Below are 57026 nucleotides of genomic sequence, written 5' to 3'. Positions count from 1 at the left end.
ACTTCTCACTTGTGGCAAGTCCGGTATGTCCTTGCCGATAGTATGCGATGACTTGCATCTTAAAGTCTAGATCGTAACGCATAAAAATACCCCCATAAGTTGTGTCCAACTTATGGGGGTCGGTTCACAATTAGCGAGGTTTTTCTTTGTCATACAATAATGAATAAAAACTACTTATTTATCTAAGTTCATTTCCATCTCTTCAAATTTTGCCGATACTGAAGGTCTTGGACCACCAGTCATGATACTCACGGCAAAAATAGCGATGGTACTTAAGATAAAGCCTGGTACGATAGCGTATAACCAGCTATTTAATGGCACACCATTCATCTGGAAAGGACCGTAAACCCATAAGATAACAGTCAATGCACCGACCACCATACCAGCAACGGCACCGTTACGGTTCATACGACGCCATGTGAGGCTGAAAATAACCAGTGGTCCAAATGCTGCACCAAATCCTGCCCAAGCGTTAGATACTAAGCTGAGTACAGAACTTTCTGGGTTCGAAGCAAGTAGAATTGCGACTACAGCAACCACGACAACTGAGAGTCGACCAACCAATACTTGACGCGCTTCTGGCGCATCTCTATCAAAGAATAGCTTATAAACATCCTTAGTCAATGAGCTTGATACCACGAGTAGTTGAGAGGAAATCGTACTCATAATAGCGGCTAGAATGGCGGCTAATAAGAAACCCGATACCAGTGGATGGAACAAGAACTGGGTAAAGACCAAAAAGATGGTTTCAGGGTCGTCTAATGTCATTGCCGTTTTTTGTACATAGGCGCGACCAGCGATACCTGTCACACAAGCACCGATAAGGCTGATAATCATCCAGCTCATACCGATATTACGGGCAGTGGGGATATCTTTTACTGAGCGAATGGCCATAAAACGGACGATAATATGCGGCTGACCAAAATAACCAAGCCCCCAAGCGAGTAGCGATACAATTCCCAGTACCGTCATCCCGCTAGTGATATCTAGCATACTAGGGTCAATGGCTCTAATAGCATTGGTCGTTGCCGACACACCACCAAGGTCGGTCAAGGCGACAATAGGCACAATCACCATGGCAAACAGCATGATGATACCCTGTACAAAGTCAGTCATCGATACCGCTAAGAAACCACCAAATAGCGTATAAGCAACGACGACACCTGCGGTTACCCATAGACCTGTACTATAAGAAAGATTTAACGAGCTTTCGAAAAGTTTACCACCACCGACTAAACTGGCAGCGGTATAAACGGTAAAGAATAAGATAATAACCACGGCAGAGATGACACGTAGCAAATGCGACTTGTCTTCAAAGCGGTTGGCAAAATAATCCGGTAAAGTGATGGCGTTATCAGCGACTTCGGTATAAACACGAAGGCGCGGCGCCACGATAAGATAGTTTAGAAAAGCACCCAAGGTTAAACCAATGGCAATCCATGCACTGACGACACCGTCAGCGTACATAGCACCTGGCAAACCAAGTAGTAACCAGCCCGACATGTCCGATGCGCCTGCTGATAAGGCAGTGACTGCAGGGCCTAAACTACGACCACCAAGCATATAGCCTTCAGTATCATTGGCTTGCTTAAAATAAGCATAAATGCCAATCCCAATCATCACTAAGAAATAGGCGCCAAGTGATATCATCACGCCACTAGAAACTCCGTTCATATAAACTGTCCTTAACCAACATAATTGGCTGTCATTATTTTGAATGATAAAAATTAGGTCTTACAAGACGCTGCTCGAAAACAATGTCTTAAGATGAAAGAATCTAAAGACGAAAAAAGCCATTAAGTAGGACATAATGGCTTTTATTCAAAATCTTCTGTTAGTTTTATATGATTGATGCTGTTCTAGGACTGCTATCTATAAAGTCATGATTCAACGCAAACGGCAAATTCATCTGTTAATTTTATAATTTCATCGCTCGCATCTGCTTATCATGTATAAATCTCAGTCGTTTATATAACCAATCATTTAAAACCACTAAACCTACTGCTTACTATCATATATTACTAGAAGTGTTCAATATATGACTATCAGTGTGCTTAAGGTAAATTTATGTTATCTAAACAACGTCAAATGTATTATAACGTATGAGTGGCACAAATGCGAATGCGCTATTTTGCTAAATAACGCAGTTCTTTTAGCCAATATTCATAAAGAGTCTACCTAATCTCTATTCAATGGGCGCTAGCAATTCTAATAATGCCGTCACGCTGCTTGATTGTGTTAGTTTTGGATTGATGACCACGCCCAAATAACGTTGCAATTCGATATTATCTGCCATATCAATACGTTCTAAATCCTGACTGACCATCGTTTGTGGTAATACCGACCAGCCAAGCCCAACAGAAACCAACATCCGAATAGACTCAAGCGGGTTGGTGCTCATAGTGGCGTAAGGTTTTAGATTGTGCTTAGCAAATTCCGCCAAGGTAATCTGACTGGTAAAGGTATTGGCAGATGGCAAGATTGCAGGATAGCGCGCCAATTGCTCGAGCGTTACATTGGATTTGGTCGCTAAAGGCGATAAAGTGCCGGTCATAAAGTAGAGCGGATCTGACCATAAGGTATGATAGGTCAAACGCTTATCATAGACGGGCGGCAGCGTTAAAAATGCCAATGATAAATCGCCATCGAGCACCGCTTTATGAGCAGTTTCTGAATCGACAAAATGCACTTCTAGTTGTACGGCAGGATAAGCTTGGATAAAATGCTTAAGCACAGGGGCTAGGTGATGCAAGCCGATATGATGGCTGGTACCGATAACGAGCTTACCGGACACAATATGCTGCGAATGCTGTAGATTAATTTTAAAGTTTTCATAATCTTCAAGCCAGCGTTTGGCATGAGGCAGCATTTCACTGGCGGCTTGCGTCGGTACAATGCCGCGACCAACCGTGTCAAATAGGGTGATATTAAACTCATCTTCTAAATTTTTGATGCGCTTACTGACCGCAGGCTGAGTAATAAATAGCTTTTCTGCTGCACCTGAGATGCTGCCTGTCTTCATAACAGTGACAAATGTCGTCAAATTTGTGGTATTCACACCGATGTCCTTAGCTACATAACGAGCTATAAATAAAAGTTGGCTAGCCTAATCATAATGAATTAGAAATAAAAGTTTGTGACTATGCAAAAATCATCAATTATTATTATAGGATTAGCCTGCTATAATCACAAGACATCTAGACGTATTGTCACATATTTATTCTGTCAACGTCATGATTGGCAGTATATGGCGTATTTTGAGTAGCCATTACTGCAATAAATGATAAATATTATAAAATACCTGTGTTTATTCTTTGTGCCTATAACGTCTTAATCAGGCTATATAAAACATAAATGAATAAACAGGTAGTAACAATAAACAGGTAGTAACCAAGTATTAAATTAAAATGCGTCAGTAGACAAAAAGATTTTGGCACTCACTCATTATTAAAGCAGTCATTCAGAAATTAGCAACTAAAAAAGGATAGCAACATGGCCGGTCAAACGTTATATGACAAACTTTGGAATGCTCACGAAGTCACCAAGCGCGATGATGGTTCGAGCCTGATTTATATCGACCGCCATTTGCTACACGAAGTGACAAGCCCGCAAGCATTTGAAGGCTTAGAGCTTGCCAATCGTGCGCCGTGGCGTCTGTCGGCTAATATCGCAAGCCCTGACCATAATGTACCGACAGTGACTAAAGAGCGCTCAGAAGGCGTGGCTGGTATCAAAGACAAAGTATCGCGCTTACAAGTACTAACCTTGGATGAAAACTGTGCCAAGTTTGATATCGCTGAATTTACCATTAATGATGCGCGTCAAGGTATCTTGCACGTGGTCGGTCCTGAGCAAGGCTTAGTCTTGCCTGGTATGACGGTTGTTTGTGGTGATTCACATACCGCCACCCATGGTGCACTTGGCTGTTTGGCACACGGTATCGGCACCTCAGAAGTTGAGCATGTGTTGGCGACTCAGTGTTTGATTCAAAAGAAATCAAAAAATATGCAAATCCGGGTCACCGGTAAGCTTGGCGCTGGCGTGACGTCAAAAGACGTGGTGCTTGCTATCATTGCTAAAATCGGTACCGCTGGCGGGACGGGGCATGCGATTGAGTTTGCCGGCCAAGTATTTGAAGACATGAGCATGGAAGGTCGTATGACCGTCTGTAATATGGCAATTGAAGCGGGTGCACGCGTCGGCATGGTTGCTGTCGATGATACGACCATTGAATATGTGAAAGGCCGTCCTTATGCACCGACTGAGGAGCAGTGGGAGCAAGCGGAAGCTTATTGGCGCACCTTGTACTCAGATGATGATGCCGTATTTGATACCGTGGTTGAGATTGATGGTAGCGAGATAGCACCGCAAGTTTCTTGGGGCACCTCACCTGAAATGGTCGTTGATATCACTCAGTCGGTACCAACCCCTGACCAAGCGGCTGATGAAGCGCAAGAAGAGGGCTGGTTACGCGCTTATACTTATATGGGTTTAGAAGCTGGGCAAAAAATTACCGATATCCAGCTTGACCGTATTTTTATTGGTTCGTGTACCAATTCACGTATTGAAGATTTACGTGATGCAGCAGCAGTGATTAAAGGTCGTAAAGTTGCCGATAATATTAAAGAAGCCATTGTTGTCGCAGGTTCTGGTCAAGTGAAATTGCAGGCGGAAGCAGAAGGCTTAGATGCTTTGTTTACGGAAGCGGGTTTTGAGTGGCGCGAGCCGGGCTGCTCTATGTGTTTGGCGATGAATGCCGATAAGCTTGAGCCGCAAGAGCATTGTGCCTCAACGTCTAACCGTAACTTTGAGGGTCGTCAGGGTAATGGCGGTCGCACGCATTTGGTCAGCCCAGCGATGGCAGCAGCAGCAGCTTTGGCTGGTCACTTTGTCGATGTGCGCACGTTTTAATCTTTGACCATGTGCTTTATTTATCGATAATAAATTTATTTGATAGGAAATCTTATGCAAGCTTATAACACCCAAACCGGTATCGTTTGTCCGCTCGATCGCGCAAACGTCGATACTGACCAAATTATCGCCAAACAATTTTTAAAATCCATTAAACGTACTGGCTTTGGCGTCAATTTATTTGATGATTGGCGTTACCTTGACGAAGGTTATCCGGGTCAAGATAACAGCACCCGCGTGATTAACCCAGATTTTGTCTTGAATCAGCCACGTTATCAAGGCGCCACTATATTGCTGGCACGTAGAAACTTTGGTTGTGGCTCGAGCCGTGAACATGCACCTTGGGCGCTTTCAGAATACGGCTTTCGTACTATCATTGCACCAAGCTTTGCCGATATCTTTTATAATAACTGCTTTAAAAATGGCATGCTGCCAATTGTCTTGGATGAAGCCATCGTTGATACCTTGATGAAAGCAACGCTTGCCAATGAAGGCTATGAGTTGACCGCCGACCTTGAGCGTCAAGTGGTTATTACCCCAAGCGGTGAAGAGTATGCTTTTGAGGTCGATGAGTTTCGTAAGCATTGCTTGCTCAATGGTCTTGATGATATTGGTCTGACTTTGCAGCAAAGCGATGCGATTAAAGACTATGAGCATAAAATGATGCAAAAAACGCCTTGGATATTTAACGACGTTAGAGCATAGCTATTAGAGAATAGTCCTTAGTATTCAAAGGACTGATAAAATTTTTTTAGTAGAAAATATTATTCAACATATAAAAGTGCTCAACGCTAATACAGCGTTGAGTTATGGTAATTAAGTGGCTAAAATGAATGATAATGTATTTTTACCTTATCGTAATTTCTACCTCATAAATAGTAGCCACCATTATGAATAAAACACGCTTTGTTGTATGGACAAGTACGGCTATTGCCGCAAGTTTATTATTATCTGGCTGTCAGGTATTGACGGGTTATCAACAAATAGACTCGGCAGAAAATGCCAAAGTATGGACTGGGAAAATAACCCCTGTCGCCGGTGAAGTAAATATTGCCTGTGTCGGTACTTATCATTGCGAAATTGCCCGCATTGATCAGACGCGCATTATAGGTAGTGATACTCATGAGCCTCTTAATCCTACCATGCTGGTTGCGATGCAAGCGGTGAATGCAAACGGTAAGAGCCGTACTGGTAATAAGCATGGACAAGCGCCAATGGCGATGGATATGACGCCGCTTACTCATAAAAAAGCGATAAAAATTGTACCCTTGTCAGCATCTGCTATGCCTGGCCTAACCAATTATTATGCGCGAGTACAGCCTGGCAAACGTGAGGTACAAGTCAATTTTTATCCAGAAAATAACGTGGGCTATGTCGAGCGTTTCGCGATGATTCACGATTTTTCTGAGGCAGGAACCTATCAGCTGCGCGCTTATCAAAAGAAGTCTAGCAACAACTCAGGCAGTTTGCTTGATAGCGCTTCGCCAGAGCCATTATGTGTTGAGCTATATCAAGGGAATAGTGTCCAGCGCCGCTTTTGCAAAGAGATAGGGGCTGAGCATCAAGGAGAGTTTGTAGAAACTCGTGTTGTTAAAGCTGAACCTACTCAGTCGCCATCAAAGCCACTAGCAAAAAAATAAAGTAAAAGCCAAAGTTTTATAAAAAGGCGTTTACATCGAAGCTTATTTAAAGAAGTTTATTTAAAGGAACTTATTTAAACAGATAGACCCTGACTTCTTGTGTAAGGCATTGCACAAGAAGTCATTTTTTAACAGGCTCTCATAAGCTTGTCAGCAGTACCCTAAATAGCAATACCTTAAGTATTAGTAGCATAAACATCAATTCCATAAAGAATATTTACTTAACTATTTACTCACAAGGATCAGTATGGCAACGATTTTAACATTAGCAGGCGATGGCATTGGCCCTGAAATCATGACTCAAGCCGTTGATGTGCTTAATGCTGTCAATAATAAGTTTGAATTAGGCTTAACCCTTGAATCTGGATTAATCGGTGGTGTGGCGTTTGATGCCACGGGTGAACCATTGCCCGAAGAAACGCTACAACGTGCGCGCGCAGCAGATGCGGTGTTATTGGGTGCAGTTGGCGGTCCTAAGTGGGATGGTATTGAGCGTAGCAAACGTCCTGAGCGTGGCTTACTTAAAATTCGTAGTGAGCTTGGTTTATTTGCCAATCTGCGCGTAGCCAAACTTTATCCGCAGCTTGTTAATGCTTCAAGCATCAAGCCTGAGATTATCTCGGGTCTAGACTTGCTGATTGTACGTGAATTAACCGGTGGTATTTATTTCGGTGAGCCGCGCGGTATTCGTACCTTAGCGAATGGTGAGCAGCAAGGCTATAACACCATGGTTTATAGCACCAGTGAAATTCAACGTATCGGTAAAGTCGCTTTTGAATTGGCGAAAACTCGTGCACAAGCAGCAGGTACGCCAGCTAAGGTTTGCTCAATAGATAAAGCCAATGTTTTAGAAGTCACTGAGCTGTGGAAGCAGACGATGATTGAGATGCAGCAAGCGGATTATAACGATGTGGCGTTATCGCATATGTATGCTGACAATGCTTGTATGCAGCTGATTAAAGACCCTAAGCAGTTTGATGTGATGGTCACCGGCAATATGTTTGGTGATATCTTATCTGATGAAGCGGCGATGCTGACCGGTTCTATCGGTATGCTGCCATCGGCGAGCCTCGATGAGGCGGGTAAAGGCATGTATGAGCCTTGCCATGGTTCAGCCCCTGATATCGCTGGTCAAGATAAGGCCAATCCATTGGCGACCATTTTATCTGTGGCAATGATGCTGCGTTATACCTTTAAACAAGAAGCTGCCGCGCAAGCGATTGAGCAAGCGGTCAGTGACGTACTTGACGATGGTTTACGTACCATTGATATCCTCGATCGTAGTGAGACAGGACTCAAACAAGTAGGTTGTCAAGAAATGGGGCAGGCGGTACTGGCAAAATTGGTTTAGTAATGCAGCTTTAATATAAGCGGATTTTTCAAATATTGTTAACTAGAAGCCTTAATAGCTAGGAAAATTAAAAACTAGAAAGCATGATAATTAGAAATCCTTATAGCGAGAAGCCCATAATTTGCTTAGCAAGTTATGGGTTTTTTTATGCCTATTTAAAAGATTTATTCACCGTAACACACTCAATAAGCTGGTCGCAAAAAAGGACTTTTTTTAACACAGATGCCGTAGGATAAGGCCTTTATTAACATAAAGCTGTTATATGCTGACAGGCTAATATGTCACTATAGGCGAGCTTACTAAGTTATTAAAATACTAAGTCATTAAAATAAGCGCTATTTATTAACCTTAGTTTTTCTACGAAAGAAATATTTTATTAAGACATTAAAAATCACTCAAAACAAACGTCTTAATAGTGAGTTTTTATCATTAAATTTCTAATAAAAAACAATATTAATAACAATAACTACTCTAGGAGTTTTACATGTACCAATTAACCAAAATTAGCAGCGCACTGGCAGCCCTTGGTTTATCGACATTTTTGTTGATGGGCCAAAGCTTTGCTGCTACTAATGACAATAATACTAATGCTACTAATGATAATAGTGCAAATGCGACAAGCAACGCCGCTACCAATGAAACCGTTACCAGTAATGCAGCGTCCAACACTGTCAGTAAAGAAGCTGCTGCTAACAATGCCAAAGATATCAGCCCAGTGACTAATGGTGTAAGCCAAAAAGTTGCGGGTAACAGTAGAGCTGCCGTATCGTTGAATAAGTTTTTACCGACCATTAAATATACGACAGAAAACCTGCCAGCAGTTGCGCAAAAGATAAATGCCGCTACTTGGAAGGAAGGCACTAAAATTGATCGTAATGTCGGTACCAAGCTACAAGCTTTGTTGAACTGGAACCAAAATGGCGTTGGTCCGGTAGATGGCTATTGGGGTAAAAACACCATCAAGGCCATGCAAGCTTTTCAAAAAGCCAATGGCTTGACCGTAACCAATGATTTGAATAATGAGACTTGGCAAGCATTAACCAAAAATGAAAAACTGATGACACAGCCAGTATTGGTCAGTTATCAGCTGAGTGAGGCGGATGTTAATATTAAAACCACGAGCATTCCCGCAGGCGCAGAAGCCAAGGCTAAGCTCGATGGTATGTATTATGAAAGCGTGACGGAAGGCTTGGCAGAAAAGTTTCATATTAGTGAAAAATATCTTAAAACGCTCAATCCTACCGCTAAATTTATCGCTGGTGAAACCATCACTGTTTATAACCCTGGCAATCCTAATACCAAGCCTGTGAGCCGAGTCGTCGCTGATAAAGCCACCGAAACGCTATACGCTTATGATGCTAAAGATAACTTAATAGCCAGCTATCCGACTACGGTAGGCAGCACAGCAACGCCATCGCCAACAGGGACGCATACGGTAGAAGTAAAGGTACATGAGCCCAATTATACCTACACAGGCAATGATGGTAGCAAAGCTATCATTCCACCAGGTCCTAATAATCCAGTCGGGCTGGTATGGATAGGACTGAGTAAGCCTTCATACGGTATTCATGGTTCACCAGATCCTGCGCGTATCAGCCGTCAAGCATCAGCAGGCTGTATACGCTTGACTAACTGGGACGCGCTTGCACTGCTAGGGGTGATTCAAAACGGCGCAACCGTTGAGTTTAAATAAGTCATGACTATATTGGTTAGCAATAAAATCGATGCGCTAGATACGCTAATAGTTACATGCGACTGGTATAAATTTTCCTTGCTTGCTGTTATCACAAAGACTACGAAGAGGCTACGAAACATTCATCGCAGTCGCACTGTATCGGTTGCAAAGTGAATTCACTATGTTTATAGGTTGTTATTTGAAAGTGGTTCTTCAAAAGTTATTTTAAAAAAATGATTAAACCTTAAATTTTTAATCTTAAAATGAAGACAAAAAAATACCGCTAAAAGTAGCGGTATTTTTTATGGTAAAAGCAAAAAACAATATTAATAGACTAAAATATGATAGGCAATAATGAGTAGGCTAGCAGTATCATTATTATTATCAGTTAAACCTCTCAAGCATTTATATTAATGCTGTTATAACCATTTTAGCCAATAAGAATTTAGTTTTTACCACGGTAAGTAATACGACCTTTTGATAAATCGTAAGGCGTCATCTCAACCTTAACTTTATCGCCAGTCAAAATGCGAATGTAATGTTTGCGCATCTTACCTGAGATGTGCGCAATGATTTCGTGTCCGTTTTCTAAACGAACTTTAAACAATGTATTTGGAAGGGTGTCAATGACTTCGCCTTCAAATTCAATAATATCGTCTTTTGCCATAATTTGTATCAATCAATTAAAAATAAGCCCATATTATACGTAACTTAGCGGATTAAAGCAATACGGAACCTGATTTTTGCTTGACAGCCTGTAAGTGATATGTATGTTATCTTTTAACGAGGGGCTGTAGTAGATAAGCACTATGCCCGCTTATATTAGCTTAATCGGGTAGGTTGAGCCAAATAGGCGTTAAAGGCGCATTTGGCAGTAATTGTTGAAAACGCTTAGGATAATAGGCGTTAATAAAATACAAGCCATCACCAGAAGCTGTCGGCGGCGCAATCGTACGATCTTTTTTGGCTAAAATATCCAAAAATGCTTCTGGCGGCAATTCGTGTCGACCAATGGCATATAAAGTGCCCATGAGGTTACGTACCATATGATGCAAAAATCCGTCTGCTTGAATGTCAAAAACAATAAATTGACCGTGGGCAAAGAGTCTTGCATGACTGACTGAGCGGACGGGCTGATTAGACTGACAGGCAGCGGCACGATAGCTGCTAAAATCGTGAGTACCAACGATATCAGCCGCCGCTACTTGCATCGCTGCTAAATCCAGCGGCTCATAGATATGAGTCACTTGGTGATTTAAAATAGCAGGTCGCTGGGCTTGATTGAGAGTGATATAACGATAACGACGGGCAATAGCCCCAAAACGGGCATGAAAGTCGTCAGGCATCGGCTGTATCCAGCGTAGGGCGATGTCATCGGGCAATAAGCTGTTGACGCCGCGCAGCCAGTTATGAGGGTGACGATAGGCATGAGTGGTAAAATGGGCAATCATATTGCTGGCATGCACGCTTGCATCGGTACGACCAGCCGCGACGACCTCTACCGTCTCATTCGCGACTTTACCGATAGCTGTCTCTAACGCTTCCTGTACACCCAATACTTCTCGTTGTCGCTGCCAACCATGATAGTGCGTACCCAAAAACTCAATGGCGATGGCTAATGTATAGGTTGGGGGAGCTTTAGCTTCGATGCTGTTAATCTCGGACATGTTAATCTCGGACATGGGTGTTATTGGGCATTATAGTATTGGATATTTTAGTATTGGACGTTCTAGTATTGGCGCTTATATTCTAGGATTAGCGCTTATAAAGTACGCATATTCAACGCTAGTCTAACGTTTTTTGATAGTGGTACTTGGCTGATTGACATTGTTGAGCCAGCGCTGACGGCGTCTTGCCGGACTATCATAACGCAGTAAAAGCCATAACAGCCGTGCATAAATAGCGGGAATCGTTAAACGTCCGCCACTAATTACATGATAATCGTATTGCCAACTACCGGCAGCATAGCTCTCACTGACCCCGCCAAATGGAGACTGGCTAGCGCATACCACCATGTGGCCGTTTTTATAAGCAAGTTCTAGTGCTTCTGCTAGCGCCGGCGAATAAGGAACGTTGCCTGCGCCGAAACCTAATAAAATAATCCCACAAGGCGGCAGTGATAATAATGCCTGTAGCTGATTGCTCATTACCTCAGTGTCGTTCGGCAGGCAATATAAGGCATGAATACGTGCTTGCTTAGCCCGAGCTTCAATAAAGTCGACCAATTCTTGCTGATCATCTAGCCAGTGCTGGCGGCGGGTATCTGGTAAGCTTTTGATATAACTATTGGCAGGATAGGCCGCTCGAGAGTGACCGGTAAATGCCATCAAATCGTGGCTATGAATTTTTTGTACTGTCTGCGCTGGCCAAGACTCGCCGCCAAAACCAATCTTTATACCTGATTCACCAGCTGCCGCCAATTTTAAGGAATCGGTAAGGTTATCCCAGGCGTCGCTATTTGCGTCAATGGTATAAGAGTGCAACACGTTACTGTCTAATAATGGGCGCATACTAGCGGTGATAACCACGCAAATATCACTACCAGCAAAAGCCTCTGCTAAAAACGCGCCTAAATAACTCAAAGTATCCGTACCAGTAATAAGCACAAACCGGCTGTCGCCTTGGGCATAGGCGGATAGCAAAAGCTGATAAAAATGTACAAAGTCACTAGGGGTAAGCTGGCTACTGTCTTTAATTAAAGTATTATCAAGCCATGAAACCTGAGGCAGATTATTAGCATTATTTTGCTCAGCCAGTAAGTGTTGCAAGGTCGGCAAAAAAATATCTGCCGATAACGGTGCTAAGGGTCGCCCGTAGCTACCAAAAGTACCACCAGCATAAATGAGACGAATAAGATTGGAGCGTGTCTTTGTCATAATAGAGGAGGGCATAGTATTAGCACAGTGAAGAGAAATGAGAGCAGAAAGCGCCGCTAAGTTTTAGGGCGCGTTCTAGCAAAAATAATGAGTAATGATAGAGTGAATAATAATAGAGAGTATCAAGCTTAAATGCAAAAAAAATCAGCAAGTATTCTTAGGATAGTAGAATACTTACTGATAAGAGAAGGTGCTACTTGTTATGCAGTGCGATCTAGTAGAGTTTGCGCTAGGCTTTGTTGCTCGCTCGTACCTTGGCTTATGACTTCATTGAGTAAGCGTTTAGCACTATCATATTCACCCAGCTGTACATACTGACCGGCTAAGTCTAAGGTGACTTGATTGCTGTCTAACGTTTTGACGAAATCAAAGTCAGCTGCAAAGCGTGATGAGAAGTCTTCGGCAGTTTCAACCTCAGTCTCAGCAGTAACTCCGCTATCAACATTGTTTTCAACTTCGCTTGCAAGCTCAACTGGCGTCGTCGCTGTTGGAGCACTTGTTAAAGAATCAAAGTCAAAATCATCATCAATCAGGGTGTTTTCATCGAACGTAACAGTCGTTGGTGCAGTGTTATAAGCTACTGTCTCATGAGCTGCTGTCTCATGAGGGACTTCATTTATTTCCTGCGCTGCATTGTCTTCAAAAGTAAAGTCATCAAAATTGTCTTCAATAAGAATAGGCGTTTCACTTGATGGTTGTATTTCCGTCTCTGCTTCAACTGGTGCATTGAAAGTATCAATATCATTGATATTATCAACATTATCGAGAGATAAAGTAAGGTCTTCCTGCTCTAGTTGAGTTGCTTCTGTAGTGACTTCATCAACATCAGCATAAACGTTATCATCGCTAGCTTCAATTTCTAAATCTGCCAAATCTAAGACAAAGTCTTCATTGTCATCTAATGTAGTATTATTAGACGTATCATTAGATAGAGTGGTAGTAGGCGCTTGCGTAGAGATATCTTGTGGCTCTGCTAAGTCGAAATTAAAATCAAAATCGGAGTCACTGGCGTTACTATCGCCACTATTATCATTTTTGCTTATAACAGCTGAAGCAGATAAAATTTCAGCATCAGCGATATCTAGCTCAGTGACCGGTGTCATGCTAGTAGCGGCGGGCTCGTTAATATCGTTTTCTAAGTCATTCAGGCTCAGGTCAAAATCTTGCTCGATATTATCGAAATCATGAGAAGTAGCTAAAGTGGTGTCAGAGCTGTCTGCTAAGTCGTTTCTATAGGCAGTAGGTTGAACCGCATCATCATCAAGATGGTTATCAATAATGGCGTTTTGACTGTCGACTTTGTCCGCAGGGATATCAAAATCGATACTCTCAAAACCCGCATCTTGGTCATTTTCAGCTGGTAGAGCATGTTTGGCTGCTTGATTTTGTTCTTCAGTCAGTAATGCTTTTAATTCATCTGCTTGAGCGATACTTTTTGCATCAGCATGAGTTTTAATAGAGTCATAGACTTTATTAAAGTTATCAGATTGATCTATCGTGGCATATATCGCAAGCAGCTTAAGAGATAATTGGCTATCATTAGGTTTTTCAATAAGACCGCGATTGAGCGTTTCAATGGCTTTGTCATAGCGCTGCTGATCCATAAAACGTTGCGCAATCTCAATAGGATTAAATTTTTTGTCATTAGTGCTGTCGGCTTCACTAGGTGCTTCTTTAAGCGCAGTTTTTCCTGCCTTTACAATTGGTTGCCCTGATGGTTTTTGTGCTTTATTTTTACGCACGACCAAAACCGCTATTAGTACAATAAATACCAATCCGGCGATAATATATAGCATATTGTCCATAGTTACTCCTGCGCCCACGATCACAGCATAGTGCATTGATCGGTTAGGCAATTATTGATTGCGTAGTTTTTCGAGACGAGCTTGTAGCTCCGCCAGTTTTTGGTTTTGTAATTGCAGTTTTTTAGTATAACTGCCAAGCATGCTGTTGGTCTTTGATAAACGTTGAGCTTGGTCGGCGGTACTTTGTCGCGATGATTTAAGAATATCTAATACATCTGTGCTAAGCCCGTTGCCCGTTGCCATACCTGCCTTAGTTTTAGTGCCATCTGCGCTACCATCATGGCCAGGAGCGAGAACAGAAAACTGAGCGGTTGGCAGGGTTTGTGTTTTCTTTATAACCGGCTTCTCAGTACGCTTTGTCGCTTTAGCACTCTCAGTTTTTATTTTAGAGGCAGCTTTCGGTGCAGCAGGTTTTTTAACTATGGGTGTATTTGCTTTTCTATTAGGCTTTCTTTGCTCGCTGATAGCGGCCTGTAGCTTTTTTTGAGATGGCACGACATCATACTTGGGTAAACTTAACTGAGCATCGGCTTTTAGCTGATCCGCGTTTTTATTGATAAAGGCATTCGGGTTTTGTGTTTGAATCTCGTTCATGACGGTTTGTACATCAAGATTGTTTTTCTCTGCGATTTGCTGGGCAATGATCCATAAGTTATCGTTACGCTGTACTGTATAGTTAAACTCAGAGCTCGTGTCATTATTAGCAGAAGCTATACTAGCGCCTTTATCATTGGAACCTAGCGTAGATAGATTTCCAGAGGATAGGGTTTGCTGTGAAGCAATCTGGGTAGATGGGGTAGTGCTATAGAGATCTGCACCATCTGAACTGTTTTTAGCAGTTGGCAAAGGGTTAACAGGTGTTGGCGTGGCAGCCATCATATTTGTGTTATTTGCATTGCTAGTATTGTTTGAAACGTTAGGCTGTATCTGACGGGTAATCTGGATATTCAAGATATCAAATTGATTATCCGTAAGCCCAGTAGCAGATGCACTGCCATCTAGATTTCCTGTTGCATGATTATTAGCATGATTGACAGCTGTCATCGTAGGATTGCTCTGCTTATCAGTATCATTATTCAAACGCTCATTATCTAAGCGACTATTCTCTAAGCTATTAGGAGAATATACCGTAGTCGTACTTTGCGTGGCAGGCGTGGTAACGGCTGTAGGTGCCAATAATAATGGTGGCGGCGTACCCTTTTTAACAATTAACGGTTGCGCATTCGTGGTAGAAACCTCAGGTAAGTTCGGCTTTTTTGCGCCTGTAACGATATTTTGAGTAGGGGTAATCGGCAAGCTGTTATTTAGAGGCATCAGTAATGTTTTAGGAATAACATTGCGCTGAGTACCATCATTAATAGACAGCACTACATCTGCAAAAGGTTTGGAGACAGGTTTGGTCGTTGTGATAAGAACGTGTCCACTGGTGGCTGACGTCGGTTGGAAACGGACGGTCATTGAGTCAGTTGGCGTCAAGCCCATTTGCTGATAAATAGTAGAGTTCGCCAAACTTGCCGAAAAATCAGCGGTCTTAATATCAGTGACCGTAATACTGGCAGCTAAAGGTTCATGCTGCGCTGAGGTAATGACTGTCTTGCCAATGGTGGCAGCTTGGGCATGAGACATAAAAGCTGCATAGCCGACTGAATAAAGCAGCGCCATTGATACTGAGCGATGTACAGTAGTCAAGCGATGAGATAAGTGACAAGACATGTGCAGCCCTTTAGAGTGAGAGTTATCTGTGTTGTTATAACAAAATACTGTTTAGTTTACCAGTTTATTTCACCGCTGTTGTGAACAATGCATTAATTGTTTGCTTAATGTTTATTCTTGCAACTGAATCTTTTTATCAAGCAGCATGGCATCACCATAGCTAAAAAAGCGATATTGGGTATTAATAGCATGTTGATAGGCTTGTTCGATGGCCGCTTTGCCTGCAAATGCAGAGACTAACATCAGCAACGTAGACTTTGGCAGATGAAAATTAGTAAACAGTTTGTCTATAACACCAAACTTAAACCCGGGATAAATAAAGATATCGGTATCACCCGCCCAGCTAGAAAGCGCTTGACCATTGACCGCTGTTTTTTGATACGCAGTCTCAAGCACTCGTGTGACCGTTGTACCAATCGCAATCACTTGCTTACCATTGGCATGCGTTTGATTAATGAGGTCAGCGGTAGTTTGGGGCAGGTGAGCATATTCGCTATGCATGGTGTGATTGAGCAAGTTGTCTGTTTTTACCGGGGCAAACGTACCAGCACCAACATGCAAGGTGACAAAAGCAGTATTAATACCTTTGGCGGCAAGCTTATCTAACACGAGCTCATCAAAATGTAAACTGGCGGTCGGTGCTGCGACGCTGGCAAGTTTGGCGGGGTCATGAAAAACCGTCTGATAACGGGTATTGTCAGTCTCATCGGCGTGGCGCTCAAAGTAGGGCGGAATAGGCAGCTCACCATAACGCTCTAAATCAGGCAGAATAGACGCCTCAAAAGCTAAAATAAATAAGTTATCTTGGCGACCAATCATCACAGCCTGCATATGACCGTCGGCAATCTGCAATCGTTGCCCAAGTTTGGGTGCTTTACTGGCTTTAACATGACAAAGGGCAATATGCTCTTGGCTAACGGTTGCACCGTCTGTCGTTTGTAAATGTAAGGTCGCGCCATCTAAATCTGATAGCTCAACTAAACGCTCAATCAGCACCTCTATCTTACCGCCCGTATCTTTTTGCCCAAACAAGCGCGCTTTCATGACTTTGGTGTCGTTAAAGACGATTAGGTCGCCCGTGTTTAGCAGGTCGGGCAGCTCAAAAAACTGTTTGTCTAAAATCTGACTGTCAGTATTTTCTTGATTGTTTTTAGCTACATATAGCAACTTTGATGCCGAACGCTGCGCCAATGGGTAACGAGCGATTAAGCTGTCTGGCAGCTCATAATCGTAATCGTCAACGCTAAGATAGTCCAAAACGTCATCGTTCTTATTAATATCGTTATTTAGGTTTTTATCAGTACTGTTGTTGAAGTTTTTGTCGGTATTGTTATTGGTCGTATCAGTGAGGTTAATATCTGGGCTTATAGGTTGAGAGTCAGTCATAGTCGGTCTTTCAATAGATAGAAGTTTCGAGGCAATTGTAGCAGAAATGCGGATATGAAAGAACGGTTTCCTAAGCATCAGCCGTTCATAAATGATGAATGGCAAATAAAATAGCCTAAGCAAAAACTTAAGATATGACAAAGTTATGGCTTTATTTCCACTAGCTTTGTTTGCAAAGATTTAATGACTTATTCAAATAAATTTAGCTGCGGCAGTATTTGCGTGGCAGGCGTTAACGAAGAAAAAGTCACACCGACAAGCCGGATAGGCAGCAGACGTGGAATATCTAAAAATAGCTTATCAAGCCAGTAATGGGCAGATTCGGCGCTATCAAAAGCCGTGGATAAGGTGTGCGAACGCGTGACTTGGGTAAAATCGGCGTATTTGATTTTAAGGGTAATGGTATAGGCGACGAGCTGCTTTTTATGTAGCTGCTCAAAAGCATCGGCATTTTGCTCATAGATTTGTAGGCGTAGCTCATCATCATGACTTAAATTGTCCCTAAAAGTGGTCTCAGAACCAACCGACTTGTGCGTACGCTGCGATTTAACGGGGCGTTCGTCACGGCCATGGGCGATGTCATGATAAAACTGTCCACGTTTACCAAATTCATTGACTAGAACGGCAGCAGGGGTGAGCCGTAGGTCAGCACCCTTACTGATACCCATCGCATGCAAGCGTTTCGCTGTTGCTTTGCCAATCCCATGGAAACGCTCAATAGGCAATGTGCTAATAAACGCCTCAGCATCCGCTGGCGTAATTACCGCCGTGCCATTGGGTTTATTAATATCAGAGGCAATCTTGGCGAGCATTTTATTAAAGGACACGCCCGCAGAGGCATTGAGTCCTGTATGCTCTAAAATTTGCGCCCGTAGCCAATTTGCCATTAGTGTGGCTGAGCCGTGATGTACGCTTAATCCTGTCACATCAAGATAGGCCTCATCCAACGATAATGGCTCAACCTGCGGCGTCAAACTGTGCATAATGCGGCGAATATCTTGACTGACCGCGCGATAGACATCAAAGCGTGGCCTGACAAATATGACGTCGGGGCAACGTTTACGAGCTTCATAACACGACATGGCGGAGCGTACGCCAAACTTACGCACCTCATAACTGGCAGCTGCAACCACTCCGCGACCATTGGGGTCACCACCGACGACTAAAGGCTTGCCGCGTAGCTCAGGAAAATCGCGCTGTTCTACACTGGCATAAAAAGCATCCATGTCAATGTGAATAATCTTGCGAGGGCTGGGTGTGATAAGAGCAGTCATAACCACTATTTTACCTGATTTGGCTTCTTAATTTTAGTCTCTGTTATTGGGTATAAAATCGCTTATAAGGAGATGGATACTATTGTTAAAATAAGGCGAGCAGCTAGCGCTAAGCACGATAGTAGGCGTTATCAATGGGATATTTGGCAAAATTAATCAGCTTCATTTAACGTTTATCCGAATATTCCTACCGTTTATCGGCAAGAAGTACTTTCGATGTTACAGTTTTGCTGCTATTGTTTTACAATAAAGTATCCAAAGAGGTTAGTAGCTGTTAAATAGAATACAACTTGATGATTTTATTTTTCAGCAGAAATGGATGTTTGTATAGCTCATGTCATGCTCATGGAACGAGCAATGATGCAAGGTATTAGCAGAAAAGCACTGGTTTTTACTGATAGTACAGGAAAGTTAGGGAGCTGGATATGAATGGTGAGTTAACAGGGAGCGATTTGACCCGCGCATTACTTAAACGTAGTGATAAACCAATATGGTGTGCGGTTGATGATGAAAGTGATGAACAAGCGATGATGGATCATGATGGTAATGATTTTACCGCCTATATCGTATCATTTAAAGATGGCTACTTTTATTGTAGCTGCGGCACACCTTGGGCATATGCAGTGCCAGTCAAGATAAGTGCAATCACGCAGTGTGAGGTGAACGTTTGAGTAGCATGATAAGTAGTAAATCACCTATATAAAATAGCCTCATATTTAGAGGCTATTTTTTTGTCAACAGTAAGCGCTTAGTGCATCAGGTTGCATCAGGTTGCATCAGGTTGAGCCATGGGATCGGCGTCAGCAAAGGCTTTTAGTGTGCGACAATGTGCGTCAATCTCGGCGATATTGGGATAAATACTTAAGTCTACTTTAAAGCGCCGTGCCGATGAGACTTGCGGAATCAAATAGCAATCTGCAAAAGTAGGGTTATCGCCGTAGCAGAATTTCCCACGAGCTTTATCTTGTGCTAAGCGTTTTTCTAACGCTGCAAAACCCTCACTTATCCAGCGATTACACCACTTAATAACAGCTTCCTCGTCTACCGATAGCTCATTGCGCAGATATTGCAAAATACGGCGATTGTTAATAGGATGGATATCACAGCCAATCATGGCGCTTAGCGCACGTACCTGCATACGACCGGCAGCGTCTTGAGGTAATAGCGGCGTCTCAGGATAAACCTCTTCTAACCACTCTAAAATAGCCGGGCTTTGAAACAACAGCAAATCATCTGCTTGCAATACAGGCACCAATCCTTGTGGGTTAATGGCTTTGAACGCTGACTCAAGCTGCTGATCTTTTGCCAAGTTAACCGCGATATACTCATACGCTAAACCTTTAAGATTCATCGCGATACGAGTACGATGCGATGTTCCGCTACGAAAGTAGCTATATAACTTCATCATTATCAATTCCCTTTATAATGGTAGGTTGTTTGTGTCATAAGTGGTTATAATTATTGATACCATGCTTATGTTATATAATCCAAATGAGTAATGTTAAGTCGTATTGTTATAAGTAGTACTGTTATAAGATTTCCATAAATAACACATTAATAGCGTAGATAACTAATAGAGTAAGCCATCAATTGAACAAGCCACTGATTGAGCAAAACATGCCCGCATCTGAAAACCTAACAGACAATCCTACTAGCAATAAAAACCAAGGTGGCGTGCAGTCACTTGAAATTGGATTGTCAGTATTAGACGTTCTAATCAATCACAACGAGCCTATGATGCTAAAGGATATTGCGCAAAATGTGCAAATGCATCCGGCTAAGTGTCATCGTTATTTGGTCAGTCTTATTCGCAAAAATTATGCGCGGCAGCTGAGTGATGGTCGTTATGGACTGGGCGTGCGCGTTAATGCACTGGCAGCATTGGGGCAGACTGGGTTTAATCAAAACAATATCTTGGAGCGATTGACGCATATCGCCAATGAAATTAAAGACACGCTACACTGCGGGGTGCAAATTGCCAAATGGTTTAGCGAAGGTCCAATTATCATTCAATCGGTTGAGCCAGATAGCCCTATCAGCATCATCACTCGTATCGGTTCACGTATGCCGCTAACAACGTCGGCGACAGGGCAATTATTTGCCAGCTATCAGCCAGATGCCGTTATCGAGCCATTGGTGAAGGCGGAATGGCGTATAGAGGATAAAGCAGTCATCGCAGAAAAATGGCAGCACTTTAACCAGATGCAAGCCAAGATTCGCACCCAAGGCTATGCTACGGTGACCGGTGATATGCTGATGGGGATTAATGCCATTACCATTCCAGTGATTGTGCCTCAATCAGCCAACACTGCTGCTATTCAGTCCACTGCCAATGACAAGCTATCTGCTAATAACCAATCATCTTTTGATAACTTGCCATTAGAATATGCCATTACTATCATTGGTACCACCGAGCAGTTGCCGATGAGTGAACAAAATAACGTGGTTGAGCAAATACTGGCAATCGCGCAGCGTTATCAAATAGCGTAGCCAAGACTCGCTACTTAACTTAGCTACTTGATAAAGTAAAATTTAACCATCCAATAAATTAACGCTATTACTCACCTGCAGGCGCGACTTCTCGTGCTTGCGCCAGTTCCTCTGCATGTAAAAACTGAGTATGAGCGGGTGCACGCTTGGTACGCGACCATTCTTCTAACATCTCATACTTCATCTCTTCCGTAATCATCGAGACTTTTTCTTCTGAGGTAATATCATCGTAGGTGAGCTCCATACGATGGCCGTTAGGATCAAAGAAATAGATAGAATGGAAGATACCGTGATTGGTCACGCCGACCACGTCAATACCATTCTCTTCTAAATGCTTTTTTGCGGCCATTAAGGCATCACGGTCTTTTACTTTCATGGCTAAATGTTGTACCCAGTTTGGCGTATTGGGGTCAAAGCCCATTTCCGGTTGATTGGGCACTTCAAAAAACGCCAAGACATTGCCATTACCGGCATCTAAAAACACATGCATATAAGGGTCAAAAGCTTTGGTCGAAGGTACGTGGTCTTCAGCAAATGCTAAGATGAAATCCATATTGAGGTATTTTTTATACCATTCAACGGTTTCTTTAGCATCCTTGCAGCGATAGGCTACATGATGGATTTTTTCAATTTTAAAACTCATATCAAACTCCTTTTGATAAAGCGTGCTACTTAATAAGCTGTCAAACCTGTATTAAACTAAATGGTGATAATTGTCGGACAGCCTAAGTAGTTTTTTTACGCCTGTTTTATTTGTAAGTGCTTTATATGCTAGAACTATTTGTCAAAATCGAATGTGAGCGCAGGCAAGACCTTACCGCGTACTTCACCAAAGCCAACACGAATACCGTCTTTTTCGCTATAGCCCTTCATAATCACGGTATCGCCATCTTCGATAAAGCTGCGTGTCTCGCCGCCTTTTAAGGTGACAGGTTTGGTGGCATTCCAAGCAATCTCTAACATCGAGCCATAAGAATCTGGCGTCGGTCCTGAAATCGTCCCTGAGCCCATCATATCGCCGACTTCTACTTTACAACCCGTGATGGTGTGGTGGGTCAGCTGCTGCGCCATTGACCAATACATATATTTAAAGTTGGTTTCACAAACCAGCGTTGCTTCGTCTGCATTTTCAGGCAATAACTCGACTGATAAAGTGATATCAAAGCTGCTATCAGAGGCTTTTTCATTGAGATAAGCCAGTGGTTTTGGCTCTTGCGTTGGGCATGAGGTTTTAAAGGGTGCTAAAGCATCCATGGTCACAATCCAAGGTGATACTTCAGAAGCAAAGGTTTTGGCATTAAAAGGACCTAAAGGCACGTATTCCCATTTTTGAATATCGCGGGCTGACCAATCATTAAGTAGTACCATGCCAAAAATATGATCCGCGGCTTCATCGACTGCAATCGGTTGACCGATATTATTGCCTTTACCGACGACAAAGGCGGTTTCAAGTTCAAAATCCAAACGCTTACAAGGCGAGAAAATAGGACGGTCATCAGCATTCGGTTTTAGCTGACCCGATGGGCGTATCACATCCGTACCACTAACGATAACGGTGCTGGCGCGTCCGTTATAGCCGACTGGCATTTCAGTCCAGTTAGGCAGTAAGGCGTTATTTGGGTCACGGAACATAGTGCCAACGTTGGTCGCATGCTCTTTAGAAGAATAAAAGTCCGTAAAACCGGGCACTTGCACGGGCAGATGCATGGTGACGTCTGCTTGCTTAAACAGGGCTTTTTGCTGTAAGTCTGCATTGTCGCGCAAGGTATCATTATCAGCAGACAGTAGCATTTGAATGATGGTGCGCGCCTTGGTCCAGTTGTCGCGACCAGAATCAATAAAGGCGTTTAAGGTTGGTTGATCAAAATACGGACCGTCAGCCAAACTTAATAACCCTTCTGCTTCGAGTACTGATAAGTCTAATACCTGCTCACCGATAGCAACGCCAGCGCGACGGTTGTTATTACCAGTAGCGTCTTTGGCATCACTAAAAATGCCATAAGGCAAGTTATGAATAGAAAAGTCAGAATCAGTGGCGATATCGATAAATGAGGTGAGGTTTTTGTCAATCGTTGACATGGGGAAGCTCCTTGCTAAAGCGCATATTGAATTACGTTATAGTTAACTACTTACGTATAATGTAATTTATAGCCAAACAGATTGCAAGGTTTTTTGTGCAGTGTTTTTTGTGTAGTTTTTTTAGAAAATATCAGGCATAAAAAAAGGCTGAGCAATAACTCAGCCTTTTTATTCACATAATTTTTATGAAATCGCGTTAGATGATTAGTCTTTTAAGACGTCGACCATGGCATTGGCAACATAATCGATATTACTACTGTTCAAGCCGGCAACACACATACGCGAGTTCGATACCATGTAGATACCAAACTTGCTTTGGAGTTGTTCAACCTGTTCAGGCGTCAGGCCCGTAAAGCTAAACATGCCATTTTGCTCAGTTAAGTAATCGAAGTTACGATCAGAGATTTTCTCTTCCAATACTGATTTGAGCTTTAAGCGCATGGCTTTGATACGGTCACGCATCGCATAAACTTCGCCAACCCATTGCTTATGTAGCGCTTCGTCGTTCATGACGATATCGACCACACGACCACCATGTGATGGTGGGCTTGAGTAGATGCGACGTACCGTAGAGTTCAGCTGACCAAAGACGCGCTCAGTTTCGTCTACTGTTGGACAAACGACAGATAGGCCACCGACACGCTCACCGTAAAGTGATAAGTTTTTAGAGAATGAGTTGCTCACAAACAGTGGCAGACCCATATCAACCGCTTTGCGAATTGCGTAAGCATCGCTGTCCATATCTTCGCCAAAACCTTGGTAAGCGATGTCCATAAATGGAATCAGCTCACGCGCTTGAATGATGTTTAGGACGGTATCCCACTGCTCACGAGTCAAGTCCATACCGGTTGGGTTATGGCAGCAAGGGTGCAATAAGATGACGTCATCTTTATTTAAAGTCTCAAAAAAAGCAATCATCTCATCAAATTTGATGCTGCTGGTCGCTTTGTCATAGTACGGATATTTACCGACTTCGACGTCAGAGCCTTCAAAGATAGCAATGTGGTTGCCCCACGTTGGGTCGCTGACGTAGCACTTAGACTGCGGGAACCATTCATGGATAAATTCTGCGCCCACTTTTAACGCACCAGAACCGCCGATTGTGGCGATGGTCGCAACCAAACCGTCTTGTAAGATTTGCGCGTCTTTACCAAACAGCAATTCCTGACAACCTTTACGGTGTCCGGGTAAGCCGGCCATTGGCAAATAAGGACGAGGAGAGATTGGGTCTGCAATACGCTGTTCAGCCGTTTTGACACACTCAAGGACGGGCAATTTGCCATCCTCATCATAATAAACGCCCACGCCTAAATTGACTTTATCTGGGTTGGTGTCGGCGGCAAACTTGTCCATCAATCCTAAGATCGGGTCACCGGCATAATAATCGATACGTTCAAACATTTTTTTTCCTTACAAGGGAGATGAGTTAAGGCGTTAAAAAGCATAAACCAGTTTGGCGATTAACTCAACGTTAGATTCAGCGATACTGATTAATTAACGCATTTTTTTGTTTATTGGCAAATTTTTGGACAGATTTAAGCCTTTGCCAAACTTAAGTAATGAGTTGGTTAAAGGAGGCTTAAATACACTTAAATACACTTAAATACTCTGTAAATCATCAAAGTGACTGGCAAAGTAAAATTGCAAGAATTGCTTAAAGGCAATGCTGGCGGGTGATAATGCCCGTGACGAGCGTTGGTAAATAAAAAAGCGGCGCATTTTAACCGGTTGTGCTAAGGGGCGCATCTGTAAGCCATTGGCGCTTACCCAATCTATCACCTCCGGCATATAAGGCAAGCACAAAGTAATGCCAAAACCTTGGCGGGTCATCTCAAGGGCGGTGGACATAAAGTTGACTTTATAGCGTGCTTGTTGGATATGGCTGGCAATACTCTCATCAAGCTCGGCGGTCACCTGCTCAATAAACGGCCCTTGCAAGGTAATAAGCGGAATGTCTACCAAGTCTTGCCAGACGACCTCTGATTTTTGTGCCAGCGCATGGCTGTCAGGCATCACCACACAAAACGGCAGCTGATATAACAAATCGGCGCTGATGTCATCCTCAGATTCCATAAAACCAAGCTCAGTCCCGACGCCCAAATCTACCTCGATGTTTTGAATGTGTTCTAAAACATTTTCAGCTGAGCAATCAAGCAAAGACACGCTAATATCTGGATATTCTTTAGAAAACTGGGCAATAACCGCTGGCATGGAGGAAGCGGCAAATTGCGACACCGCAAGCCTAACCTGACCTTGCGCCAAACTTGTCAAACTACTGGCTTCATTTTCAAACAGCTGCATCTCATTTAAGATACGCCGCGCTTGTGGCAATAAATGATGCCCGACAACGGACAAAGAAAGCTGGCGCGTGGTGCGATCAAACAACACGATACCGAGGCTAGATTCTAACTCTTTAATCAAACCACTGACGGCAGATTGGGTCAAATGCATCTGCTCACTGGCACGGGTAAAACTGCCATTGTCGGCAACGCTGATAAAAGCGGTCAATTGGCGAATACTGATATTCATAAGCAAACCTGATAAATAAATCAAAAAATACGATTAGTCTTATAAATCAAGCTAATCTAATATAAATACATCGTCAATAAGAATTATTGATTGAAGTTATTTTTTAGCATTATATTTTTACTGTTTTTTATACCACCAATTGAAATTAAGGATGATTACAATGGCCGATTTATTTGAAAACCCAATGGGATTGCAAGGGTTTGACTTTGTTGAATTCGCCTCACCTCAACCACAAGCTGTTGCAGAGTTATTTGAGCAGCTGGGTTTTACCCATGTGGCCAATCACCGCTCAAAGGACGTGGCGTTATACCGTCAAGGTGATATCAACCTTATCATCAATCGTGAGCCAAAAAGCCAAGCCAGTTATTTCGTTGAAGAACATGGCGCTGGGGCCTGTAGCATGGGTTTTCGCGTCAAGGATTCCAAAAACGCCTATGAGCTGGCGATTGAAAAAGGCGCGCAGCCAGTAGATGTGCCAACAGGGGTGATGGAATTAAGACTGCCTGCTATCAAAGGCATTGGCGGCTCTCTCATCTATTTGATTGACCGTTTTAAAGACGGCGAGTCTATCTATGATGTCGATTTTGAATTCTTACCAGACGTTGACAGACGCCCTGTAGGTTATGGCTTTAAAGTCATCGACCACCTAACGCATAACGTTTACCGCGGCCGTATGGCGTATTGGGCAAACTTCTATGAGCGCATCTTTAACTTCCGTGAAATCCGTTATTTTGATATCAAAGGCGAGTACACCGGCCTGACCAGTAAAGCGATGACCGCCCCTGATGGCAAAATTCGTATCCCGTTAAATGAAGAGTCTAAGCAAGGCGGCGGCCAAATCGAAGAATATTTGATGCACTTTAACGGTGAAGGTATTCAGCATATTGCCTTAGCCAGTGATGATTTATTTGCCAGTATCGATAAGCTAAAAGCTGCCGGCATTCCATTGATGACCGCACCAAACGCGGCCTACTATGACATGCTAAGCGAGCGTTTACCAAACCACGGCGAGAATGTCTCTGAGCTGCAAATGCGCGGTATCTTGTTAGATGGCACGACAGAAGGTGGCAAACCACGTCTACTGCTACAGATTTTCTCTGAAACTATCTTGGGTAGCCCAGTATTCTTTGAATTTATCCAACGTAAAGGCGATTACGAAGAAGGCTTTGGTGAAGGTAACTTTAAAGCCTTGTTTGAATCAATTGAGCGTGACCAAGTCCGTCGCGGCGCGATTGGTCAGTCAGAGACCGAAACACCGTAACTTAGTTCAACACCGTAACTTAGTTTAACACCGTAACTTAGTTTAAAGTTTATCTGTTAGCGCTGATATACAAGTGCTTATGTATGCATGCTTATATATCAGTGCTCAGAACAAGAAAATGGACAAGACGAAAGGATAACGTCTTGTCTTCATTAACCCTCATTATTACGACAGTCACTTTAAAGTATCGGTTCAGTTTAACTAAGATTAATTGAGTTTAACTGAGGCGGTTAAAGACAAGTTAATGATGCAAGGTTAATGTAACCCACGGTAATAAAAGGAATACAGGCATGGAACGCCTATCACAGACAACGTCTCATAGTAAAACCGTCAGTGCCAATAGTGTGGTTTTAACACCGCGAGCAGCTGATGGATCTCATCACGACCATTCAACTCATATAAAGCAGCCTTACGTCTCGCGTCAGCCAGACAGTCAGGGGCATATTCATTATAGTGCCGATGAAAATGCCATGTGGCAGGCGCTGCTTGAACGTCAAGCCACGCAAATACCCAATCGTGCCTGCTCAGCCTATCTAGATGGCCTTAAAAAACTGAACTTGCCATCGACGCACATCCCGCAACTACATGATATCGATGAGGTACTGCAAGCGACGACTGGCTGGCAAACCGCGGCGGTTCCTGCGCTTATCAGCTTTGGTAAGTTTTTTAAGCTGTTGGCAAATAAATCCTTCCCTGTGGCGACCTTTATCCGTCGCTTCGAAGACATGGACTATATCGAAGAGCCTGATATCTTTCATGAAATCGTTGGCCATTGTCCGCTGCTGACCCATCCTGCGTTTGCGGCTTTTAATGAGACGTATGGCAAGCTGGGTTTGAATGCCAGTAAAGAAGAAAGGTGGTTTTTAGCACGACTTTATTGGTTTACCATCGAGTTTGGCTTGGTTGGTAGCCATCCTGACAATCGTCGTATCTATGGCGGCGGTATTTTAAGTTCGCCTTCTGAAACCCTTTATGCGCTGAGTGGTACTTCTGATAAGCAAGAAGAACATCAGCAGTCCCAATGTCAGCCACAACCTCAATACGAGCAAACCCATTACCAACAACCCGAATATAGAGCGTTTGATTTGCTTGATGTGTTACGTACGCCTTATCGCATTGATCATATTCAGCCGATTTATTATGTGATTGATGATTTGAATACGCTATTTGATATTGTCGATAGCGACATCATGGGCATGGTCAAGCAAGCAATGTCACTAGGATTGTTTGAACCCACTTATGCGGCAAAAAACTCCTAAACGATTGAGGAGAACACTTAGTAGTATTTAAGAGGTTGCACCATTTATATGGTTTAGCACTGAAGTAATAGCGTCAACATGGACGTTCGTTTATTAAAAAATAATAGTTAACATAAAAGGAAATTATAATGACTACATTATCACAAGTCAGCTGTGAAGCCTGCCGTATCGGCGCACCGACCGTTGACGATACCGAAGCGCGCGAGCTATTAACACAAATTCCTGAGTGGTCGCTGATTGAAGTCGATGGCATCAAGCAACTACAGCGCCAGTATAAATTCAAAAACTTTGTCACAGCAATGGCATTTGCCAACGACCTTGCTGAGATTTCTGAAGCAGAAGGGCATCATCCGGGTATCTTGGTAGAGTGGGGCAAGGCCACCGTCACTTGGTGGTCACATAGCATTAAAGGTCTGCATCGCAATGATTTTGTCATGGCCGCGAAGACCGATAGCCTACTGGGTAAGTGATGAGGGTAGCAATAATCATTGCAACTCATTAAACTTGTCCAACCCAAAGCCAACCCCAACGCCAGAATCTACTGGCAAGCTAAGGATGTGTGATGCCGCCAAAAATACTAACCCAAATTTCACCGCAACTGGCGTTTATGATTTCTGCCATTGTCATCGCCATCATGGGCGTTACCATGATTGGCTTTGGCTGGGTGCCGCATTTATCATTGATACTCGCTATCTGTGTGCTACTGGCCATCGGTCTGTTCAAAGGTTTGAGCTTCGATGACATGCAAGCACAAATGGCGTCTGGCGTCATGCGTGGTATCGGTGCGATTTATTTATTCTTCTTTATTGGTTTGATGGTCGCCGCCTTGATGATGTCTGGTGCTATTCCGACGCTGATGTATTTTGGTTTTCAGCTGATATCGCCAGAGTATTATTATATCTCAGCCTTTGTATTGACCTCTATTATCGGTATTGCTTTGGGCAGTAGTTTGACCACTGCCGCCACCCTTGGCGTGGCTTTTATAGGGATGAGCAATGCCTTTGATGCCAATGTGGCGATTGCCGCTGGTGCAGTGGTATCAGGAGCGTTTTTTGGTGATAAAATGTCGCCATTATCGGATACTTGTACCATTGCCTCATCGGTTGTGGGTATTGATTTGTTTGAGCATATTCGCAATATGATGTATACCACTGTACCGGCGTGGATACTGACGGTGATATTGTTTTGGTTCTTCTCTGGGCAAACGGCTGGCTCGGACTTAAGTCAAGTAAGAGTGCTGCAAGGACAGTTAATTGAAAGTGGCTTGGTGCATGGTTATGCCGTACTGCCTTTCGTCGTGTTAGTAGGACTGGCGATATTTCGCGTCAATGCCATTTATACCATCATCTGTACTATCGCTGCGGCATTGATTATTACTTACTTACATAGCTCGCCAAGCTTTGGTCAGTTGGGTGGTTATCTGTTTGCAGGTTATGCCCCTGCTGAGTCATTAGAGCTGGGCGAGGTAGGCGGTATGCTATCGCGCGGCGGTGTCCAAAGCATGTTCTTTACCCAAGCGATTGTGATATTGGCGCTCAGTCTTGGTGGCTTGCTGACGGCATTGGGTATCTTGCCAGCATTATTATCAGGTATTAAAGACAACTTAACGACAGCAGGGCGTGCTATTTTTGCTGCTGCCATGTCGGCTTTAAGCATCAACGTACTTATCGGTGAGCAGTACTTGAGTATCTTATTATCAGGAACCGCCTTCCGACCGACGTTCGAGCGTTTAAACTTACACCCAAAAAACCTATCGCGCACCATTGAAGATGCCGGTACGGTGATCAATCCATTGGTACCTTGGAGTGTGTGCGGCGTGTTTATCAGCCAAGCGTTAGGCGTTCCCGTGCTTGATTATCTGCCTTATGCCTTCTTCTGTTATTTATCGCTACTATTAACGATATTATTTGGCTTTACAGGGATAACCATCACGCGTAAAGATGGCACCAATGTCCGTAAGCACCAAAAAGAACAAGTTGCTAATTAACGATAGGCTATTTTAAAGTAAACTGAGCTAGCATTAGCGGTCTAAAAAACCACTCTAACCCGATTAGAGTGGTTTTTTTTGGATAATTTGAACCCTTAAACGATATATCTAAAAGTGGCTGAATAAGAGATAATAGGTTATATAGATTTCTAATCACTAAATGAACAAGAAATGTGCATTTAGACGCTACTAGCGCTTTGTAGTCGCAGTAATCTTATACATTTTACTTAAATAAAAAGGCAGTCCTGCATGACCCATAATAATCCATATAACCTGATACCCTTGCAACCTACGGGCAGAAATGAAACCAATACGGCCAATACTTATTCACCTGAAGACATGATTAAGATTTACGAGCAGCAATTTTTGACCGAAGTGCCAGAAGATAAACTCACAGAATTTTTGCCTTTTTTAAAAGCTTTTTATGATATTGATAACCATACTCTAGATGTCAGCGCCATTATTTTCGATGCGATTGCTGACTCTTGTATTATTTATAATCATAAAGTCAAAGCTGGGCGTTATGAGATATTAGAAGGATTGGTAAAAGAAGAAATTCAAGCAGACGACAGCGAAGTAGAGAGCGAAAGCGCTGAAGAGGAACAAGTACAAGCCTATACCCTAGAGTGTAAGCGTACTTTTTTTATTAATGATATAGAGATGCCTTATCATTTTAATTTATTTATCCATGGCGATAGTTATTCTACCTTGACCAAAAGAGATAGCTTGTTAGAAAAAATGTACTGGTTCGTCAGTGACAGTTTTGATGAGCAGCTATTAGATAGCTCTGATGCTACAGAGAGCTTGGAATCTATTAATGAGCAACTGGCAAGCTTGGGTATTCGAGAAATGGATCTGACCACCATCCATGAGCTAGTGGACCATATAGAAGACAGCCTTATAGATGATGACATGGCAGAAGCAGTTAATAAGTTGTTGGATGAAGCCGAGTAGCATTGAATATATCGTTTACTGTTAAAAAAAACCACGCTAAGCTAATTAGCGTGGTTTTTTTTGATAGGACAGCCAATTTTAAATAACAGGCAATAAAAAACCCTCGTAATCGATAGATTGGCGAGGGTTTCGTATATTGAACCAGTGGTTGGAACAGGTATAGGGGTTAATTAATTGATTAGAGACCATCCTAAATTCTTTATTGTATTAGTCTTAGTTACACCCCGTTTGTTTTAAATGAAATTGGGGTTTTTTTAGTAATTTTACTCGTATTCTTTACAAATCCGATTGTGTTTGCTTTCAGTTCACAAGCTGTCTTATAGATTACTAGTATAGGTAATTTTGTTTACAGTTGAGTGAGATGGTAACTACATCGAATAAAAAGTAATTGATATTATATTCAATTTATCAAGATTTGACTGTATTGAAATAACATAAATAACCTCTACTAGTAATCTATAAGTTTCGTCTGTACTTGAGCGCCCCTCTATTGTCGAGGTTTTCTCGAGTCAGATACGAGAGATGAGAGTATCTCTTTATGGTGGCAGTAAAGTATTTTATAAGATTGGGCGCTAAACTTATCTTATTTAGATAATAAAGGTTTAACTATTTGAATTTAAAAGGTTTAAGGGTGTATTTGACTATTGTTTGCAACTCTATATGAACCATGCTAGCTTTGATATTATCAATCATATATATATCAGGAGTACATAATGAGTCAGCGTCAGAACTTCGTCAACAACCGATACGTTAAGTCACATAGCTCAGTTAACTTCGATTTAATTGATCCAACGACAGGAGAGAGTATTGGTAAGTCTCCAGTCTCCAATAAACAAGACGTCGAGGAAGCATACGCTGCAGCCGAAGCTGCTACAGCCACATGGGGACGTACTACTCCTTCAGACCGGCAAGCAGCAATGCTAAAGATTGCTGATGCTCTAGAAGCACGTCGTGATGATCTAGTAGAGGCTCAAGTGCGTAATACTGGCCAGCCAAAGTATTTGGTTGCTTCGGAGGAAGTAGATACTGGTATTGACCAATTAAGATTCTTTGCGGGTGCTGCGCGTATGCTCAATGGCGCTCCATCAGGCGAGTACTTGGAAGGCTTCAATTCGGCACTTCGTCGCGAACCGATCGGCGTTGTTGGGCAGATTACCCCATGGAACTATCCAATTATGATGGCAATATGGAAGATAGGGCCTGCGCTTGCAGCCGGAAATACGATTGTTCTAAAGCCGTCAGATACTACGCCCGATTCCACGCTATTGATGGCGGAGATTGCAGCAGAATTCTTACCTGAAGGTACGTTTAACGTCGTACTAGGTGATGGCGAGACCGGTGCTTTAATATCAAGCTCGAAGGTACCTGGGCTGGTGGCAATCACTGGTTCCGTACAAGCGGGTATGGCAGTCGCTGCAGCTGCAGCGAAGAATCTGACTAGAGTGCATTTGGAGTTGGGTGGTAAGGCTCCGTGTGTAGTCTTTGATGATGCTGACCTTGACGCCGCCGCTACGAATCTCGCTGAGACTGGTTTTTTCAACGCCGGTCAGGACTGTACGTCATCTACCCGAATCCTCGTTCAGGAATCAGTCCATGATGACTTCCTCGCTAAGCTAGTCAAGGCTGCCGAAGCCACGACTTACGGAACACCTGAGAAAGAAGATATTCTGTACGGGCCTCTCAATAACGCAAGCCAACTTGAGCGGATTGAGGGTTTACTAGAGCGTCTGCCTGACCATGCTACGATAATGACTGGGGGTAAGCAGGCTAAAGATATGTCAGGTTTTTTCTTCGACCCTACTGTAGTCGATGGTTTGCGTCAGGACGACGAGGTCATTCAGGACGAAATTTTTGGACCCGTTATTACAGTGCAGACGTTCTCGACGGAAGAAGAGGCGGTACGCATGTCCAACGACGTAGAGTACGGTCTAGCGTCTTCAGTATGGACGAAGGATCATGCTAGAGCGTTGCGAGTATCGAGAGACTTAGATTTTGGATGTGTCTGGATCAACTGCCATATCCCCCTTGTCGCAGAGATGCCCCACGGTGGCTTTAAAAACTCTGGCTACGGCAAGGATTTGTCTAGGTATGGTGTAGAAGAGTACACCCGACTCAAGCACGTCATGAGTTCGATGGAATAACTGCAAATGTAATATAGAATATTATATAGAAGGAGAAAATCGACATGACGGACAGGACTGATATTCGTGAACTTGTGGTTACTGCTGACCGAGAATTATTCACCGAACACGATGTGACTACTCTAGATCGAAACTTTTCACCCGATTATATCGAGCATTCACCGCTCGTTGCTAATGGGCTGCAAGGTTTAAGAGATCTTGTTGCAGGGGCTCCCGATATGCGCCATGACGTGGCGCGCGTATTAGTAGATGAGGCTAAAGGGTTGGTCGCCTTCCACGGCTCGTACCCAGGGCTAGATCCAGATGAGTTGTACGTCGGCTTTGACATTTACCGAGTAGCAGGCGGCAAGATTGTTGAACACTGGGATGGGCTTGTGACCGAGACCCCTCCCAATGAGTCTGGACACACACAATTAGACGGACCGACTGAAGTAGATAGGTCTGCGGACACTGAGGCTAATCGTGCACTTGCGAAGAAGGTGTGGCACACTTTCCTACATGAGCAAGATTACCAATCTATGATCGGATTTGCTCGACCAGATGGCACATTCACGCAGCACTCCGGTGATATCGCTGATGGTGTTACGAACATGATTGAGTTTTTGGAGAAGCTGAAACAAGACGACGGCGCACTGACCTATGATACATTGCATCGTACTGTTGCCGACGGTAACTTTGTATTGACACATTCTGAAGGCTCTATCGGCGGTGAGCGCCATTCATTCTGCGAGCTGTGGCGTATTGAGGATGGTCACATGGTTGAGTTGTGGGATGCGATTGCGCCTGTGCTACCCGATAATGAGCTCGCGCGCGCATCGCCATGGCGCGTTTACCTCGACGGAATCCTGAGAGCAGGCGTTTATTTGAGGCAAGTAGAATGATGGAGGTGAGTATTCTTGTGTCATCACCTCTTTTCTTATGCCGCTCTTTTTCAAGAACGTAGTGTATTAAGTCTCTTCTGATCGATAGAGTTTAGTTAGTATCGAGAATTAGCATTTTAATTAAAGCTCCAGAAAACGGTTTCCTCATAGATCGTAACTTTAATCATATATCCAGTGTTTAATATTCGAACCAAGAATTATAATACAAATCGCTTAAAAGCGGTTTTGAGTAAATAGTATATGGTTCAATTAATTTGAAAATAATAATATCAAACGGATGTGGTCGAAGAGTTTTATCCCATGGAGACAGAGGATAGTAGCAGTCAGCAAAGCTTTAATAATGGTATTGCTACGCACAGCGTCAGTAGTATCGAGCAAGGCTTGCGCAAAAGTGCGACGGCGGTAAGTTAAACCTATCAAGACAGATAGGTGACATAAGAAGGAGCTGATCATTCAGCTCCTTTTTTTATTGCTTCAAACAAGACTAAAGGACGGAGCGTATAGGATGCCGTAAAAAAATATGGGACTCCCTAACTGTATGAGAGGAAACGCTCTCATTCACTTATAAGGAGTAAATCATGGAAACTTTAAACGCAACACAGCCAGCAATCGAGCAATGCAATCATATACCGCAGCTACTTAGCGTCAAAAAAGTCATAGAATATACAGGTATCAGCCGCTCAACTATCAATTAGACGGCTATTTTTCAACTATAACTGCACAGTAATTAAACTATGACCCGAAATGACATAGTAGTCATAATAGCTGACTCGGATGCACCTATTGAGTAAGTAATGACTCTGTTAGATTTATTAAGTTAGTCGGTATAACGCTAAACAAGGATGTAACTATGATAAACAGGAGTACTTATGCTTAATATAAAAAGGCTTACTTTAACAAGTGCCATAATAGTTAGTGTTGGCTTACTAGCTGCTTGTGGTGACGATAATGAAACCACTGTTACTATTCCAGATCCCAATCCCCCCGAGGGTATTGAGGCTTGTTTTTGGGGAGGTCCTTACAGTATCGATAATCCAGATGCAAACTTCGCTTATCCTGATACTGGCGCTACCTACTGGCATGCAAAATATACCTTACCTAAAGACGCAACCTTAAAGCTAAAAGGTGAGTATCCTTTTGCGCAATATATGTCGTTTAATAGCTATAGACAAGATGCCTCTCCAGCATTTGCATTGAAAGACAAAGACATTATTGCAAATATGGATTCTATTAATCCTTTCCTTCAGGGTGCTCAGCGTAATAGTAATAAACGGGGTTATGAAATTGAATTGGCTAGTGGCGAGGCTCCGATAATACCGCTAAATAATACTTTATATGACTATGTCCAAGATAATGGCGAATCGCTACTACTTTATCGAGTCTATGTTCCTAATAAAGGTAAAGATGTTACCGGTGGTGTAGGTCTGCCTACTCCAGAGTTGACCTTAGGTAACGGTCAAGTATTAACAGGTCAAGCAGTGTGTGACACTCTTCAGTCTAAGCAAGAGTTGATAGAAATCCCAATTTTACCTGATCAAACTTATGCAAGTCTTCGCCAAAACAACCCTGCAACACTAAATCCAATATGGCGTGCGGTCTATAACATCCAGTTTACTCTTAGATGTGGGTTTTTGGGACAGTGCGACGGTAATCCTGTCAGACAAGTGCCTTGGTATGCCAATTTAGATAATCAATACGTTGGAACTTACATAGATAGAGATATTAAACCTATTGCTGTCATACGCGGTAAAATTCCAAAGGTTCCCTCGACAGTTAATGGCGATGAAATATTTGACGAGAGTGACGCTCAAGTACGCTATTGGTCTATGTGTCAAAATGAATTTTATTCCCAAAAAGTAACGGGTTGTTTATACGATGAGCAAGTCACTATCAATCCAGATGGTTACTATACCATTGCTACCAGTTTACCGTCAGATCGTCCAGTTAATGCTACTGATGAATGTGGCGTAGGCTTCCTACCTTGGTCGGATAAAGGCGATGGCTTCTCTATTGTTGCTGGTAGACAGGACAATAAAACAGACGGGTTATTACTTATGAGACATATGCTGCCAGCTGCTGATTTTGACAATGCTATTCAGAATACTTCAGTACCGGGAGACGAAGTAGAAGTATTAGGGGAGTTTTTACCAAAGCTTGAGTACTTTACCAAATCCGAGTTTGAAGCATTAGGTTGTGATGCTTATAAGTCTTTACCTCAATAGGTAGCTACAGCTCAATAATCTGATCTACTATGACTCCGATGCAACTTTTGATAAGCCATCGGAGTCATTGAATACCAGCGTTTAAAAGCTTGGAAGAACTGACTATGAGACTGATACCCCAATAGAAAAGCCACGTCAGTAGCTGAGAGGTTCTGCTCCACCAAGAATTTATCAGCCATCACCTTTTTCGTATGTAGTAGTACTTTTTGAAACGAGGTTTCCTCTTCACGTAACCGTCTTTGCAAGCTACTGACGCTCATATTTAGGACTTGCGCTACAGTCTCACGGGTTGCTTCACTAAGTCCTATGATAGTCATCAAGATATGTTGGCAGCGCTCAGCGTAGCTCAAATCAGGAAACTCTTTATCAAGCATATAGTGCAACGGCCCAATGAAAAAGCTACTTTCAATTGATATGTCAGCACCTGCCGATAAGTTCAAATTTGATTGAGAGCTATAATTTTTCATTAATGGATAATATAAACTATTTTTTTTGCTAGCAAGCTCAGCTGGGATGCCTAAAAGTTTTTTATAGAGCTCACTGCCGTGTGTTGAGTTCCGATGCGCGATAGTAAGTCTTACAGGCTGTAGAGCACTGAATTCGGCTAATATTTTATGTACAGCGAGTATGACACCATCAATTTGATGGTTATTAGCTAGCTTTGGCATACTTGGATTAAAGTCTAACCGTAATAAGCTTTTTTCTATCACTAAAGTAACTTGTATGGACTCGGTGATAATTTTGAAGTAACGGCTAACCAAACGGCAAAGCACAATAAATGGAATCTCTATTTCAGCTTTTAGTAAAGGATTAATGCAAAGTTTTATACCTTTATACAAAGGTAGTGCTTTTACATCAGTGAGTTCCATTATTTTTAGCCCTATGTACTCTTCTTGAAGGAGCTGTACGGCTAAATCAATTTCACGGGTGACAATCTCCAAGGGAACACGATCACCTATAAAAGTATTTAAATCTACTGATAATGCCATGATTTTAGGAATGTCATCAGCACGATTAATCTTAAATAAGTATAAAGCTAGCGCCTTTCGATTAGAAAGCACCATACTTTTATGAACAGTAAATTTTTTGTCTTCCATATTCATTCTCGTTTATCTATGCGCTTAACTAGGGCGTGTCCTCAATTCGATCTATGGACATCTAAATGGGCTAAAAATGGCTAAATTTTGCCAAACTTCGTCAAATAGCTGGGTAATATCCCGATATTAACTGCACTATTTTCCTTGTTTGGCGTCAATTTATCTCATTTTTATCACCATTTTTAAAATGAGGACACGCCCTAATAGAGAAAATATTGTCCAAACTTTGAACCATTGTGTCATTAAAATTTAAACTAATGAAGTTTACTAAAAAAAAGGAATTTGTAATGGTAAACCCCATCTCCTTAAATGGGATTCGTCCTAATGTTTTGAGATCAAGTCGACTGCTACTACTTTGTAGTAGTATGCTGCTAGTAGCCTGTAATAACTCATCAACAACTAAAATAGCTGTTAATGACGGCGAACGTGCTGCAACAGCCAGTACTATAGAAGCAAACCGTCAAGTCGCTAATGAGCTTAATATAGCAGATCAGCAGGATTTCGAAGATGCGCGTCGTGGCCTAATTGCTAGTATAGAGGGCATGCAAATAGCATCTTCATCTGATGCCACTAAAAACGTTTGGGATATGTCTGCTTATAACTTTATTAAAGGCGACGCTCCTGACACCGTTAATCCTAGTCTATGGCGACAGGCTAAGCTTAACAATATTCAGGGATTGTTCGAAGTGACTCCCGGTATTTACCAGTTACGTGGTTTCGATTTGTCCAATATGACCCTTATCAAAGGAGATAGTGGCTGGATTGTAGTCGATACGATGACTTCAAAAGAAACGGCAAAGTACGCTTTTGATTTTGCCATGAAGCATCTGGCTAAGCGTTATCCAAATACGACTAACATTAGCGCTATTATTTTTACCCATAGTCATATTGACCACTTCGGTGGGATATTAGGTATTATCAGTCAAGAAGATATTGCCAAACAGAACATTCCAGTGATTGCTCCTGGTGGATTTATGGAAGAAGCAACCAGTGAAAACATTATTGCTGGTACCGCGATGAGTCGTCGTGCCGTTTATATGTACGGTAAAGATTTAGCACGTGATGAGTACGGTCATGTCGATACAGGTTTAGGTAAAGGTCCAGCCTTTGGTCAATTTAGTATTACTAAGCCTACCCAACTCGTTAATGCTACACCTACGAACCTAAAAGTAGACGGGGTAGATTTTAATTTTCAATATACCCCAGAATCAGAAGCACCAGCGGAGCTGACTTTTTATCTGCCTAAATACAAGGCTTTTGGCGGAGCTGAGCTAGTCTCACGCAATATGCATAACCTCTATACTTTACGAGGTGCGAAAGTTCGTGATGCGATGAAATGGAGCAGTTACATTGAAGAGGCGCGTAACTTATTTGCCGACGCTGATATTTACTTTGCTAGTCATCATTGGCCTATGTGGGGTCAAGAAAAAATCCAAACCTTTTTGACCCAGCAGCGCGATACGTATAAATTTATTCATGACCAAAGCGTACGTCGAATGAATAAGGGTATGACGCCTGGTGAGATTGCAGAAGATATAAAGTTACCACCGAGTTTAGCCAAAGTATTCTCTAATCGTGAATATTATGGCACGGTCAAACATAATGCACGCGCTGTCTATCAGAACTATCTTGGCTGGTATGATGCCAATCCTGCGCATTTAGATCCGTTGCCTGACTCGCAGCGAGCGAGTGCTTATGTAGCGATGATTGGTAGTGAAAAGATGCTAGCACAATCACAGACTGCATTTGATAAAGGAGATTATCGATGGAGTGCTGAATTATTGAACCATCTGGTATTTGCTGAACCAAATAATATGGCTGCCCGAAAACTACTTGCTAGCAGTTACGATCAGCTTGGATATCAAGCAGAGTCAGGACCTTGGCGCGATGTTTATTTGACAGCAGCGCAAGAGCTTCGTCAAGGCACTCCTAATACAGGTATTGACATGGCTTCTATGAAAGGTGTTTTCTTGCAAACACCCGTATCGAATTTCTTTGATACCCTAGCAGTTCGCCTAAAATCTGAGGACGCTACTGATAAAGACTGGCGTATCAAGATCAATTTTACTGATTTGAATGAAAGCTATTTATTATGGGTAGAGAATGCCGTTCTACATCATCGGTTATTAGATAACAAGATTCCATTACAACGAGAAGTCAATGCTACGCTCAGTCTTACTCATCCTTTGTTTATTGATATGTTAATCGGTGAAGCAGGGGTTAAAAAAATACTATTGTCTGATGAGTTGACTATTGATGGGAGCAAGATAGATTTAGTGAGGTTCTTAAGTCTATTTGAGAAACCGCCGACATCTTTCGGTATAGTACTGCCAGAGGCCTAAAGCTCTCGGATTTCTAATATTCGTTAAAGTGATAACTGTTGTAGTAGCCTTTGATACCCGTAGGTAATTTAACTACTAATTTAGCTACTAGTTGTCAAACCATTCCTGACATGACGGTTCTAGTAGGAAGGGAGCTTATTTTATTATTCTAGAGATGCTGTTATTAACCTTTGCACTTGCGGCTGATAGGTTTACGTATTTCCATAGCTGCCACCCCAATGTACATTTAAAAACCAGTGTACATCAGATGCATGGATTAGGATAGATAGAGCTGGACAGTATAGAACGCCAGATACAACAAAGCCCCTGATATCAGGGGCTTTGGCGGCTCTATAAGATAGTATAGAACTAGGTATTGGTACCGGTGGTCGGACTTGAACCGACACGCTTTTAAAGGCAACGGATTTTGAATCCGTCATGTCTACCAATTCCATCACACCGGCGTGTTAGGTAATAAAGTTTATATTGCAAAACATTATCGAATTGGGCTACAGGGTTAACTCTGTATAGGCTGCGTATTATAGCAGGCTATTTTTAGCCGTCAAGAATTATTTATCATATTTACGATAAAAATTCATTTTTAACCAACGAAGGCACGTTCAACCACATAATCTGCCTGTACACCCATGCGTGGAGAGACGGTCAGGCCAAAATCATCTAAAATCGATGACACTTCAGCGTTAAACGGCATACTACCGCAAATCATAACGCGGTCATCCTCTTTATTCATCGGAGGCAGACCGATATCTTCAAAGAATTTGCCCGATTTCATCAGGTCAGTGATACGGCCAGTATTTCTAAACTCTTCGCGGGTGACGGTAGGGTAATAAATGAACTTTTTACGGAAATCTTCACCAAAGATTTCATCATTTGGCAGCTCTTCTTCGAACATTTCACGATAAGCTAAGTCTTTGACCTGACGCACACCGTGTACCAAAATGATTTTTTCAAAACGCTCATAAACTTCAGGGTCACGCGCTAAGGCTAAAAATGGCGCCAGCCCTGTCCCTGTTGACAGCATATATAAATGCTTACCCGGTAATAAATCGTCCAGTACCAAAGTACCTGTCGGCTTTTTACTGACCAATAGCTCATCGCCAACTTTGATATGCTGCAGACGTGAGGTTAATGGACCGTCTTGTACTTTAATAGAGAAAAATTCCAAATGTTCTTCGTAGTTAGGGCTGGCAATCGAGTAAGCGCGCAGTAGCGGTCTACCATCGACAACGATACCAATCATTGCAAACTCGCCATTACGAAAACGTAAACCGTCGTCGCGAGTGGTTTTGATGCTAAATAATGCATCGTTCCAGTGATGAACCTCTGTGACCGTTTCGGTGCGGAGTTTTGACATAAAGCCCTCGTTAGTAAGTGGTAATGTGTATTCGCCAATTGAAATCTGTATTAAATAAAAAAGTTTAACGTTATGTAACGTTTTAATAAAATAAAGCGTTTATTGAGTCAGACAAGCAAATGCAAGCTGCAAAAAACCGTTATTTTAACATTATTATCAGGTTTTATAAGACGTCAGGTTTTACTAAATGACAGCCCTGCCTATAACCGTAAGTGCTGACGCCGTACTTTATGAATGCAGGTCTATGAATACAGGTTTGTGAATCCTGCTATATGAATGCAAGCCATTCTCAATAAATTTCTCGCTCATCATAACAAACTTTAAAGTAAAAATCCGTCTGGCTGCCTGTCTGTAGCATGATAAAATGGAATATCGTTAGCGAATAATTTTCTATGATTGGCGCGTGCCATTTATTATTAGCCATTTATTTTTTGGGATTGGATTTATGACTTGTCAGACTACGGCGCTTTTAAACCATCATATCTCACCTATTATTGGCTACCACCGTGCGCCGCTGTCGCAAAAATTTGGTGCACCAAGGCAGCCGAATTTGGTGGCATTGCTCAGTGTGATTGAAATGCTCGCGCCTTATGATACGCGAGCGGCATTTATCGGGCTGGAGGATTTTAGCCATATATGGGTAAGTTGGCAGTTTCATCATAACTATTTATATAAAGACAAGTTGCATAAAGACAAGCAGGCAAGCTCAAACGATGATAATCAAAAAGAGAAAGTGGAGAGCGCTTTTCGCCCGCAAGTTCGCCCGCCGCGCTTGGGTGGCAATCAAAAAATAGGCGTATTTGCCAGTCGCAGTATGTATCGACCTTCCGCGCTCGGGTTATCTGTGGTCAAGCTTGAACGCATTGAGATTGTAGAAGGTCGGGTGTTACTTATTATTAGCGGTGCTGATATGATAGATGGTACGCCCATCATCGATATCAAGCCTTATGTGGCTTACAGTGATGCATTGCCTGATGCCCAAAGCGGTTTTGCGCCCTCTGCGCCCCACTTATTGGATGTGACGATTACCAAATTGGGTTATGAGCAGTTTGGGCAAATTATCGCCAATCAAAGTGCGGATAATATAGCAGCAGAAAATGCTCAAAATAAGCAATCATCAGTCAAAGCAGTCATTGATAAAACTCAAAAACAGTTATTAAGGTCTGATATTGATACTATCAAAGCGTTAATAGCACAAGACCCACGCCCTGCTTATCGGCGTAAAGAGATACATACATCATTTGCCATGCGTTATAAATCTGTCGATATCAGCTTTCAATTGCTGGAATCGGGTGAACTACAGATAACGAATATTGTCGCAGTATAATTAAAGTAAACATCACCGCCGACCAAATGCCCTAAACCATAGAAAAATGCAACTATAGAAGAATAAAACTATGCCTGCTCAAAAATATTCGATAGTGATTGATTTACGTTGGTGCCTAGATGAATTGTTGGCAGATAGGGTGATTGATCAGCGCGGCTATAATCTCGTTATTACCAGTCGCCGTAATAAGGCGCAGCATCCGCTCTTAACGATTAGTGAGTTTGGGCTGCCAAATGGTCACGCGCTTGATAGTAATTCTGAGAATAAATTAACGCTGGCATGGCTTAATCAATGGTTGGCTGCCAAAGCGGATATGCCGCTGGTGCGTATTGACCCGTTAAAGGTCGATGTACCGGCGGTAACGCAGCTGATGTCGTTTGAGTATGCGCGCTCGCAGCATATTTTACCGATTGAAGTAACGCTTGATGAAGTGGTTATCGGTACTGATCAACCATTTTATACCGATTGGCATGGCAATATTGAAAAGCTCATTAAGTCAAAAAGCTATCGTACAGTCTTTATTAATCCTGAACAAATCAATCGCTATCGGCGAGAGTTTTATCAAGTCACGCAAGCGATTGCAGGCGCGAACTCCCTACATAAGCGCGCAGCAGCGGACGTCACCAATGTCGAAGCTTTATTGCAGCTGGGCGATAACACCAATCCAGATGCCAATGACCAACATATTGTCAAAGTGGTCGATTGGCTATTGCAATATGCCTTTGAGCAACGTGCCAGTGATATTCATCTAGAGCCACGCCGCGAAACAGGCAAGGTGCGCTTTCGTATTGATGGGGTGCTACATAGCGTGTACGAGATGCCACTCGCCATTATAGTGGCGGTGACCGCACGTATTAAAATTTTGGGGCGGCTTAATGTCGCAGAAAAACGTAAGCCACAGGATGGACGTCTAAAAACGCGTACGCCAAAAGGCCTAGAGACCGAACTGCGTCTCTCTACCATGCCGACTGCTTTTGGTGAAAAGCTTGTCATGCGGGTATTTGACCCAGAAGTGCTGGTGCGCTCATTTGCCCAGCTTGGTCTGTCGGGTAAGCAGCTTGAGACGTGGCATGAGCTGACCGCGCATCCAAACGGTATTATATTGGTTACCGGTCCGACCGGTTCAGGTAAAACGACCACTTTATATAGTACGCTGAAGCAACTCGCCACCGAGCAGGTCAATGTCTGTACGATTGAAGATCCGATTGAGATGATTGAGCCCGCCTTTAATCAAATGCAGGTCAATCCAGGGGTTGATTTACATTTCGCTGATGGTATTCGCTCTTTGATGCGCCAAGACCCTGATATTATTATGGTTGGTGAGATTCGTGATGCTGAGACCGCCAATATGGCGGTGCAAGCATCGTTAACAGGGCATTTGGTACTATCGACTCTGCATACTAACGATGCGCCAAGCTCAATCACCCGTCTGCATGATTTGGGTATTCAGCCATTTTTAACCTCAGCGACTATATTGGGCGTGATGGCACAGCGTCTATTACGGACATTATGCCCGCATTGTAAGCAAGCCGTTGATGTTGCGGCAGATAGTGAGATTGCTATTCAATGGCAAGAACTGGTACAGCCTTGGCGCGCCCCAGTGCCAGCACAAGTTTATAAAGCGCAGGGTTGTGAGCACTGTCGCCATACCGGCTATCAAGGTCGCGTTGGTCTGTATGAGATCATGCCGTTATCAAATGAGCTAAAAAAACTGGTCGCCGCTGATGCCAATTTAGATGCGCTTAAGCAGCAAGCTTACCGTGAAGGCGTACAGCCGCTGCGCTTATCTGGGGCAAAGCGTATCAGTGAAGGGGTGACGACCATAGAAGAGGTGATGCGCGTGGTGCCGTTACATTGACAATTGCATTGATAACTGCCCTTTAAATGTAAGCGCTTTAAAAAATGTATTCTTTGAAAAATATACGCTGATGAGAAAAGGGTTTAGAAGCACGTATATAGGCGTTTGTTAAACACCCCTTGAAAACAGTGCTATTCAGAGCAATTAATACTATTACGATTACCAAATCCATATTGTAAGATAATTCTACTTATTGATTTTTATTAACGAGATTGTTTATGTTTACTGATAGCCACTGCCATCTAAACCGTTTAGATTTAACCAAGTATGATGGTCAATTGTCCGGCGCAATTGCTGCGATGAAAGAAGCCAATGTCACCCGTGCGATGGCCATTATGTGTGATTTCGCTGAATATAATGAGATTGCCAATATCGTCAACACTTATGGGGACGAAACGCTAAATCTTGGCATGAGCGTCGGCATTCATCCTTGTGAAGATATCAGCGTCTTACAATCAGCGACGGTTGAGCGCTTAATTGAAACCGCTGATGCGGACCATGTATGGGCGATAGGGGAAACGGGGCTGGATTATTACTGGTCGACAGAAAACAAAAAAGAGCAACAAGCCAGCCTTGCGCGTCATATTCATGCTAGCCAAAGCTTGAAGAAACCTCTAGTCGTGCATATGCGTGATGCTAAAGAAGATACGCTTGATATCCTAAAAGCGGAAGGCGCTGAACACGGTATCATTCATTGCTTTACCGAAGACTGGGAAACCGCAAAACGAGCATTAGACTTAGGATTTTATATCTCATTCTCAGGCATTGTTAGCTTTAAAAGTGCGCAAATGATTCAAGATGCTGCAAAAAATATGCCCAAAGATAGAATACTTATCGAAACGGATAGCCCGTATTTAGCACCGGTTCCTAAACGTGGTAGACCCAATGAGCCAGCATACGTGCCATATGTGGCACGCTATCTTGCTGAGATGTACGGCTGTAATAGCGAGGAAGTGGGTGCAATGACTGCAAAAAACTTTGAGAATTTACTGGCACAGTACCACTAAAATGGTTATGCTATGACCACTCAGTCATTTATTAGCTAGTCTTCTGGTTTTGTTCTATAAGTATTCATAATACTGAACTTAACCTTATGATTATCAATGACTATTTAGCAAACATAAGCATATTTCCTTGGATGATATTGGCGTAACCGTTGTATGACTTATACACGCGCTGCCGATATACCGATGTAAATGATGGTCATATGCATGATATTGTCAGATTTTAGGAGAGATTATGAGTCGTCAGCACCAGTTCAAGGCACGAGAAGAGAATATCTTAGCGATGGCAGAGCAATTGCTACTTGAGTCAGGCGATGGTGATATCACTTTGGACAGTTTGGCCGACCAGCTTGATTTGGCTAAAGGCACCTTGTATAAGCATTTCTCCAGTAAAGATGAGCTCTACCTGCGTATTATTATTCGTTATGAAGAGCAGTTATTTGAGATTAACCGTATTGATGACTGCCCGTCGGCAGGTGTCGCACGTATGATTTTTCAGCAATTGTTTAATCCACAAAAAGCCATGCTCCTTAACCAAATCGAAGAGCGTTTGGCGGCATCGGTGACGGGTTTGAATCGCTTATTCGGCGAGCTTTACGATATTCGTCGTCAGCGCATGAAGCGTTTGATTGATATTATCAGTGCGTATTTACAAGAGCAGCATAGTAGCTTAAGTACGCGCGATTATTTGTCCTCGATTTGGGCGATGGGTCAGGGCGGCGCAGGATTATTAAACTCAAGTTTTTATCAGCGCTACTTAGGTCGCCGTGATACTTTGCGTTATGCCTTTGTGCAGCAAATGCTTGAGTTGCCAAGCCATTATCCAGCCGCCGATGACGAAGTGATGGATGAGGATATGCAAGAATTGGTGGAGCAAATCGATACTGAGTCAGAAGAGCACCGTAATACCAATTACTAGATTCCTATTATATTTTTAATGTATTGAGTTATTTTTTATAAAATCCGTGTTGTTATATTCTGTATGGCAGCACGTTAAATTTATCTTCTAACATGTGTACAGATTTATTTTTTTAATCAGTCATATCTATCGTTTTATCTCCATCATACTCATACCACCCAATTCAGTGTCATTTCTAATAAAATGACGCCATTCTAGATGACTTCTGTATGTCAAAACCGACTTCCTCAATTTCTTCAATAGCAGCTCCTCATGCGCACAGCCACATCGGGCAAGCGGGCTTTACCCTTGTCGAAATAGTAGTGGTGGTCGTTATTCTATCCATATTTGCTGGCATGATGAGTTTGTCGGTCGGTAGTAGTGAATCGCGCAAAAACCGTGCTTTTTATGAGCATTTAACGGATTCATTGAGCTATGTACGATTGTTGTCCGCTGAGCGTATGCAGCCCATGGGTTTGAGCTTACAAGCTGATAAACAAGGTCAAGTCACGCCCGTCATTGTCACTCTATCTAATCCTTATGTTGCTTATCAAACTCAGGCTTCCACCTCTTCTAGGGGAGACAGCACACCTAAGAACGCCATGGAGCTGTCAGCAGATTTGACGAGTATGTCAGCTGCTGCTGCAGATAAAGCACCCACACCAAGCTGGGAGCTTGAGCCAGAAGTTAGCTTGCCTGCACTGCCTACGGATGTGAGCTTAAGCGTGCAAAGCTTGGATGCGGGTAATCAGGCAAACGCAGGCCAAACGCAAGCGCTGCAGCCGTGGTTTACCGACCAAAACGTACCGCAAGTACTATGGTTTGGGACAGGGCAGGCCACGCCGGTAACGATTGAGGTGCGCCATAATTCGCGTTTGGTGGGTGAGGTGATTACGATTATGCCTGATGGCAGTATGTCGATAGGGCAAGGGCGCTAACTTATGATAGATAATGATAAAGCCAAATCGAACTATACAAACCCAAAGCCCGCTCTATCAAAATATGAGCGCGGATTTACCCTGATTGAGGTCATGGTTGCTTTAGCGATTTTGGCGGTCGTTGCCGTTGCCGCGAGCCGTGCGAGTAGTGCGTATTTAAGCTCAGTCGATGTCTTGCGCACTCGTACGCTAGCGCAGTTTGTTGCCCAAAACGCGGCAGCGGACTTGCGTATTCAAGATACGTGGCTGACGGCCAACAAAACCCAAACTATCAATGCCCAAGGTCGCGATTGGCAAGTGACAATGACTGCCACAGATGCCATCACACCCGCATTAAAGCAGGTAAATATTACTGTTGCACCCATTATAGATGGACAGACACGCAGCGCAGTAACGGATATCAACGTGATGCTAAGTAACGCTAAGCAAGAAGTCGGTAGTTTGGATTTGAGCCGATTAAACCCTAATGGAGGCAATCCATGAAATCAAATCATGGCTTCACCTTGCTTGAGCTGATGGTTGCGATGGCGATATTTGCCATGCTAGCGGTTGCAGGCTGGCAAGTATTTGATGGTGTTAACCGTGCGCGCGAACGGGCGCAATTTCATGCGGATAATTTAGCAGTTTTGCAATATGCCTATTTGCAATTACAGCAAGATATGAACCAAATGATTCCTTATCAGGCAGTGGATACGCAGGGTGCTAATTCCTTAATTAATAACGCATCAACTAATAACGCTGCAACTAACAATAATAGTAGCAATCAAGAAAATACACCAGCGCCCGAACCCTTTATGAGCCTAGACGGCGCACGTATCAGCTTTGTGCGTTTTGCCGACCCTGACCCACGTTATCAAAGCAGCGCTAGTGTGCAGCATATCGAATACATTTTTGCTGATGAGCGCTTAATTCGTCGTCAATATACCAGTCTTGCCGGTGGCAGTGACAGCATTAGTCTAGATAGTATATTGCTTGAAGGCGTCACGGCTGGGCACTGGCAAGCTTATTTACCTGAATTAAGTGCCAAATTCCCTAATAAAGATAGCAGCAACAATACTTTAGCAGCGCAGACGGCAAATTCAGCCAATGCACCCTCTGAAATTACGCTACTGCCAAAAGGGATTGTGCTCAACTTTACTTATCAGGATATGCCCATTACTTGGCAATGGGCACTTACTCCGCAACCAATCCCAAATATAAGTACAAATACCAGCAATAAAAATATTCCTAACAATCCTAATGCTAATAACCCTAATGGCAATGGTAACGATAGTAATAACAATAATAACGGCAATAGTAATGATAGCACCAATAACGATAATGCAGCCAATGGCAATGTAGCAGATAATAACTCAGGCAACGCTACTGAAAATGCCCCATTTGGTCAATGATAGAGACTGTTTATGCCAACTAAGCCACAAATGAGGCCAATGATGCCTATAACCTCTATGAAAGCCAACGCTCAACGTGGGGTTGCGCTGCTGACTATTTTGCTATTGGTGGTCAGTATTACTGTGGTTGCAGGAGCGATGCTTGCCAGCCAAAAGATTGCCATTAGGCGTAGCGGCTTATTGTTTGACCAAAACCAGCTCTTACAAGATATCAACGCAGGTCAGCAATTGGCCGTTACCTTGATTCGTGCTGATGCTAAATTAAATGATACCGATAGCGCGCAGGATATTTGGGCGCAGCCAATACCGCCTTATACGCTAGGCAGACATAGCATCGGCATCGAATTACGCGATGAGGGCAGTCGTTTTAATATTAATAATTTATATCACAATGGCGCCGTTGATACTGCCGCATTGGCCGTCTTTCAAAGGTTACTCACGCAGCTAAATTTAGAGCCTGATATCGCCATTGCCGTCCTTGATTATCAAGATGGCGACAGCGAGGTCTATCAAGATGGCGGTGATGAAAGTGTGGTTTATGCTCAGCAGGCTAATAGCGGCGTGGACAACATTTTACCCAATCAAGCCTTGCTTAGTATCGATCAATTAGCAGAAGTGAAGGGTATCAATGCGCAAGTATTAGCGGCACTGCGTCCCTATATCACCGCGGTGCCGTATTATTTACCCATTAATATCAATACCGCCAGCCCCGTTTTGCTGGCCGCTTTGCTAGAGGGTGCGAGCAGTCAGCAAATGCAGAGCATCGTTGAGTTGCGAGCAAAGCAGGCATTTGGCTCTATTGATGATATCTGGCAGTTGCCGATATTAAGTAGTGTAAAAGCAGAGCAGCGTAAGGCATTAACACCATTATTAGCGGTTGATAGCCAAGCTTTTATGGCGCTTATTACCGCTAGTGATAATGCAGATGGTGGTCAGGCAAGACAACGCTTTGCGACCATTGTTATTAGCAAAACGGCCGCTGATGGTGAAATAGCAAATAGCAGTAATAACAGTAATGAAAATAGCAATGATGCTAATAACGCTGATAGTAATGCGAAAAACGCTCAAAATACTGACAATAAAAAGCCCAAAGAGGTACGCGTGGTGACGCAGCGACTTTGGGCTTTTAGGCCAGTTTTCTAATGGTTATAGATAGCCAATGCTAAATAACGTGCAAAAATTAAGCCCAATTAATCACTTAAACGGGTTTCTTCAGTAGATTTCCAGTTGTAAGCACCATAAAACAGCATCTGTGCTTGCCGTGTACAATTATGCAGCATCAGCTGTTTTTTATCTTCAATATCAGCCAAGTCGACTTCATCATCATGGTCTTCGGTATAGGTCAGCTCTAGCCAATCAATAATCCAGGAAAAGAACATATTGACCCCAGCCTCAGCCAATAGCCTGCGGTCATAAGTATTGATATGGGCAAAAGCAGGTTGTAGGGCTAAATCGTCTGCTAGACTCTGCCCGTGGTTTTTAATCAGCTCATTGATGGCTTTGCGTACCGCTTCTGAGCCGCCATAGCGTTCACTGACTAAAAATTGCCAATAGCACGGCTGCTCGCTGACCATATATAAAAACATCTGGATACTTTTAGCGATTTGACGCTCAAAGCTACGTTTGCGACCAATTTGCAGGTTGTCACTTAAGGTTGCTAGCGTACCGCCCAACTCTTCGATAACCAAGGCACGGCCGAGCGATTCCATGTCATCAAAATGGCGATAAAAGGCGGTCGGCACCACGCCAACCTCGCGCGTGACTTGTCTGAGACTGATTGAGCTAAAAGATTGCCCCGTCATACATAAATCGAGCACCGCATTAAAAAAAGCGTGCCGTGTTTGAAGTTTCTTTTGTTCGCGACTACTCATAATATTTCAAAATTACCTGATAGAGGTCTATCATACTCATTTCATTGCGAAAATACGAATGAAATAGACGGTTATCGTTGATTGTCCAGTTTTTAGAATTGGTTTTAGACTGAATTTTAAGCTTGGTTTTAAATTAATTCTAGACTTCTTTTTAAACTTGCGGTTTAAACAATGGTGCCCCAATGTCCTTGTAGCTCTTGCGCCAATCGATACGCTTCATGGTCATTCATACCGGTTATAAAGTCTAAAACATTGAGCATATTATCATAGGTGTCATCGGATAAAACGCGACGATGCTCATCGAGATGCGGCTGTAGCAATTTTAGCAGACGCTGCTGCTCAAAGGACATTTGGGTTATGGAAGCACTGGTCTCATTTGTCCAAGCCAATGGCATAAAAGCATCGAGCAGGCGCTGCAGGCATTGATTGGCCATCAGCTCCATGCGTACTTTACTTGGGTGATTAAATATTTTTTCACGTGCTAATTGCTTGGCTTGGGTGATGCCGCTTTGCACAGTTGCATCACAATGGGCAAACAGGCTGCCCTGTAGCGTCCCTGCCAGCATAGCGTTACTATTGGCTACAAAAGCATCGGTGACAGCATTGACCAAACGCATCATTGCCCGTGCCCGCAGCGATGCCAAATGCTGCCTGACTGACACATGAGTGGGTAAATTAAGAGTGTCAGGGCGCTCGCCAATCAGCTCATAAAAAATAGCCGCAACCTCCGCATAGCTTAGCATATTCAAATTGATGCCATCCTCCAAATCTATCAGCGCATAGCAGATATCGTCTGCCGCTTCCAATAAATAAGCCAGCGGATGACGAGCAAAGCCATCGTGTTGCTCGGAGCGCGGCAGATGTAAACAGGCTGCTAACTCTTCTAATTGAGCTGCCTCACTATAAAAGCAGCCAAATTTTTGCATGTTAGTGGTGGGACTGCCTTGATAAATGAGGTTGCTATGGGTTGCAAGCCAAGGGTATTTCATAAACGCGCCCAAAGTGGCGCAAGTCAAGCGCATACCACCTAAATCAGGGTGGTGCTCATTGCGGGCAAGGATGCGAAATCCCTGCGCATTACCTTCATAAGCCAGCAAATCCAACTGCTCATTGCTACTTAGGTTATGCAAGACCTTTTGACGCTCAGGATGCATAAACCAGTCACGAATGGCGTACTCTCCGGCATGACCAAACGGTGGATTGCCGATATCATGGGCAAGGCAAGCCGCTTGCACAATGACGCCGACATCAGCGGGCGCGACACCATTTGGTAAGCCACCATCTAATTTATCATGCAGCTTTTCTGCTGCCATAATGCCCAAAGAGCGTCCAATACAAGAAACTTCGAGCGAGTGTGTTAAGCGCGTATGAATACCGAGTTGATTGGTCAGGGGATGGACTTGGGTTTTTTGGTTAAGCTGGCGAAAGGAGTGTGAAAACACCAGCCTGTCGTAATCTTTATGAAAGGAGGAGCGCGCGCTGTCCTCGGCAGGGGCTTTTTTATGACTCCCTAAACGCTGCGCATTAAATAGCCTTGCCCAATGGTCACTGGAATTAAGCATTTGATTAACAGAAGCAGTCATAGGTTATAGTCCGTTATTTTTATCATTTTATTTTATCGTTGTTTTTAGAGAGGTTAATTATTCTAACGTTCTTCCCTTTATTATAATAAAAAAAGCCAGCTTTGAAGCTGGCTTTTGGTTGTTCTCTACTAAGACTGTGTAACACGCAATCCGCTCTATTAAACTTTGAACGTTAAACGTTAAAGCGGAAATGCATCACGTCGCCATCTTGCACGATATAGGTTTTACCTTCTAAACGTGATTTACCAGCAGCAGCTGCGCCTTTTTCACCGTTGTATTCGATAAAGTCATCATAAGCAATGACTTCAGCGCGGATAAAGCCACGTTCAAAATCAGTATGAATCACACCAGCGGCTTCAGGAGCCGTTGCACCAACAGCAACTGTCCAAGCGCGGACTTCTTTGACGCCCGCAGTGAAATAAGTCTGCATATCAAGCAACTCATACCCGCCACGAATGACTTGATCAAGGCCAGCCTCTTCCATGTCCATTTCAGCTAGGAAGTCTTTTTTGTCATCTTCATCAAGCTGAGCAATTTCAGATTCGATTTGGTTACATAGCGCAATGACAATAGAATCTTCGCCAGTCGCGTAGTTACGCACTGCATCAAGATATGGATTATTCTCAAAACCATCCTCAGCAACGTTAGCGATATACATGGTTGGCTTTAGGGTAATCAGACCATAACTTCTGATCAGTTTTTGTTCGTCTTTGTCTAAATTGGCAGCGCGAGCCGCTTTACCTTCTGCTAATAAAGGCTCGATTTTTTTGAAAATATCGAGCATAGCAGAGGCGTCTTTATCACCGCCTTTGGCTTTTTTGCTTAAGTTGTGGATAGCGCGCTCAACGGCTTCTAAATCTGCCAATGCCAATTCGGTATTGATGGTTTCGATGTCATCGATAGGGCTGACGCGGCCGTCAACGTGGACGACGTTGTCATCATCAAAGCAGCGTACCACGTGAGCAATCGCATCGGTCTCGCGAATATTGGCTAAAAACTGGTTGCCCATACCTTCGCCTTTTGAGGCGCCCGCGACCAATCCTGCGATATCAACAAACTCCATCGTCGTTGGCAATACGCGCTCAGGCTTGACGATATCAGCCAGTTTTTTCAGGCGTGGATCTGGCACAGGTACGATACCGGTATTGGGATCTTTGGTACAAAATGGAAAGTTTTCAGCGGCGATACCCGCTTTGGTCAAGGCGTTAAACAGGGTGGATTTACCCACGTTTGGTAGACCGACAATGCCGCAATTAAAACCCATAACATGCTCTCAATATATTAATAAAATCAGTCAGTATAAGACTTCGTAAAATAGTAACTCAAAATTGGGCATATTGTAGCAAATTTCAGCCAAAATGGGTGAGGTTGTTGTGCTTACTGTTCCAATTCTTATGGTCAATAACAATACTTAATACTGCCATTTAATATCAATACTCGTTATCAACGACCCTCAGAGCTTTGCCTATTATGATAAGCTACTACCTATAAATGATGATGCATGCTGCTGCGCTGTCATCAATAGCTAGTACGATAAACCATACCAAAGGCAATTGTTAATAATGACCACCATTTTTGCTACCCACCATTATAATTATCCGCAAAATTTCGTTGACATGAAACCCAAGCTTACGCGGCTTGAGCAGGCAATTAAAAAGCTCGAGGCCAATTTGATAAATGCGGATGCTGAAATATTAGAGCAACGGCTTGCCAGTCATTTAGGGTTGCAAGTGGATTATGCCAGTGAGTTAAATCCTAATCAGTTATTGGCTGCTACCACAACTGAGGGCAAGGTGTTGGTTATCGCCGGTGCAGGTTCTGGTAAAACCAAAACCCTGACCTACAGAACCAGCTACCTGATAGAAAATGGTGTAGCGCCAAAAGAGATTCTGCTATTGACCTTTACCCGTAAAGCGGCCAATGAGATTAAAAGTCGCGCTAGAACTTTGCTGGCAAGCCGTCTAGATGATAATAGTCACATAAACGGTAAGGCGTTAAATGATATCACTAGCGGCACTTTTCACTCATTTTGTAATATGTTATTGCGCCAATATTCTGGGCTACTTGGTATCAATCCGCGCTTTACTATTTTAGATACCGGTGACAGTGAAGACGCTATTGATTTAATTAATAAAGAAAAAAAGTATCCGACCAAAATAACCAATCAGGCATTTCCGCGCAAAAAAACCTTGCAAAATATCTTCTCAACCTCTAGAAATCGGCGCATTCATATTCGTGACTTAATTGAAAGCAGTTATCCTGATATCGCCGTGCATATTCCAGTTATTGAGCAATTGGCGGTCGACTTTCATGAGTATAAGCGCGCCAACCATTTATACGATTTTGATGACATCATCAGCCAAGTGGTGCGCCATCTAAAGCACAATGACACCTTTCGTCAGCTACTACAAAAGCACTATCGTTATGTCATGGTCGATGAATATCAAGACACCAATATTCCGCAAAAAGAACTCATTGACCTCATCTGTGCGCCTGCGTCGGTATCGCTGATGGTCGTTGGTGATGATAACCAAAGTATTTATGCTTTTCGCGGTGCCAATTATGAAAATATCTTATTATTTGGCGAAAGCTATCCCGAAGCAAAACTGATTAAGCTAGAGCAAAATTATCGCAGTACGCCAGCGGTGCTTGATTATATCAATGCTTTATCGGCTCAAATTACGTTAGGCTATCAAAAGCAATTGTACTCGGGCGCATCTATAGAAGGCATAAAGCCAGTTTTTCGCCGTTTAAGTGACGAAACGAAAGAGGCTAAATATATAGCTGATAAAATTATCGAATTAAAACCGGATTACGATTATCAAGATTTTGCCGTCTTGTGCCGCACGTCTTTTCAATCCAACTACGTTCAGCTTGAATTTATGGAGCGCAATATTCCCTTTATTGTCGTAGGCGGCATCCGCTTTATTGAAAGACGCCATATCAAGGACGTCTTAGCCTTTGTCAAAATACTCTATAACCCAAATGATACGATTGCATGGCACCGTATTTTAACCTTGTTTAAAGGGGTGGGGGCAGTAACGGCAACGCGCTTGACCCAAGCCATTAATGCCGATAGCAATGTGAATAATAATGTTAATAGTAACGTTAACAACAATACTTTCGAGCCGCTACTATTACCGTCATTTGCGAAAAAAAGCCCACAGCTTAAATCATTGCATACGACTTTGACCAAAGCCAGTCAGGCAGAGTCAGTCGAAATGGTGATTGAGGGGATTCTAGAGTTTTATATTCCTCTGCTAAAAACGATTGAAGAGAATTGGCGTGAACGTAGCGAAGACTTTCGTGTACTCAAAAATTTAGCAACAGAACATGACAGTCTTGATAAATTCTTAGAAAATCTTGCCCTTGATCCGCCCAATGATTCAGTTGTTACCGCAGGCGAACCTGAAAAAGGCGAAGATAGTCATGATAAAGTCACCATTTCTACCATTCATAGTGCCAAAGGACTTGAATGGCCTGTTGTATTTGTCAATTCTCTCGTCGATGGTATGACGCCGCACTATCGCTCGCTCAGTGATTTTGAAGAGTTAGAGGAGGAGCGTAAGCTGTTTTATGTTGCCTGCAGTCGCGCTAAGAGCAGATTGTTTTTAACCGCGCCAGAGTACTTCTCAAGCTATTCAGGATACTTTGATAAGCCCTCAAGATTTATTGCTGAGCTACCTGCTGATAAGTTAACGGTCGAGACAGCTAAAAAGCCTAGAGAAGAAAGTGATGACCCAGTGTGGTGGTAGGTTAATTATTTTGATAAATAAATATAAAAATACAGGCATAAAAAATGCACGTTTGTTGCTAGAATAGATAGGATTACGCGCTTCTATACAATGACATTGGCACTACTTAGTACGGACTTTATATTCCATGAAGAATTTTATTGCAGATGTGAAGGCACTATTTACACAAAAGTACGATGTCGATGCTCAAGGTAATAAAACAGCGAAGCCCACCTTTATAGAATTACCCCCTGATATCAAACCCGACAATTCTTATAGCTTTCGTAGAGATAGCCGTTCTACTCAATATGATGATAACGATGAGTTTGCGTCATTTATTATCTCATCCGCTAAATCCATCACTGCTAGCGATTCATCTAATAAACAGCTAGGACGCTGGGTTAAAGAAAACGAATACTTAACTATTAACGGCCGCTCTATTAATCGCGGTTTTTATTATCTTGGCGGCCAGCTCAAAATGCTAACGGGGTTTGGCTGTGAGCCTGCGCTGGTCGATGACAGCTTACCTGCCAGCTCGCCAAACGTCATTCATAATCTCTCGCAAATTTATCATGATGAGTCGCTTGGCTATTGGCCAAGTTTTGAGCGTTTGTCTGCTAAGTGTCGAGGCGCTTATCTTGATTGGCTCGCCTCAGCGCGCGCGCATCCGAGTACGCCTATCGGCTATGTATTCATCTATTTTAGCGGTTTTGAGCGCTATATTATTGAGCATATTAATGATGATGTCATCTCTGACGCTGAGTTTATTGCTATTTATAAAGAGGTCGTAAGGCTTAATCGCATCTACGGTAATCAGTCTGCTTCGTTTGATAGTTATTCAGCGCATTTTTTATCCTTTATGACTCTCATCCGCTCATTATTATTTGAAGATAAAGCGCAAACGGGACATTTGCCGACACCGCCTATAACTAGCCAAAACTTAAACTTTAAGATGCGTTTGGCAAAGGCAGTAGCGCTGCAAGAGCCTATTCCAGCGCCATTAGCGTGGGAATGGTTGGTATATTCCAATGAATACAACTTTAAAACCCCTGCCAAGCGCTGTGAAGAGGCGTTTAAAGATTTGTTCGAAATCCTTTACCATGATAATTATCCAAACGGATTCATCGCTCCTGTTAATAAGACTCGGCTCAAGCTCAACTATAACGCTGCCAGTCGCTCTATTGTCAGTGTAGAG

At 43.0% G+C, this 57026-nt stretch carries 44 protein-coding genes, 1 tRNA gene and 1 pseudogene (1 of these 46 running past the window's edge); 26 read left to right on the top strand and 20 right to left on the bottom strand.

The window, feature by feature from the left end; all coding sequences use genetic code 11:
• Positions 1 to 174: 174 nt before the first annotated feature.
• Both putP and JMX50_RS05145 read right to left on the bottom strand, forming a co-directional pair.
• On the bottom strand, positions 175 to 1674 hold the full coding sequence (gene putP / locus JMX50_RS05150) for a sodium/proline symporter PutP (RefSeq protein WP_201619480.1): 1500 nt from the start codon (positions 1672 to 1674) through the stop codon (positions 175 to 177).
• 511 nt (positions 1675 to 2185) lie between these two features.
• The gene (locus JMX50_RS05145) at positions 2186 to 3058 is read right to left on the bottom strand and encodes a LysR family transcriptional regulator (RefSeq protein ID WP_201564708.1); all 873 of its coding nucleotides are present in this window, start codon (positions 3056 to 3058) and stop codon (positions 2186 to 2188) included.
• Between the two features lie 434 nt (positions 3059 to 3492).
• Here JMX50_RS05145 and leuC point away from each other — a divergent pair, with 434 nt between their 5' ends.
• The 5 genes from leuC to JMX50_RS05120 all read left to right on the top strand — a co-directional run bounded on the left by leuC (position 3493) and on the right by JMX50_RS05120 (position 9595).
• Positions 3493 to 4911, top strand: a complete 1419-nt coding sequence (gene leuC, locus JMX50_RS05140; RefSeq protein WP_201628678.1) for a 3-isopropylmalate dehydratase large subunit — start codon at positions 3493 to 3495, stop codon at positions 4909 to 4911.
• A 54-nt stretch (positions 4912 to 4965) separates the two neighbouring features.
• Entirely contained in the window at positions 4966 to 5616 is a 651-nt protein-coding gene (gene leuD, locus JMX50_RS05135) for a 3-isopropylmalate dehydratase small subunit (protein WP_201564702.1), read from the top strand.
• 185 nt (positions 5617 to 5801) lie between these two features.
• A complete protein-coding gene (locus tag JMX50_RS05130; RefSeq protein WP_201628677.1) occupies positions 5802 to 6551 on the top strand; it encodes a hypothetical protein in 750 nt (249 codons plus the stop codon).
• Positions 6552 to 6798: 247 nt separating this feature from the next.
• A complete protein-coding gene (gene leuB, locus JMX50_RS05125; RefSeq protein ID WP_201628676.1) occupies positions 6799 to 7902 on the top strand; it encodes a 3-isopropylmalate dehydrogenase in 1104 nt (367 codons plus the stop codon).
• A gap of 484 nt (positions 7903 to 8386) precedes the next feature.
• A complete protein-coding gene (locus JMX50_RS05120; protein WP_201628675.1) occupies positions 8387 to 9595 on the top strand; it encodes a L,D-transpeptidase family protein in 1209 nt (402 codons plus the stop codon).
• Positions 9596 to 10022: 427 nt separating this feature from the next.
• Here JMX50_RS05120 and infA read toward each other — a convergent pair whose 3' ends face one another.
• The 7 genes from infA to dinB all read right to left on the bottom strand — a co-directional run bounded on the left by infA (position 10023) and on the right by dinB (position 18631).
• Positions 10023 to 10244 (bottom strand): translation initiation factor IF-1, encoded by a 222-nt coding sequence (gene infA / locus JMX50_RS05115; protein WP_021814850.1) that lies wholly within the window; start codon positions 10242 to 10244, stop codon positions 10023 to 10025.
• A 160-nt stretch (positions 10245 to 10404) separates the two neighbouring features.
• Positions 10405 to 11244: a tRNA pseudouridine(38-40) synthase TruA gene (gene truA / locus JMX50_RS05110; protein ID WP_201628674.1), complete on the bottom strand. Its 840-nt coding sequence runs from the start codon at positions 11242 to 11244 to the stop codon at positions 10405 to 10407.
• 123 nt (positions 11245 to 11367) lie between these two features.
• Positions 11368 to 12468, bottom strand: a complete 1101-nt coding sequence (locus JMX50_RS05105) for an asparaginase (protein WP_201628673.1) — start codon at positions 12466 to 12468, stop codon at positions 11368 to 11370.
• A gap of 185 nt (positions 12469 to 12653) precedes the next feature.
• On the bottom strand, positions 12654 to 14258 hold the full coding sequence (locus tag JMX50_RS05100; protein ID WP_201628672.1) for a FimV/HubP family polar landmark protein: 1605 nt from the start codon (positions 14256 to 14258) through the stop codon (positions 12654 to 12656).
• Positions 14259 to 14309: 51 nt separating this feature from the next.
• On the bottom strand, positions 14310 to 15971 hold the full coding sequence (locus tag JMX50_RS05095; protein WP_201628671.1) for a FimV family protein: 1662 nt from the start codon (positions 15969 to 15971) through the stop codon (positions 14310 to 14312).
• A gap of 111 nt (positions 15972 to 16082) precedes the next feature.
• Positions 16083 to 17357: a tRNA preQ1(34) S-adenosylmethionine ribosyltransferase-isomerase QueA gene (gene queA / locus JMX50_RS05090; RefSeq protein ID WP_201628670.1), complete on the bottom strand. Its 1275-nt coding sequence runs from the start codon at positions 17355 to 17357 to the stop codon at positions 16083 to 16085.
• Between the two features lie 188 nt (positions 17358 to 17545).
• Entirely contained in the window at positions 17546 to 18631 is a 1086-nt protein-coding gene (dinB, locus tag JMX50_RS05085) for a DNA polymerase IV (protein WP_201628669.1), read from the bottom strand.
• 425 nt (positions 18632 to 19056) lie between these two features.
• On the opposite strand from dinB, the gene JMX50_RS05080 reads away from it, so the two are divergent.
• Complete coding sequence (locus tag JMX50_RS05080) at positions 19057 to 19302, top strand: hypothetical protein (RefSeq protein WP_201565867.1); 246 nt, start codon at positions 19057 to 19059, stop codon at positions 19300 to 19302.
• A gap of 95 nt (positions 19303 to 19397) precedes the next feature.
• On the opposite strand, the gene maiA is transcribed toward JMX50_RS05080, so the two are convergent.
• Complete coding sequence (gene maiA / locus JMX50_RS05075) at positions 19398 to 20036, bottom strand: maleylacetoacetate isomerase (RefSeq protein WP_201628718.1); 639 nt, start codon at positions 20034 to 20036, stop codon at positions 19398 to 19400.
• Positions 20037 to 20248: 212 nt separating this feature from the next.
• On the opposite strand from maiA, the gene JMX50_RS05070 reads away from it, so the two are divergent.
• On the top strand, positions 20249 to 21121 hold the full coding sequence (locus JMX50_RS05070; protein ID WP_201628668.1) for an IclR family transcriptional regulator: 873 nt from the start codon (positions 20249 to 20251) through the stop codon (positions 21119 to 21121).
• A 67-nt stretch (positions 21122 to 21188) separates the two neighbouring features.
• On the opposite strand, the gene JMX50_RS05065 is transcribed toward JMX50_RS05070, so the two are convergent.
• From JMX50_RS05065 to JMX50_RS05050, 4 genes are all read right to left on the bottom strand, one after another.
• Positions 21189 to 21764 (bottom strand): VOC family protein, encoded by a 576-nt coding sequence (locus JMX50_RS05065; RefSeq protein ID WP_201619493.1) that lies wholly within the window; start codon positions 21762 to 21764, stop codon positions 21189 to 21191.
• 134 nt (positions 21765 to 21898) lie between these two features.
• A complete protein-coding gene (fahA, locus tag JMX50_RS05060) occupies positions 21899 to 23200 on the bottom strand; it encodes a fumarylacetoacetase (protein WP_413786813.1) in 1302 nt (433 codons plus the stop codon).
• Positions 23201 to 23404: 204 nt separating this feature from the next.
• Complete coding sequence (locus JMX50_RS05055; RefSeq protein ID WP_201628667.1) at positions 23405 to 24601, bottom strand: aromatic amino acid transaminase; 1197 nt, start codon at positions 24599 to 24601, stop codon at positions 23405 to 23407.
• Between the two features lie 198 nt (positions 24602 to 24799).
• A complete protein-coding gene (locus JMX50_RS05050) occupies positions 24800 to 25729 on the bottom strand; it encodes a LysR family transcriptional regulator (RefSeq protein WP_201628666.1) in 930 nt (309 codons plus the stop codon).
• A 160-nt stretch (positions 25730 to 25889) separates the two neighbouring features.
• Here JMX50_RS05050 and hppD point away from each other — a divergent pair, with 160 nt between their 5' ends.
• From hppD to JMX50_RS05010, 8 genes and pseudogenes are all read left to right on the top strand, one after another.
• Positions 25890 to 26990, top strand: a complete 1101-nt coding sequence (gene hppD / locus JMX50_RS05045; RefSeq protein ID WP_201628665.1) for a 4-hydroxyphenylpyruvate dioxygenase — start codon at positions 25890 to 25892, stop codon at positions 26988 to 26990.
• Between the two features lie 290 nt (positions 26991 to 27280).
• Entirely contained in the window at positions 27281 to 28249 is a 969-nt protein-coding gene (locus JMX50_RS05040) for a phenylalanine 4-monooxygenase (protein ID WP_227670917.1), read from the top strand.
• Between the two features lie 128 nt (positions 28250 to 28377).
• On the top strand, positions 28378 to 28719 hold the full coding sequence (locus JMX50_RS05035) for a 4a-hydroxytetrahydrobiopterin dehydratase (RefSeq protein WP_201628664.1): 342 nt from the start codon (positions 28378 to 28380) through the stop codon (positions 28717 to 28719).
• Positions 28720 to 28811: 92 nt separating this feature from the next.
• A complete protein-coding gene (gene nhaC / locus JMX50_RS05030) occupies positions 28812 to 30236 on the top strand; it encodes a Na+/H+ antiporter NhaC (protein WP_201628663.1) in 1425 nt (474 codons plus the stop codon).
• A gap of 249 nt (positions 30237 to 30485) precedes the next feature.
• Positions 30486 to 31190: a hypothetical protein gene (locus tag JMX50_RS05025; RefSeq protein WP_201628662.1), complete on the top strand. Its 705-nt coding sequence runs from the start codon at positions 30486 to 30488 to the stop codon at positions 31188 to 31190.
• Between the two features lie 713 nt (positions 31191 to 31903).
• Positions 31904 to 33331, top strand: a complete 1428-nt coding sequence (locus JMX50_RS05020; protein ID WP_201628661.1) for an aminobutyraldehyde dehydrogenase — start codon at positions 31904 to 31906, stop codon at positions 33329 to 33331.
• A 44-nt stretch (positions 33332 to 33375) separates the two neighbouring features.
• Positions 33376 to 34180: pseudogene (locus JMX50_RS05015) on the top strand (nuclear transport factor 2 family protein).
• Between the two features lie 901 nt (positions 34181 to 35081).
• Complete coding sequence (locus JMX50_RS05010; protein WP_201628659.1) at positions 35082 to 36434, top strand: hypothetical protein; 1353 nt, start codon at positions 35082 to 35084, stop codon at positions 36432 to 36434.
• Positions 36435 to 36445: 11 nt separating this feature from the next.
• Here the strand turns inward: JMX50_RS05010 and JMX50_RS05005 are convergent, their stop codons facing one another.
• Positions 36446 to 37531, bottom strand: a complete 1086-nt coding sequence (locus JMX50_RS05005) for a helix-turn-helix transcriptional regulator (protein ID WP_201628658.1) — start codon at positions 37529 to 37531, stop codon at positions 36446 to 36448.
• 287 nt (positions 37532 to 37818) lie between these two features.
• Between JMX50_RS05005 and JMX50_RS05000 the strand changes: the two genes are divergently transcribed.
• Positions 37819 to 39873 carry an alkyl/aryl-sulfatase gene (locus JMX50_RS05000; RefSeq protein WP_201628657.1) on the top strand — a complete coding sequence of 685 codons (2055 nt, stop codon included), beginning with the start codon at positions 37819 to 37821 and terminating at the stop codon, positions 39871 to 39873.
• 356 nt (positions 39874 to 40229) lie between these two features.
• Here the strand turns inward: JMX50_RS05000 and JMX50_RS04995 are convergent.
• Together JMX50_RS04995 and JMX50_RS04990 are read right to left on the bottom strand one after the other, a co-directional pair.
• Positions 40230 to 40316: transfer RNA gene (locus tag JMX50_RS04995), tRNA-Leu, on the bottom strand.
• Positions 40317 to 40453: 137 nt separating this feature from the next.
• On the bottom strand, positions 40454 to 41227 hold the full coding sequence (locus JMX50_RS04990; RefSeq protein ID WP_201564947.1) for a ferredoxin--NADP reductase: 774 nt from the start codon (positions 41225 to 41227) through the stop codon (positions 40454 to 40456).
• Positions 41228 to 41672: 445 nt separating this feature from the next.
• Here JMX50_RS04990 and JMX50_RS04985 point away from each other — a divergent pair, with 445 nt between their 5' ends.
• The 8 genes from JMX50_RS04985 to gspK all read left to right on the top strand — a co-directional run bounded on the left by JMX50_RS04985 (position 41673) and on the right by gspK (position 49786).
• The gene (locus JMX50_RS04985) at positions 41673 to 42554 is read left to right on the top strand and encodes an SAM-dependent methyltransferase (RefSeq protein ID WP_201628656.1); all 882 of its coding nucleotides are present in this window, start codon (positions 41673 to 41675) and stop codon (positions 42552 to 42554) included.
• Positions 42555 to 42624: 70 nt separating this feature from the next.
• Entirely contained in the window at positions 42625 to 44412 is a 1788-nt protein-coding gene (locus JMX50_RS04980; RefSeq protein ID WP_201628655.1) for a GspE/PulE family protein, read from the top strand.
• Positions 44413 to 44630: 218 nt separating this feature from the next.
• The gene (locus JMX50_RS04975; RefSeq protein WP_201628654.1) at positions 44631 to 45419 is read left to right on the top strand and encodes a TatD family hydrolase; all 789 of its coding nucleotides are present in this window, start codon (positions 44631 to 44633) and stop codon (positions 45417 to 45419) included.
• 232 nt (positions 45420 to 45651) lie between these two features.
• Complete coding sequence (locus tag JMX50_RS04970; protein WP_068405549.1) at positions 45652 to 46335, top strand: TetR/AcrR family transcriptional regulator; 684 nt, start codon at positions 45652 to 45654, stop codon at positions 46333 to 46335.
• Between the two features lie 209 nt (positions 46336 to 46544).
• The gene (locus JMX50_RS04965) at positions 46545 to 47252 is read left to right on the top strand and encodes a prepilin-type N-terminal cleavage/methylation domain-containing protein (RefSeq protein WP_201628653.1); all 708 of its coding nucleotides are present in this window, start codon (positions 46545 to 46547) and stop codon (positions 47250 to 47252) included.
• A 3-nt stretch (positions 47253 to 47255) separates the two neighbouring features.
• Complete coding sequence (gspI, locus tag JMX50_RS04960; protein WP_201628652.1) at positions 47256 to 47735, top strand: type II secretion system minor pseudopilin GspI; 480 nt, start codon at positions 47256 to 47258, stop codon at positions 47733 to 47735.
• A complete protein-coding gene (gene gspJ / locus JMX50_RS04955; RefSeq protein ID WP_201628651.1) occupies positions 47732 to 48643 on the top strand; it encodes a type II secretion system minor pseudopilin GspJ in 912 nt (303 codons plus the stop codon). Before gspI ends, gspJ begins: the two co-directional genes overlap by 4 nt.
• 39 nt (positions 48644 to 48682) lie before the next feature.
• Positions 48683 to 49786 (top strand): type II secretion system minor pseudopilin GspK, encoded by a 1104-nt coding sequence (gene gspK / locus JMX50_RS04950; protein WP_227670916.1) that lies wholly within the window; start codon positions 48683 to 48685, stop codon positions 49784 to 49786.
• A 47-nt stretch (positions 49787 to 49833) separates the two neighbouring features.
• Here gspK and JMX50_RS04945 read toward each other — a convergent pair whose 3' ends face one another.
• The 3 genes from JMX50_RS04945 to ychF all read right to left on the bottom strand — a co-directional run bounded on the left by JMX50_RS04945 (position 49834) and on the right by ychF (position 53361).
• Entirely contained in the window at positions 49834 to 50514 is a 681-nt protein-coding gene (locus JMX50_RS04945) for a TetR family transcriptional regulator (protein WP_201564940.1), read from the bottom strand.
• A gap of 164 nt (positions 50515 to 50678) precedes the next feature.
• Positions 50679 to 52097, bottom strand: a complete 1419-nt coding sequence (locus JMX50_RS04940; RefSeq protein WP_201628650.1) for a deoxyguanosinetriphosphate triphosphohydrolase — start codon at positions 52095 to 52097, stop codon at positions 50679 to 50681.
• Between the two features lie 172 nt (positions 52098 to 52269).
• On the bottom strand, positions 52270 to 53361 hold the full coding sequence (ychF, locus tag JMX50_RS04935; RefSeq protein WP_201564938.1) for a redox-regulated ATPase YchF: 1092 nt from the start codon (positions 53359 to 53361) through the stop codon (positions 52270 to 52272).
• A gap of 295 nt (positions 53362 to 53656) precedes the next feature.
• On the opposite strand from ychF, the gene JMX50_RS04930 reads away from it, so the two are divergent.
• Together JMX50_RS04930 and JMX50_RS04925 are read left to right on the top strand one after the other, a co-directional pair.
• On the top strand, positions 53657 to 55852 hold the full coding sequence (locus JMX50_RS04930; RefSeq protein WP_201628714.1) for an ATP-dependent helicase: 2196 nt from the start codon (positions 53657 to 53659) through the stop codon (positions 55850 to 55852).
• A gap of 127 nt (positions 55853 to 55979) precedes the next feature.
• Positions 55980 to 57026, top strand: partial view of a TerB N-terminal domain-containing protein gene (locus JMX50_RS04925; RefSeq protein WP_201628649.1) — the beginning only. The gene runs 1359 nt beyond the window's last position; the window shows 1047 of its 2406 coding nt (coding positions 1-1047); it begins with the start codon at positions 55980 to 55982; its stop codon lies beyond the right edge, outside the window.

This window comes from Psychrobacter maritimus (assembly GCF_904846345.1).
Lineage (GTDB): Bacteria > Pseudomonadota > Gammaproteobacteria > Pseudomonadales > Moraxellaceae > Psychrobacter > Psychrobacter maritimus.
This window is presented reverse-complemented; position numbering and strand designations above follow the sequence as displayed.

Bases quoted from the DNA above. Each gene is read 5' to 3' on its own strand.
- putP (WP_201619480.1), bottom strand. From the start codon at position 1,674: ATGAACGGAGTTTCTAGTGGCGTGATGATATCACTTGGCGCCTATTTC.
- leuC (WP_201628678.1), top strand. From the start codon at position 3,493: ATGGCCGGTCAAACGTTATATGACAAACTTTGGAATGCTCACGAAGTC.
- leuD (WP_201564702.1), top strand. From the start codon at position 4,966: ATGCAAGCTTATAACACCCAAACCGGTATCGTTTGTCCGCTCGATCGC.
- JMX50_RS05130 (WP_201628677.1), top strand. From the start codon at position 5,802: ATGAATAAAACACGCTTTGTTGTATGGACAAGTACGGCTATTGCCGCA.
- leuB (WP_201628676.1), top strand. From the start codon at position 6,799: ATGGCAACGATTTTAACATTAGCAGGCGATGGCATTGGCCCTGAAATC.
- JMX50_RS05120 (WP_201628675.1), top strand. From the start codon at position 8,387: ATGTACCAATTAACCAAAATTAGCAGCGCACTGGCAGCCCTTGGTTTA.
- infA (WP_021814850.1), bottom strand. From the start codon at position 10,244: ATGGCAAAAGACGATATTATTGAATTTGAAGGCGAAGTCATTGACACC.
- truA (WP_201628674.1), bottom strand. From the start codon at position 11,244: ATGTCCGAGATTAACAGCATCGAAGCTAAAGCTCCCCCAACCTATACA.
- JMX50_RS05105 (WP_201628673.1), bottom strand. From the start codon at position 12,468: ATGCCCTCCTCTATTATGACAAAGACACGCTCCAATCTTATTCGTCTC.
- JMX50_RS05100 (WP_201628672.1), bottom strand. From the start codon at position 14,258: ATGGACAATATGCTATATATTATCGCCGGATTGGTATTTATTGTACTA.
- JMX50_RS05095 (WP_201628671.1), bottom strand. From the start codon at position 15,971: ATGTCTTGTCACTTATCTCATCGCTTGACTACTGTACATCGCTCAGTA.
- queA (WP_201628670.1), bottom strand. From the start codon at position 17,357: ATGACTGACTCTCAACCTATAAGCCCAGATATTAACCTCACTGATACG.
- dinB (WP_201628669.1), bottom strand. From the start codon at position 18,631: ATGACTGCTCTTATCACACCCAGCCCTCGCAAGATTATTCACATTGAC.
- JMX50_RS05080 (WP_201565867.1), top strand. From the start codon at position 19,057: ATGAATGGTGAGTTAACAGGGAGCGATTTGACCCGCGCATTACTTAAA.
- maiA (WP_201628718.1), bottom strand. From the start codon at position 20,036: ATGAAGTTATATAGCTACTTTCGTAGCGGAACATCGCATCGTACTCGT.
- JMX50_RS05070 (WP_201628668.1), top strand. From the start codon at position 20,249: ATGCCCGCATCTGAAAACCTAACAGACAATCCTACTAGCAATAAAAAC.
- JMX50_RS05065 (WP_201619493.1), bottom strand. From the start codon at position 21,764: ATGAGTTTTAAAATTGAAAAAATCCATCATGTAGCCTATCGCTGCAAG.
- fahA (WP_413786813.1), bottom strand. From the start codon at position 23,200: ATGTCAACGATTGACAAAAACCTCACCTCATTTATCGATATCGCCACT.
- JMX50_RS05055 (WP_201628667.1), bottom strand. From the start codon at position 24,601: ATGTTTGAACGTATCGATTATTATGCCGGTGACCCGATCTTAGGATTG.
- JMX50_RS05050 (WP_201628666.1), bottom strand. From the start codon at position 25,729: ATGAATATCAGTATTCGCCAATTGACCGCTTTTATCAGCGTTGCCGAC.
- hppD (WP_201628665.1), top strand. From the start codon at position 25,890: ATGGCCGATTTATTTGAAAACCCAATGGGATTGCAAGGGTTTGACTTT.
- JMX50_RS05040 (WP_227670917.1), top strand. From the start codon at position 27,281: ATGGAACGCCTATCACAGACAACGTCTCATAGTAAAACCGTCAGTGCC.
- JMX50_RS05035 (WP_201628664.1), top strand. From the start codon at position 28,378: ATGACTACATTATCACAAGTCAGCTGTGAAGCCTGCCGTATCGGCGCA.
- nhaC (WP_201628663.1), top strand. From the start codon at position 28,812: ATGCCGCCAAAAATACTAACCCAAATTTCACCGCAACTGGCGTTTATG.
- JMX50_RS05025 (WP_201628662.1), top strand. From the start codon at position 30,486: ATGACCCATAATAATCCATATAACCTGATACCCTTGCAACCTACGGGC.
- JMX50_RS05020 (WP_201628661.1), top strand. From the start codon at position 31,904: ATGAGTCAGCGTCAGAACTTCGTCAACAACCGATACGTTAAGTCACAT.
- JMX50_RS05010 (WP_201628659.1), top strand. From the start codon at position 35,082: ATGCTTAATATAAAAAGGCTTACTTTAACAAGTGCCATAATAGTTAGT.
- JMX50_RS05005 (WP_201628658.1), bottom strand. From the start codon at position 37,531: ATGGAAGACAAAAAATTTACTGTTCATAAAAGTATGGTGCTTTCTAAT.
- JMX50_RS05000 (WP_201628657.1), top strand. From the start codon at position 37,819: ATGGTAAACCCCATCTCCTTAAATGGGATTCGTCCTAATGTTTTGAGA.
- JMX50_RS04990 (WP_201564947.1), bottom strand. From the start codon at position 41,227: ATGTCAAAACTCCGCACCGAAACGGTCACAGAGGTTCATCACTGGAAC.
- JMX50_RS04985 (WP_201628656.1), top strand. From the start codon at position 41,673: ATGACTTGTCAGACTACGGCGCTTTTAAACCATCATATCTCACCTATT.
- JMX50_RS04980 (WP_201628655.1), top strand. From the start codon at position 42,625: ATGCCTGCTCAAAAATATTCGATAGTGATTGATTTACGTTGGTGCCTA.
- JMX50_RS04975 (WP_201628654.1), top strand. From the start codon at position 44,631: ATGTTTACTGATAGCCACTGCCATCTAAACCGTTTAGATTTAACCAAG.
- JMX50_RS04970 (WP_068405549.1), top strand. From the start codon at position 45,652: ATGAGTCGTCAGCACCAGTTCAAGGCACGAGAAGAGAATATCTTAGCG.
- JMX50_RS04965 (WP_201628653.1), top strand. From the start codon at position 46,545: ATGTCAAAACCGACTTCCTCAATTTCTTCAATAGCAGCTCCTCATGCG.
- gspI (WP_201628652.1), top strand. From the start codon at position 47,256: ATGATAGATAATGATAAAGCCAAATCGAACTATACAAACCCAAAGCCC.
- gspJ (WP_201628651.1), top strand. From the start codon at position 47,732: ATGAAATCAAATCATGGCTTCACCTTGCTTGAGCTGATGGTTGCGATG.
- gspK (WP_227670916.1), top strand. From the start codon at position 48,683: ATGATGCCTATAACCTCTATGAAAGCCAACGCTCAACGTGGGGTTGCG.
- JMX50_RS04945 (WP_201564940.1), bottom strand. From the start codon at position 50,514: ATGAGTAGTCGCGAACAAAAGAAACTTCAAACACGGCACGCTTTTTTT.
- JMX50_RS04940 (WP_201628650.1), bottom strand. From the start codon at position 52,097: ATGACTGCTTCTGTTAATCAAATGCTTAATTCCAGTGACCATTGGGCA.
- ychF (WP_201564938.1), bottom strand. From the start codon at position 53,361: ATGGGTTTTAATTGCGGCATTGTCGGTCTACCAAACGTGGGTAAATCC.